The organism is Micromonospora sp. LOL_013 (assembly GCF_048060315.1).
Classification (GTDB): Bacteria; Actinomycetota; Actinomycetes; order Mycobacteriales; family Micromonosporaceae; genus Micromonospora_E.
In genome coordinates, this window is record NZ_JBHMIQ010000009.1 from 1 (window position 1) to 57,101 (window position 57,101).

A 57,101-nucleotide genomic window follows, 5' to 3' on the forward strand; every position below is an offset into this window, starting at 1 on the left:
CCCAATACCGAAACTACTCAACCGAGCTCAAGACGAACCGCGTCGGTGGATCGAGGCTTAGCGTTTGAGGGAGAATCTTGCACCTCTGCTACCTCGATGAGTCGGGCGGCTGCGAGCCTCCCAACAGTAGCCTTCTGCCACTCCGAATCGCTCACCAGTCCGGATCACGTCTGTTTCGTCCTGCCTCCCCTGTGCCGTCTACCCGCACTCCTGCGGAGCAGGCTGCGGCTCTGCCCGCCACACCTTGACGGCGCATTCTGACGGTGGCGGGTCGGGCGGTGCTGCTAGATCCAGAAGATCGTGCATCTGGTCAGGTCTCCGAAGGTATACTTCCATCACGAAGAAGAGCGGCACCGCGCTGATCAAGTTGTTTAGCGAATGAGGGTAGGCGCTGGCCAACGCCACCCAGACGCGCTCGCATGTTCTTCACGGCGGCACGCGCCCGGCCCGACTTGACGCCAGTCATCGCGTCCATGGCCATGTTCCAGTTCGCGGCTGCCTCGCCGAGACGGCCCTGCGCGCACTGCACGTCGCCCAGGTTGGCTAACGTCAGCGTGTGAATACGGCGGTAGACATCTGAGTTTCGAGTCGCAATCGACCGGCGGAGCTGCATCTCGGCGCCCGACATATCTCCCAGATCCCGCAGGGCCTGTCCAGCTTGACTAGCAAGCGAGGTTTCCGTGAAACCGCTGGTCCGAATCCACGGCGGCTCCTCGTCCGGTGCAGATTCCGCAAGGCGCTTCTCGGCAGCAGAGATCGCCGTGGAGGTGCGTGTACGGTCACCTGTTGCCGCGTGACCCCGCGCCACTAGGATCGCGAACAGAGCAGTGGCGGCCGGGGTGGAGCTTCCCTTTGACCAGCCGAGAGCGGATTCCGCGAGGTTGAGCGCCTGTTGCCCGTGACCGAGGTCAACAGCCTGATGAGCCATCGCACGCAGAGTGAACGCTGCAAGTGCGCGGTCGTCGGCTTCATTCGCGAGCCGCAGTGATTGGACGTAGTACCGCTGAGCTAGGCCGTGCAGGGACGAATCAAATGCTTTCCATCCGGCAAGGTAGGTCATCTCCGCAGCCAGGCTGAACATTGCCCTGCGTTCCGAGTCGGACGAGAACCTGCCGCGCAGATAGTCAGCGACATCTGACGAAAGGTATTGAATGACCGCAAGACGGGCGTGGCCGCCGCCGAACCGCTCGTCAGCTCGGCTGAACACCGCCAGCATGTCTCGCACGGCGTCAATCTCGCTGCGGCCTACCGCGACCCCACCGCCTTGTGCGCGTCGCCCTCGGTCTGCGACCTCCTGCCAGGACTCGAAAGGAACCGCGAGCGCAGCCAGCGAGTACAAGGCTTTGAGCGCGAAAGCTCGTCGCTCCAAGTCGGCCCTCCCGATCGTCACGAGGTTGGTGGCGCAGTCGTCCACCCACCAGTCGAGTCCGCCTAGGTCGGCTTCCAGGCTACCGTCCACGTCGAAGCCAAGGTCGGTCGGTGAGACGAGATGACCGAGTCGACGGCTGACCGCTTCGGCGAGGTAGCGAGGGGTTCGACCACTTGGCCGTACCCCTGCGACCCAGTGGCCGACGTGTGACCGATCGCAGGATCGCAGGTCGTCGTTGTGCTCGCGGGCGATGACTCGAACTGCTGCGGCACAGGCATCGTATGACCACCGGCACGCCTTGATCATTTCCCGCAGTTGCTCGTTGCGTTTCCTCTGCTGCCGTGTCATCCGCAGCCTCCCTGGTCGGACCGGCGTTCAACGCGTTCAACGCGTCCAGTGTCCTCACAGGCTACCGGAGGACGCCGACAATCCGTTTACTACAAACAGGTCCTGCCGCACCGGAGTAGAGCGCGGCGATGATCATTGGATGACGAACGATTGCGCTTCGCGATTCGAACTACTAATCGGCTCATCCATAGATGCGAGTTGTCGATCAGCGTGGCCTCCCCTGGCTGTTGGCTGAGCTTTTGGTGTCGAGTTCACGAGGAGAAGTCATGGAGCAGCGGAGCAGGCGGGGGCGGGTGGTGCCTCGGCAGGGCGTACTCGTCGAGCCGTGGCAGGTCAGGGCGATGCAGTTCGACACCCGGTGGCGTGGGCTGGACCCAGCGGCGGTGTACGCGTACCTGCGCGACGTCGCCGACGAGCTGGACCGGCTCACCCGGCAGGCCGCCGTCGACCGGGCCGAGGCCGACTGGCTACGCGAAGGGCTGCGGCAGTGGCGGCAACGCCACGTCGGCTGCCGGTTCAACGACCCGCCCGCCGGCGTCTACCAGTCGGAGCACCAGCGCCAGACCGGCGGCAACGGAGGTCACTGGTGAGCGACGAACCGCGCTGGACCATCCACCTGCCGACCCGGCTCACCGGCATCGAAGCCGCCGCCCGGTTCGCCGCCGCGCTGCGGGACTCGCTGGCCCACCTCGACGTCGTCGACTTCGCCGACACCACACTGTCGGCCACCGACCGCCCGTCGCTGCGTACCCGGGTATGGGGTGACCCCGGCCCCGACCCGGCCGGCGGCGATCCGGTTAGCGACCGCACCGCGTCGGCCGATGGCTGACCCCGTCCCCCGCCAGGTTGAGATCGACCACCTGACGGAGCTGGTCGACCGGCACGCACCGCGCGCCGACGGCTGCGCCTGCGGTGACCCGCTCGCCGCCGCCGGCCGCTGCTGGCGCACCGAGGTCGCGCTCAACCGGCTCCACGATCTCGGCGTCCATGTCGCCGCCGCCGACCAGCCGGAGAACGCCGGATGAGCATGCACGTCCCGGTCCGCCCGAGCTGGGTCTGCGCCGGCTGCGGGCATGCCTGGCCGTGCCTGGACAGCCGGCGACAACTCACGATCGAGTACGCCGACGCCCGCGTCTCCCTGTCGGTCTACCTCGCCACCAACCTGATCGAGGCGATGACCGACCTGCCGACCGGGCAAGGCGGCGACCTCTACTGGCGATTTCTCGGCTGGCTGTAGATGTCGATTTTGCGCCCCGGCGACGAACCGATGCACTACGACGACGGCTCACACCGCTGGATCCCGCCCGACCCCGACTACGACCAGGAGATCTGGGAGAACCAGGTGCGTGAACACCAACACGAGCATCGCGGGCGTCCGGACCCACCCCCGCCCCGCTACCGCCTCATCCGGCGATCCGCCGCCAGGTAAGAAACTCGACTGCACCAGCCAGGGCGCTCAGACACGCAGTTGGACATGCGAAGGGCCGTGTCGTCATCGTCGACACGGCCCTTGACCTGGTCGGGGTGGCCGGATTTGAACCGACGACCTCTTCGTCCCGAACGAAGCGCGCTACCAAACTGCGCCACACCCCGAGGTCCGCTGGGCAATACTAGCCCACCGGCCCGGCAGGGCAAATCCGGTATCCCCGGTGCGCCGCCGACGCCCCCGGGTGGCGCGTCACCGGACGCCGGCTGACCTGCGTCAGCGTGCGATCAGGGTCAGCAGGGTGGCCTCTGGTGGGCAGGCGAACCGGACCGGCGCGGTCGGGTGGGTGCCCAGCCCGGCCGAGACGTGCAGCCACGAGTCGGTGCCCGGCCACCGGTGCAGGCCCTTGGCCATCGACCGGGGCAGATCGCAGTTGGTGACCAGGGCGCCGACGAACGGCATGCAGACCTGCCCGCCGTGGGTGTGTCCGGCGAGCAGCAGGTCGAGCCCGTCGGCGGCCATCTCGTCCAGCACCCGGGGCTCGGGGGAGTGGGTCAGGCCGAGACTCAGGTCGGCCTCCGGCGACGGCCGGCCGGCGACGGCGGCGTAGTCGTCGCGCTCGATGTGCGGGTCGTCCACCCCGGCCGCGTCGATCAGCCGGCCGCCGGCCTTGAATGACGCCCGGCGGTTGTTCAGGTCGTGCCAGCCGGCGCCGACCAGCACCTCGCGCAGCTCCTCGAACGGCAGGTCCGGGCCGGGTCGGTAGTCCCGCTCGGGCAGCAGGTAGCCCAGCGGGTTCTTCCACACCGGGCCGGTGTAGTCGTTGGACCCGAAGACGAACGCGCCGGGCAGGTCCAGCAGCGGCTGCAGGGCGCGCAGCGCGCCCGGCACGGCGTCCGGGTCGGCCAGGTTGTCGCCGGTGACCACGACCAGGTCCGGGTCCAGCCCGGCCAGCGCCGCCACCCAGGCCTGTTTGCGCCGCTGGTCGGGCATCATGTGCATGTCGGACAGGTGCAGGATGCGCAGCGGTTCCGCGTCCGGCGCGAGCACCGGCACGTCGAACCGGCGCAGGGTGAACATGTTGCGCTCGATGAGCGAGGCGTACGCCAGGGTGGCGGCGCCGAGTGCTGCGGTGCCGGCGGCGAGCCGGAATACGGTGCGCTTTCGCATGCCGACCAGGGTAGTTTGGCCACTCATGAGCACCGTGAAGGACCGCCTGACTGCTGACATGCGAGCCGCGTTGAAGGCCCGTGACGAGCTGACCACCTCCACCCTGCGGATGGCGCTGGCCGCGATCGGCAACGCCGAGGTCGCCGGCAGGGCCAAGCGGGAGCTGTCCGACGAGGAGGCGTTGGCCGTGCTGACCAAGGAGGCGAAGAAGCGCCGGGAGGCGGCTGCGGCTTTCGCCGACGCCGGCCGGGTCGACCAGGCAGCCAAGGAGCGGGCAGAGGGCGAGGTGCTGGACCGCTACCTGCCGCGTCAGCTCGACGACGAGGCGTTGGCCGGCATCGTCGCCACCGCGTTGGCCGAGGGTGGGTTCGCCGGCAAGGCCCAGATGGGCCCGGCCATGAAGGCGGCCCAGGCCGCGGTGGCCGGCCAGGCCGAGGGGGGCCGGGTGGCAGCCGAGGTACGCCGTCAGCTCGGACTGTGAGCGTCGGCTGGCGCTGTACGCATGCATGATCCGATGCGCCTCATCTGATACCCGCCCGGCGTGTCGCGTCGAAGAGACGAATCTGATCATGAAGTAGCGACAGGGGCGGGCACCGATCATCGGTGCCCGCCCCGCCGTTCGTTACCGTCGGTCAGTCGTCCGGGTTGCCGGGACGGCCCGGCCCGTTGCCGGGACCGTTGCCCGGACCACCGTCACCGTCACCGTCGCCCGGGCTCGGCTGGGCCCCCTGGCCGTTGCTGACCCGGATGATCACCACGCCGCCCTTGATGGTGCGGCCGCTGGGGCTGGTGCCGGCGGCGGTGCCGGCCGGGCAGGTGGAGTCGACCGCACCGGATCGGTCCACCTCGACCTCGAATCCGGCGCCGGCCAGCCGGGACCGGGCGTTGTCGATCGACTGGCACTGCACGCCCGGGATGGAGCGCTGCTCGCCGCGGACCAGTTTGCCGCTCGGTGCCTTGAACTGCTGCTTCTCCTTGCCCTTCATCGCATCCCGCAGCGTCTCGTAGACCGCCGGGTTGACGATGTTGTGCGACATGGTGGCGTTGGTGTCGGCCCAGTCCGGGTCGGCCAGCACCCCGGCGACGGCGAGCTGCTTGGTAGTCACCACCATGGTGGCGGTCTTCTCCGCGTCGGTGGTGCCGGTCTTGCCGGCCACCGGGTGCCCGACGACGCTACGCACGCCGCTGGCGGTGCGGCCCCGGCACTGCGACGTCGACGAGTTGTCGCCGACCGGGCAGCGCGCCGCGTCGATCGCGGCCCGGGCCACCTCGGTGGAGACCACCTGCTTGCACTGCGGCTGGGCGATGTCCAGGCTGTTGCCGTCCTGGTCGCGGATCTCCTTGACCGGGATCGGCTTGCAGTACTTGCCGTCGGCGGCGAGCGTGGCGTAGGCGTTCGCCATCTCCAGCGGCGTGGTGCTGGACACGCCGAGGGTGAAGGCGCCCCACTGGTTGGCGCCCTCCGGGTCGGCGGCGAACCGGGCGTCGTTGGAAGCCCGGAAGGTGATGCCGAGGCGCTGCGCCACATCGACGGCGGAGGCCGCGCCGACCCGCTCCTGCAACGGCACGAAGTACGTGTTGACCGAGGCGCCGAAGGCGCTCCACATGTTGTGTACGCCGTTCATGCTGGAGCTGGCATTCTTCGGGCAGTACTTGTTGGTGCCCGCGCAGGCGGCCGGGCTGCCCCGTTCGACGATGTACTTCGACTCGTACGGGCTCTTCGCGTTGATCGTGTACTCCAGCGGGTAGCCCTTCTCCAGGGCCGCCACCAGCGGGAAGATCTTGAACGTCGAGCCGAACTGGTAACCGGTGATGTCACCGCCACCGGTGAGCAGCGGGTTCGTCGTGTTCGGGTAGGTGCCCCGGATGCCCTTGTCGGCCTTCTTCGGGTCGCTGGAGAGCTTGTTCTTCGGGTTGTCCGGGTCGTCGAGCTTGTAGTTGCGGTTGACCGCCATGCCGCGTACGTACCCGGTGCCCGGCTCGACCGCCGCCACCATCAGCGCGTGCTTGCTGCCGGTCTTCAGGGCGTTCTCGACGGCCTTCTTCGCCGCGTCCTGCGTCTGCAGGTCGAGGCTGGTGACGATGTGGTAGCCGCCGCTCTTGAGCCGTCGCTCCCGGTCGTAGCTGGTGGCGCCGAACGTCTCCTGCTCCATCCACCAGCGGTAGAAGAAGTCGCAGAAGAAGCCCCAGTGGTTCTTGTTGGCGGCGACGCAGCCGTTCGGCGCGCGCTTGCCGTTGACGACCAGCTCGACGGCCTTGGCCTCGTCGGCTTCCTCCTGGGTGATCGCCCCGGTCTTCACCATGTTGTCAATGACGTAGTTGCGCCGGTCGACGGCCTGTGGGTAACCGCCCGGCGTGGTCGGGTCGAACGCCGTCGGGGCCTTGACCAGGCCGGCGAGCATGGCGGCCTCGTCGATGGTGAGGTCCGCCGGCTGCTTGCTGAAGTAGACCTGGCTGGCCGCGAAGACGCCGTACGCGCCGTTGCCGAACGGGGCGATGTTGAGGTAGCGCTCCAGCACCTCGTCCTTGGTCATCTCCTTGGTGAGCTGCATCGCGTACTTCATCTCGCGCAGCTTCCGGGCGTTGGTGTCCTCGGTGGCGGCGATCACGTCCTCAGGGTGGGTCGCCGAGTAGGCGATGGCCAGCCGGACGTACTGCATGGTCAGCGTCGAGGCGCCCTGAGTGGTCTCGCCGGCACCCTGGTTGGCGACGAAGGCCCGTGCGACGCCCTTGACGTCGACCCCGTTGTGCTCGTAGAAGTTGTGGTCCTCGGCCGCGATGATCGCCGCCCGCATGATCGGCGCGACGTCCTTGAGCGGGACGTCGCGGCGGTTCTCGTCGTACATCGCGGCGAGCGTGGTCTTGCCGTCGGCGGCGTACAGGTAGCTGATCTGCGGCGCCCGCTTGACGGTCAGCTCGCTGGGCAGCTTGTCGAAGGTCTCCGCGCCTGCCTTGGCTGCCAGGCCCGACATCGCCACCGCGGGGAACGCGGCAGCGGCGACCACCACGCCGGCCAGCAGCCCGCAGATCAGCAGCGATGCGGCGTTGGTCAGTGGGTTGTGGTCTCGCTTCCGCATCAAGGTCACCCAGTCAGGGTACGTGAGGGACTTAAGAGGTCGCCGTGTGGCGCACCTGTGCATTTCCTGCCGGCTCCGGCCTCGTTGTGCTAAACGCAGAGACCCGTCCGCCGGTTGTGGTCTCCGTCGCCTACTTCTCCCCCGGGAGGTGTGGGAGGCGGGTTTCCCCGTTTCCGCCTCGGGTATCTCTGCCCGGCAGAGCGCCCGACAAGTGCGTTGTGTCCGGATAGGTGGATTTCGTCGATAACGTTGCGCAATCATCCGACTACAGATCATGATGGTCCGGCGAGGATCGCACGGCGGCGTGCTGCGGGGGAAAGCAGCGTCGGCCGCCCGGCTTGCCGACTGACTCCACCGGTTGCAAGCGGAAATTGCTAGGGGGGACGTGGAACGATGGGCATGATCGCTGATTGGCCCAGCCTGGCGGCGTGCCAGAGCGGAGACCCGGACGCGTTGTTCGTGCAGGGCGCTGAGCAGAACGTGGCCAAGCGCATCTGCCGGGGCTGCCCGGTCCGGTACGAGTGCCTGGCCGACGCACTCGACAACCGGATCGAATTCGGGGTCTGGGGCGGCATGACCGAACGGGAACGGCGGGCCCTGCTGCGCCGGCACCCGCAGGTGGCGAGCTGGCGCAAGATGTTCGAAGCAGCCATGCGGGACCGCGAAAAGGTGCTCGTCGCCACCAAGTGATCCGCTGAACCGGGAGCTGTGCGCGCGACCAGAGGGAGCCGCGCAGGATCAGGCTCAGCCGGCGACCGTGTGGCCGATCGTCCGTAGCCCGTCGACGTCGTGCACGTCGGCGGGCTGCGCGCGGACGGTCGCCACCGGCACCTGCGGGAACGCGTCGGTGAACATCGCCGCCACCCGGCGCTCCCGCGCCGACTGCTGTGCCACGGCGGCGTGCACCCGCAGCACCTCCGCCGTCGCCGGATGCCCACCGTCGCGGTCCAGCTCCCGCGCGGCGGTCAGGCTCCGCTCGGCGGACAACCCGGGGACGGCCGGTTCGTGCACCCGATTGAGTACCAGCCCGGCGAGCGGCATCCGCTCCGCGCCGAGCCGACCGGCGAAGTACGCCGCCTCCCGTACCGCATCCGGCTCCGGTGCCGCGACCAGCAGAAACGCCGTCTCGTCGGCCTGCAGGACCCGGTACGTCTGCTCGGCCCGCTGCCGGAAGCCGCCGAACATCGAGTCCAGCGCCGCCACGAAACCGGACAGGTCACTGAGCAACTGGGCGCCGAGGATCTTCTGTACCGCCCGGGAGAACACCCCGAACGACGCGGTCACCAGGCTGAACATACTTCGACCACCGGCCCGGGCCGGCGCCAGCAGCAGTCGGAGCATCCGGCCGTCCAGAAAGCGCGCCAACCGGGCCGGCGCGTCCAGGAAATCCAGCGCGGACCGCGACGGCGGCGTGTCGACCACGATCAGATCCCACTCGCCACCGGCGTGCAGCTGGCCCAGCTTCTCCATCGCCATGTACTCCTGCGTGCCAGCGAAGGTCGAGCTCATGGCCTGGTAGAACGGGTTCGCGAAGATCTCGGCGGCCTTGTCCGTGTCGGTGTGCGCGAGCACCACCTCGTCGAAGGTGCGCTTCATGTCCAGCATCATGGCGTGCAACTCGCCGCCGCTGACCTCCGCCTCGATGCCCTTGACCTGCCGGGGAGTGTTGTCCAGCTCGGTCAGGCCCAGTGACTGCGCCAGCCGGCGGGCCGGGTCGATGGTGAGCACCACGGTGCGCCGGCCGTGCCGCTCGGCGGCGCGCAGCGCCAGGGCCGCCGCGGTTGTCGTCTTGCCCACCCCACCAGCACCGCAGCAGACCACGATCCGTACGCCCGGATCCGCCAGGATCCGGTCGACGTCCAGCGGTGGCGCTGCGTGATCAGGAGGCACCTGTCGAGCGTATCGGGGTCGGCCCAGGATTCGCCGATCAAGTCGCTGTGAGGTCGCTTCCAGCGGCTGACCCGGTGCCGGTCAGCAACGCTGCGGCCAGCGTGTCCAGGCCCTCGCGGGTGACCCCGTCCGGCAGCAGCGGCAGCCGGACGATCGGCCGGCCCAACTCGACCAGGTCGGTCAGCAGCGAGTCCTCCAGCGTGCGGCGGGTGAGGTGCTCCTGTGCCTCGGCCCGCAGGCCGGTCACCGTCTCCCGGTCGGTCGGCAGCCCGGCTGCGGCCAGCCCGCGCCGAAGCTGCGTCTGGCCGACCGGCCCGTTGGCGAGCAACGGCGGCCGGGCCGAGTTGACGATCACGTTGCCCACCGGGATGCCCAGCGCGGTCAGGTCGGCGACCGCGTCGAGGGTCTCCTGCACCGGCATCTCCTCCAGCAGGGTCACCACGTGCACCGCGGTGATCGGTGAGCGCAGCAGTACCGCGACGCCCTCGCTCTGGGTCTTGATCGGGCCGACCTTTGCCAGCCGGGCAGCCTCGGCGGTCACGTTCAGGAACCGGCCGATTCGCCCGGTGGGCGGTGCGTCGAGCACCACCGCGTCGTAGACCCGCCGCCGGTCCACCATCCTGGTGGTGGCCTCCTTCACCTTGCCGGTGAGCAGGACGTCGCGTAGCCCGGGAGCGATGGTGGTGGCGAAGTCGATGGCGCCCAGGCGCCGCAGCGCCCGCCCGGCCGCGCCCAGCTTGTAGAACATGTCGAGGTACTCCAGCAGCGCCTCCTCCGGGTCCACCGCCAGGGCGCGGACCTCGCCTCCGGCGGCCGAGGCGGTGATCCGGCGCTCCTGGTACGGCAGCGGCCCGATGCCGAACAGCTGTGCGATGCCCTGGCGGCCCTCCACCTCGGCGAGCAGGGTGCGCTTGCCCGAGCCGGCCAGGGCGAGCGCCAACGCGGCGGCGACACTGGTCTTGCCGGTCCCGCCCTTGCCGGTCACCACATGCAACCGGGACGGCCAGCCGGGTACGGCGGCGACAGGTGACTGCTCGGTGACCCCCACGTCCAACCAGACTAGTGCGCGGCGCGGCTCAGTTGACGTCGCAGACGAACCAGCCGGACTTCTGCACCACCACGAAGCTGAGATCCTGCTCCGCGCTGCGCTCGTCCTCGGTGACCATGCGCACGGTGACCGAGACGACTGCCCGATCTTCGTCCTGCTCATCGACGGTCGGCACGTTCCACTCGAACTGCGGGTTGCGGTACGTCGACGAGTAGCCCTCGATCTCCTCCACCTTCTCAATCAGCGCGGACTCGTCCCGGGCCTCCCGGCAGACCAGGTCGGCTGCGGCCGTGACGTCCCGGTCGGTGTACACGGCGTGGAGGAAATCGTCCACGGCGGCGACCGGTTCGGCCGCGCCGCTACCCGTCTCCAAGTTGTTGATCACCAGGAATGCCGCGATGCCGCCACCACCGCAGAGCAGCAGTACGACACCGAGCACCACCGAGGTGATCAGCAGGCCGCGTCGGCGGCCGGCGGCGGCCGCGGCGGTCTGACCCGGCGGCGGCGGACTCGGCGGGCCACCCGGTGCCGCCGCGAACGGCGCAGCGGTGGGACGCTGCCAGGGCGGCGGCGGGATCGACTGCCCCGGCACTGTCGGCTGCGCCTCGGTCGGCTGTGCGTCCGGCGCCGGTGGCTGTGCGTCCGGCGCTGGTGGCTGTGCGTCCGGTGGCTGTGCCTCGCCACTGGGCGGTTGCGTCATCCTCATCCCCAGGTTCAGGTCTCGTCGTGGGCGGACCGTAGCCGCCACCAGACGATCAGGGTATCTGGCCGATGCACCCGGATCACCGTCCCGGCCGTTGGCCGTAGGCTGTGGCGGTTGCCGAATCAGAGCTAGGAGCCGTAACGCGATGCAGAAGTGGGAGTACGTAACCGTGCCGCTGCTGGTGCATGCCACCAAGCAGATCCTCGACAACTGGGGCGAGGACGGCTGGGAACTGGTCACCGTGATTCCCGGCCCCAACCCGGACCAGCTGGTGGCGTACCTGAAGCGGCCGAAGTCGTGACCGGCGGCCCGCACGCCCGCCTCACCGAACTGGGGCTGAGCCTGCCGACCGTGGTTCCGCCGGTGGCCGCCTACGTTCCGGCGGTCCGCTCCGGTCAGCAGGTCTACGTCTCCGGCCAGCTGCCGATGGCCGACGGAGCGCTGCTCGCCGTCGGCAAGGTCGGCGCCGAGGTCACCCCCGAACAGGGCAGGGAACTTGCCGCTCGGTGTGCGTTGAACGCGCTCGCCGCGATCGACGCCCTGGTCGGTCTCGACGCCGTGACCCGGATCGTCAAGGTCACCGGGTTCGTCGCCTCGGCCGCCGGGTTCACCGGCCAGCCCGCCGTGATCAACGGTGCATCCGAGCTGTTCGGCGAGGTCTTCGGCGATGCCGGCCGGCACGCCCGCAGCGCCGTCGGGGTGGCCGAGCTTCCGCTCGGCGCGCCGGTCGAGGTGGAGGTCGTCGTCGAGGTCTCCTGACCCGGTCCGCGCCGGCCGAGCGCCGGCCGGCACCCGAGCGGGTTGAAGAAGTCTCGGCGAAGTCACCGCGCGGCCGTACCATCGCAGCCATGACCGCGCACGTCACCACCCCTGCCGCGGCCCTGGCCAGTGATCTGCCGGGCTGGGCGACCCTGGTGCGGGCACCCAACCCCGGGCCGATGACGCTGGACGGCACCAACACCTGGGTGCTGCGTCGGCCGGGTGAGCGGTACGGCGTTCTCGTCGACCCGGGTCCGGCCGACGCCGGCCACCTCGACCGGCTGGCGGCGCACGGCCCGTACTCGATGATCCTGGTGACTCACGGGCACCCGGACCACGTCGAGGCGGTGCCGGCGGCCGCCGAGCGGTTCCGGGCCCCGGTACGCGGTCCGGCGGCCGACGAACGGGGCGAAGCCGCCGACCGCGACGGGGAAGCCCTCGACCGGCGGGCGGCGGAGGCGACCCGGCTCGGCGACGGGACCGTGCTGGACGTCGCCGGGCTGACCGTCACCGTGCTGGCCACCCCCGGCCACACCGCCGACTCGGCCTGCTTCCTGGTCGCCGGGCCGGACGGGCGGGAGGCCGTGCTGACCGGTGACACCATCCTCGGCCGGGGCACCACCGTGGTCGCCTGGCCCGACGGCGACCTCGGCGACTACCTGGCCAGCCTGCGGCGACTCGCGGCGTACGACCAGGTCACGGCGCTGCCGGGGCACGGCCCGGCGCTGACCGACTGCGCCGCCGCCGCCCGGTTCTACCTGGCCCACCGGCAGGCCCGGCTGGACCAGGTCCGCCAGGTGGTGGCCCGGGGCGTGACCGAACCGGCGGCCGTTGTCGCCGAGGTGTACGCCACCGTCGACCGGGCACTGTGGCCGGCCGCCGAGTGGTCGGTCCGGGCACAGCTCGCCTACCTGGACGCCTTGACCTACAGCGTGGCCGGTGACCGGGAATCGACACCGGGGTGGACCGGGTTGGACCGCCAGTGACCTGCCCGGTGTGCGGAACCGTCGCGGTACCCGGCGCGCGGTTCTGCCACAACTGTGGCGGTGCGCTGCCGGCCGCTGCCTTCCTACCGGCTGCCGAACGCCGGGTGGTCACCGTGCTCTTCGGCGATTTATCCGACTTTACCTCCTGGTCGGAGGATCTCGACCCGGAACGGGTCGGTGCCGTCACCGACCGGGTGCTCGCCGCCCTGGCCGGGGCGGTCAAGACGTTCGGCGGGCACGTCGACAAGCTGACCGGTGACGGGATCATGGCGGTCTTCGGCGCCCCGGTCGCCCACGAGGACGACGCCGAGCGTGCGGTACGGGCCGCGCTCAGCATGCAGCGGGCGGTGCGGCGGGTGCTCGACGACGAGCGGGGCGGCGGCGCCCCGCTCGGCCTGCGGGTCGGCCTGAACACCGGTGACGTGGTCGCCGGCATTCAGGCGGCCATCGAGTACACGGTGATCGGCGACACGGTCAACACCGCCGCGCGGCTCGCCGACGCGGCGGCGGTCGGCGCGGTGTACGCCGGCGCCGGCACCGTGACCGGCACCCGGCACGTCGCCGCCTGGCGGGAGCTGCGCCCGCTGCGGCTGAAGGGCAAACGCGCCCCGGTCGAGGCGTACGAGCTGCTCGGTCTGCACGACGCACCGGGCACCCGGTCGGGCATCGGCGACCAGGCCCCGTTCGTCGGGCGGGAGGCCGAGATCGGCCGGCTGGCCGGCCGGCTCACCGAGGTGATCGACCACGGCGACCCTCGGGTGCTGGTGCTCACCGCGGAGGCCGGCATCGGCAAGTCCCGGTTCGCCGTCGAGGTCGAGCGGTACGCCGCCGGTTACGACGTCGGCACCGGACGGTACGCGGCACCCACCGGCGCGCGGGCGCTCTCGGTCCGCTGCGCCGCCTTCGGTGAGCGGCGTCGGCTGGCCCCACTGGCCGACCTGGTGCGGATCGCGGCCGGCCTGCCCCGGGACAGCTCCACCGCGGTCACCCGCCCGGTGGTCGAGGAGCGGCTGCGCCGTCTCGGGCAACGATTGGCCCGGGTCCGTCCGGAGCCGCCGCCGCTCTCCGTCGACCTGCTGCTGACTCTGCTCGGGTACGCGGATCCACCGGCCGCCGCGCACCCGTCGTCGGGCCCGGCCGACCTGACCACGGACGCTCCGGTGCTCGACGCCGAGGCGATCCCGAGCGCGGTGGCCGACCTGCTCAGCGCCCTGGCCCGGGAGGCGCCGTTGCTGATCGTGGTCGACGACCTGCACGACGCTCTGCCGGACACCGTCGAGGTGCTCGGCGAGACGTTGTCCCGGCTCACCGGTCCGGTACTGGTGCTGCTGCTAGGCCGACCCGAGCTGGTGCGTACCGCCGGGGTGCTGACCGGGGTGGCCGACGCCGAGGTGCACCCATTGCCGCCGCTGCGCGGGTCCGACGCGGCCCGGCTACTCACCTCGTACCTGGGCGGTGGGCGGCTGCCGCAACCCGACGTGGACCGGCTGCTGGCCACCGCCCAGGGCAACCCGTTCTACCTGGCCGAGCTGGTCACCCTGCTGATCGAGCGGGGCGCGCTGACCCGGACCGGTCCGTCGGCCGACGCCGACGCCGCTGGCGGCGACAGCGCGGACTGGCGGCTGGCACCCGGGTCGCTGAGCAGCCGGCTGCTCTCCCGGGACCTGGCCGCAGTGCTGGCCGCCCGGATCGACGCGTTGCCGGCCGACGCCCGGTCGGTGCTGCGTGACGCTGCGGTGGTCGGCGACGTGGTGCCGGACGGCACCTTGGAGTCGTTGCGGGACCGGCGGGACGGCCGGCCGGCGGCGGTGGTGGCGGTCGAGCTCGACCGGGCAGTCGAGGAGTTGCTGCAGCGACGCATGCTGCACCGCACCCGGGTCGGTTTCGCCTTCCCGACCCCGCTGATGCGGGAGGCCGCCTATGCCGGGATCGGCAAGGCCGACCTGGCGGAACGGCACGCGTGTCTGGCCCGGTGGGCGGCCGGGGCCGACGCGCCAGCGGCGGTCGGCACCGGCCCGGCGAGCGGTGGGCCGGGCGGGATGAGTCCGGCGCTGCGGGACGTGTTCGTCGCCGATCACGTCGAACGGGCCGTCGGCCTGGCCGAGGCGGTCGGGCTGCGCCCGGACTCGGCGGCCCGCGCCGTCGGGCCGCTGGGAGTCGCGGCGCTGGGCCGGGCGGCCCGCCGGGCGATCGCGGTCGGTGAACCGGAGTTGGCCGTGGAGTACGCCGAGCGGGCGTCCGCGCTCGGCGGGGACATGGTGCCGAAGGCCGACCGGCTGGTCTACGCCCGCGCGCTGCTGCAGACCGGGCGGCCGGCCGAGGCGTTGGCCACCGCCGAGAAGGTGCTCGCCAACGCCGGTGAGGATGCCGCAGCCCGGGCCGGTGCCCTGCTGGTGTCCGGTCGGGCCCACCGGGCGGTGGGCGACGCCGCCCGTGCGGTGGCGGTGTGGCGTGAGGCGTTGCGGGTGGCCACCGACGTAGGGCTGCCCGCCGAGCGGGCGGAGGCGATGCGCCGACTCGGGATGGCCGACTTCCTGGCCGGCCGGCTCAGCCGGGCGAGCAGCCGGTTCGCTGCGGCGTACCAGGTGAACCTGGCAGCTGGCGACCGGCGTGGGCAGGCCTGGTCGTTGCAGAGCCTGGCGTGGGTGACCACGATGCGCGGCGACTTCGCCGGCGCCGACGCGGTGCTGAACCGGGCGGCGCGGCTGTTCGTCGAGCTGGACGACCCGGTGGGGCGGGCCTGGCTGCGGGGCACCACCGCGTTCGCCCGGCTGCTCTCCGGCCGGTTGGCCGACGCCCGCCGGTTGGCCCGGGTTTTCCTGCCGTTCGGCGAGCGGGTGGGGGAGGCGTGGGCGGTCGGCACGCTGCGGGCGGTCGAGGCGTTCGCCGCGGCCGAGTTGGGTGAGTTGGCCGAGGCGGACCAGTCGGCGCGGCGCGCGTACCGGGATTTCGACAGCGCGGCCGACGACTGGGGTCGGGGCTTCGCGTTGCTGGCGCGGGGGGTGGTCGCGCGCGGGCTCGGCCAGTGGGAACACGCCGCCGATCTGCTCTCCGACGCGCTGGCCCAGGGCGAGCGGATAGATCACCCGTTGCTGATCGGGATGGCCGGAACGCTGCGCGGCTTCGTCGCCCTGGAGTGCGGTGACGTGGCCGGTGCCGAGCGGTTGGCGCAGTCGGTGCTGACGTCGGTCGAGCCGCATGACCCGTTGGCCGCCGTCCAGGTGGCGCCACGGGTGCTGCTCGCCTCGGCGCGGCTGGCGGCGGGTGACCCACCGACCGCGGTCGGGCTGCTGGCACCGGTCGCGACCGCGATGGACAGCCCGGCGGTGTTGTTCTCCCGGCGTCAGACGTTGGCCCGGTACGCGGCGGCGCTGCTCGCCGACGGGCAGCCGGAGCCGGCGCTGCACTGGGCCCGGCGGGCGTTGGACTCGCCAGCGGAGGACGTCCGCAGCCAGGTCGTCGGGTTCGGTGTGCTGGCCTCCGCGCTCGCCGCCAACGGCGAGCAGGTCGCGGCACGGCAGGCAGCTGACCGGGCGGTCAGTCTCGCGTACGGCACCGAGCAGGTCGGCGAACGGGCCGCAGCCGACGCGATAAGGTCTACTGTGGATGACAGTGGCCTGGTCGGCGGGGTGGATCATGGCGGACCCGGGGATGCCGGCCGGGCGGCGCGCTCGCTAGCCTGACCCCACTGTGCTCCACCGTGGGCGTACTGTGGCCGGAGGAAACCCGATGAAGCTGCCCCGTTCGGTATCCGGGTGGACCGTCGCCGTGTTCGGGGCGATGGCCCTGCTGCTGGGCGCGGTCGGCCTGGCTCAGCCCGATGTCCTGTTCGTACTGCTCGGCTTCGACACACTGCCCACCGGGGAGCGGGCGGCCGGCGACTACACCCGTACGTTCATGGCAGCGTCGTCGATGGCCTCGTTCAACATGGGCGTCTACTACCTGCTGGCGGCGGTCACCGACTGGCGGCCGTTCTTTCTGTTCTCGGTGATCTTTCGGCTGGTCACCACGGTGGTGTTCACCGTGGTCGTGGTAGCCGAGGTGGCTCCGGTGCGGTTCGTCGGGGTGGCGGCCTGGGAAGGGCTGGGCGCGGTGGTGACCGGAGTGGCGTTGCTGACCGAACGTCGCCGCCGGGTGGGCGTACTGTCGCCCGGCACCGGCCGGTCGGCTGGCGACGGCTGACCCGGGCCCGGGGTCGCCCCGGCTGTCCGGAGTCTTGGGTACCGTTTACCGTGTGAACGACAGACTGCCGAGCGCGCTGCCGTTCCCCACAGTGCCTGGACTGTCAGATTTGTCGGTCTTTGCCAGAGGCGGCTACGCTACCGTCTACCGTGCGGTCCAGGAGTCGGTCGGCCGGGAGGTCGCCGTCAAGGTGGAGAACCGGGCTCTGGACAACGAGCGGGACCAGCGCCGGTTCATGCGGGAGGCGCGTGCCGCCGGGCGGATGTCGTCGCATCCGCACGTGGTGGACCTCTTCGACGTCGGCGTCACCGGGGATCTCCATCCGTACCTGATCATGGAGATGTGCGACGGCTCGTACGCCGACCGGATGCGCACCTCCCCGCTGGACGCCTTCGAGGCCCGTGACGTCGGGGTCAAGATCGCTGACGCGCTCGCCGACGCCCACCATCTCGGCGTCCTGCACCGCGACGTCAAACCGGCCAACATCCTCTACTCCCGGTTCAATGAGCCGGCCCTGGCCGACTTCGGCCTGGCCGTGCTGGTCGAGCACCGCGATGCCTCGGTCACCCTGGAGGTGCTGACCCCGGCGTACGCGCCACCCGAGTCGTTCCAGCACCGTCCGCCGTCGGCCGCCGCCGACGTCTACGCGCTCTGCGCCACCCTGTACGCCATCATGCGCGGCAAGCCGCCCCGCTGGGACGACGAGCGCAACCCGAGCCTGGTGGCTCTCCTGGAGATGTTCGACCGGCCGCTGCCGGACCTGCCCGGGGTCAACCCGGCGCTCACCGACGTACTGCGCCAGGGAATGGCGAACGATCCCGCCGCCCGACCTCCGGCGGTCGTGCTGCGGGACATGCTGGCGGCGGTGCCGCTCGGTCAGCACTGGAGCCCGGCCGCCCCGCACCGGCCGCCGTTCTCGATCGCCCCGGTCTCCGGCGGGCCACCGACCGGGTCGAGTAGCTGGGCCGACCCGACGACCCCGGTGCCGTCCCGGCCGGAGCGCAACGCGTCCTGGAGCGTCCCGGTGCCGCCCCCGCCGGAGCCGGGTCAGGTGCCCGGGCAACGCCCCGGCCCGCCGCCGTCGGCTGCCGATCCGCCCGACCCGCCGGTCGGCCGACCGGGTACCTCGCCCGACAACGCCGTCCGTTCCTGGCTGCGGACCCTTGCCGGCGGGCTCGGCCTGCTGGTACTGCTCGCGATGACCAGCCTGGGTACCTGGATCGTGGCCAAGGGCTCCGGTCCCAGCACGTTTCCCCCGATCACCGGAGCCGACCAGCGGACGACCGGTGCGGTGGCCAGTGAGAGCCCTGCCAGCGACCCCACCGGCGGCGGTCCGGCGGGCGCGGCGCTGCCGAACTGCCACCTGACGCTGCGACCGGAGCTGCGCTGTCCGGACGATCTCGAATGCTTCAACGGCCGGGTGTCGAACTCTCCGCGTACCCTGACCGCGACCGCCTGCACCGGCCGGCACACCTGGGAGACGTTCGCGGTCGGTGAGCTGCCGACCCGGTTGCGGGCTGCCGACCATGCCGCGATCCGGTCCGACCCGGCCGTCGTCGAGGCCTGCGGGGCGGAGAGCTTCCGGCTGTTCACCCTGCGGATGGACGCCAACGACTGGCAGTACACGGTGCTGCTGCCGGAACCGGCGGACCTCGCCGCCGGTGACCACCAGTACCGGTGCCTGGCGGGCAAGGGGCCCGGTCAACTGTTCGGTCCGACCCTGGCCGCCCGGTAACTGGCATTTGGCGCAAGTCTCGGCTGTCCGACTACCCGGGTGGTTAGCCTGACCTGGCAGTTGCGCAACCGCCGAGCGGCCGAGGTGACCGATGGAGCAGCCGGAAACGGGGCGGCCGTCCCGGCTCAGCCGGAGTCGACGACGATCGTCGCGGCGCTGGAGCAGGTTCGGCCGCACGAGTTCACCGTCCGTCGGTACGCCGACCGCGACGCGGCGGTGCAGGCCATCCGACACCGCGAGGTGTACGGCGCCGTAGTGCTGAACCCGGCCGGGCAGACCACGGCCGCCCGGCTACCGGTCACCGACGTCGTACCGCTCTCCCCGCACGACGAACGGGGTGCCGGGCTCAGCGCGTTCTTCTTTCCGCTGCTGCTCGGCGGTCTCAAAGGTGGCATCTTCATCGCGATCGGCATCCAGGGCACCGCCCGCCGGCTGCTCACCCTGGCGGTCTTCGCCATGATCGCCGGTACGGCGGTCGCGGTGGTCGGCCAGTACGCGTTCCGGATCCTTTCCGCTCAACGCGGCCGCGAGCGGGTTGACCGTGGCAGCCATCGCGGCAACGGTGATCGGCCTGCGCAACCTGTTCGGGCTGCACGGCGTCGGCGTCGGCACCGTGTTGATCATGCTGGTCGGCAGTCCGATCTCCGCCGCCACGCTGCCGGTCGAATTCCTGCCCCGGCCGTGGGGCGCCATCGGCCAGTTCTTTCCGCCCGGGGCGTCCGTCTCGTTGATCCGCTGCATCTCGTACTTCCCGGAAGCGCCGACCCTGCCGCAGTGGTTCGTGCTCTGCGGCTGGACGTTGGTCGGCTGCCTGCTCGCGCTGCTGACCCGCAACCGGCCGTCGGCCCGGACCCGGTCGACCACCCCGCCGAGCACGAAGATCGCCTGAACCGACCGGCATGAAGATCGCCTGATCTCGCGTGGCGCAACTCGACGGGGTCAGATCTAGCCGGCAGCCACTACTCTAAAACAGAGCCGGCAATGTGGACGGCTGTCCGAGACGTAACCGATCCTGACTGTCGCAGTCGCGAGGTTGCCATGGCTGACAGATCCACCAGGTTCCGCACATACATCAACCACCGCACCCGGCAGACGATGACCACAATAGCCGTTGCTTCGACCCTGGTCCTGGTCGCTCTCGTCGCGTGCGAGGACAACCAGCCGCCGGACCGGCCAACTGTGCGGGATCTCCGGGAGGCCTCGACCATCAGCGAGCGGACCGAGTTGCATATCGGCGTCAATGTCGACATCCCGCTTATGTCCTACCGGCGAAACAACGCGTACCACGGCTTCGACATCGAGATTGCCCGCTACATCGCCGACTCCCTCGGCTTCGGCGACCAGAGCATCAGGTGGGTGCCACTGGACACCGAGGACCGAATCGAAAAGTTGCGCAGCGGCGAGGTCGACATCGTGGTGGCCAGCTTCTCCATCACCGAGGAACGTGAGAAGCGGGTCGGGTTCGCCGGCCCGTACCTGATCACCACACCTGAGGTGCTCGTCGCCACCGAGTACATCAACGAGATCACCACGATCACCGATCTGAACAGTGCGGAGTACACCGTCTGCGTCGCTGGCGGCTCCACCACCGAGGCGATGCTCAGGGAACGCGGGATCCCGCACCAGCAGGCCGACAACCCGGCCGCCTGCCGGGACGGCATCCTGGCCGGCGATTTCCAGGCGATGGTCTCCGATGAGACCATCCTCGCCGGACTCCGTTCGGAGAACCCCGACGAACTCGCCATCGTCGACATGCCGTTCGGCGTCGAGGAAGAACTGGGCATCGGGGTGCCGGTCGAGGACGAGAACCTTCGTGACCTGGTCAGCTACTTTCTGGACAAGAGCTACCAGCGGGACCAGCGGGACGAGGCGAACGCCTGGGAGACGGCGTACAACAACCACTTGGGCCAGTGGCTCGGCGAGGCCAGTCAGCCCCGGCCGGACGGCGCACCCGATCTGGTGGACCACGACGACAAGAACCGGCGGTGACCGCCGCGGAACGCCCGGTCGACGAGGCGGATCGGCGGAACCGGGCGGCGCAGCAGTTCTGGAGCGTGGTGGTCGGCGCCCCGGCGATCATCTCGGTGCTCCGGCTGGTCGTGGAGGCCGGCGGCGAGCTGCAGACCACCCTGCTGCTGGCCGCCAACGTCAACCCGGTGAACCTGGTCGCCGCCTTTGTCAGCACCGCGAGCCGGGTGGTTTCGGGTGCGATGGTGGCCCTCTTCGCGATCAGCGCGGTGCTGACCGTCAGCGTCGACAACGACCAGCGGCGGTGGGCCCGCCCGAAACCGCCGTTGCTGGTCCGCTGGATGCGAGTGGTGCCCGTCTGGTTCCTGATCGTTACCCTGCTGGTCGCGGTGGTGACCTGGAAAATCCTCTATCTGCCGCTGCTGCTGCCGGCGATCGCGGCCACCGCCCAACTGCTGACCCGTACGGTGGACGAGCGCCGCACGGCCGAGGACCCGCCGGACGACCGCCGGACGACCCGACTGACCCTGTTCGCCCTGCTGCTACTCGGCTACTACGGTCTGCTCGCGCCGACCCTGGTCGAGGCCGCGACCACCGGGGAGTGGTTCGTGGTGCTGATCCTGGCCGTGCCGCCGCTGCTGGCCCTCGTGGTGACCGGCCCGGTGTTGCCCGGCACGGTGCACCTGCTGGTCGCGTCCGGTCAACTCACCGTCATGATCGCGCTGGCCTGGACGTCGTACTCGGTGGCCACCGCGCCGGTGCTGCCCAGCACAGTGACCACCATCGAGGTGCCAGGCGGGGAGACCGAGCACATCCGGGGCAGCGTGATCGCGGTCGACGACGCGAGCGTGGCCATTCTGCAGGAACAGGGCGGTGTCCGGTACGTGCCGACCGACGACGTGGAGGCGCAGGTGCTCTGCCCGAGCGAGGCGGATCTAGCGCGCTACCGCCTCTGGGTGCACGGGTTCCACATTGAGGACTCGCTGCTTCAGGCGTTGGGACGGGAGGTCCGACCGGTCACCCCGGTGGATGCGGTCTGCCGGGCGACCGCCTCGGTGCGGTGAGCCAGCCGTTGCCCGATCAGGGTCGGATCTGCCGCCGGTCTCCGGGCAGATCCGCCGCCGGGTCACACCCGGGCGCGCCGGGCGAGCCGCTCGGGGTCGAGGATGATGATGCTCTTGCCGTCGAGCCGCAGCCAACCCCGGGAGGCGAAGTCGGCCAGCGCCTTGTTGACCGTTTCCCGGGACGCCCCGACCAGCTGGGCGATCTCCTCCTGGGTTAGATCGTGGGTCACCCGCAGCACCCCACCGTCGCGGGTGCCGAACCGGCCGGCCATCTGCAGCAGGTTCTTGGCGACCCGTCCCGGTACGTCGGTGAAGATGAGGTCGGCGAGGGCGTCGTTGGTCCGGCGCAGCCGTCGGGCAAGCACCCGCAGCAGCTGCTCGGCGATCTCCGGCCGATTGTTCAGCCAGGGCCGCAGCGCCTGCTTGCGCAGCCGGGCGAGGCGGGTGTCGGTGACGGCGGTCGCGGTGGCGGTACGCGGCCCGGGGTCGAACAGTGACAACTCGCCGACCATGTCCGACGGGCCCATCACGGCGATCAGGTTCTGCCGCCCGTCGGCCGCCCGTCGGCCGACCTTGATCTTGCCGGTGAGCACGATGTACAGGCTGTCACCCGGCTCACCCTCGTTGAAGACGACCTCGCCCTTGCGGGCCTCGATCGTCTCCATCTCCTTGGCGAGTGCCTCGGCGGCCTCCGGGTCCACGCCCTGGAAGATCCCGCTACGAGCCAGCACCTCGTCCATCGCGCACCTCCGCCTGCGCGGCGTCCGTTCCCCGGCACCCCAGCCGTGACCAGCCGCGCGCAGTCAGTCTAGGTGCACTCCGCCCCTGGCCGGATGCGCACCCTCCGAATCTTGATCCAGGAGCGTAACCCAACAGGGTGGATCCGTCGTTAATATGCGACACCAAGCGCGCCGACCGGTCACCGCCGTGCGGCCGGCGGACGCCGTATCGTCGACCGGTGTCTCCCGACGTCGCCCGACCATGGTTCACCACCCGGACCGAGGACGGTCGGACCCTGCCGTACGCCTGCTGGGCGCTCACCGAGCCGCTACTGGCCATCAGTTCCGCCCCGCTCGGCGGCGGGATCGGGCTGCGCTGGTGGGTGATCAACGCGACCGTGCCGATGTCGTACCACCGTGACGACCCCGACACCCATCTCGTCGATCTGGCCGAGCAGGCGGACCTGCGCGGACCCGGTGTCGGCCTGCTCACCGGGGTGGACGTGCGTCGGATGGTGACCCGCGACGAGGCCGGCGTGCAGGTGTGGGCGACCGTCGGGCTCGGCACCCCGGTGCTGGCCGCCGCACCGAGCGCCGCCGGCCCCTCACCGCCGCTGGCCGGGACGATCAACATCGTGGCGGCGCTTCCGGTACGGCTCGGTGAGGCCGCCCTGGTGAACGCGGTCGCCACCATCACCGAGGCGAAGACCCAGGCGCTGGTCGAGCTCGGATTGCGGGCCACCGGCACGGCGACCGACGCGGTGGTGGTGCTCTGCCCGCCCGACGGGCCGGAGCAGCGGTACGGCGGTCCCCGGTCGACGTGGGGCGCGCGGCTCGCCCGGGTGGCGCACGCGGCGGTACGCGGCGGCACTTCCCGGCATGGTGGCGTGGCGGATTCGCAAAGACGGCAGATCGGACACAGCGACGAACCGGCCGGACGGTTGTCGTCGCCGGGGACCCCCGGCCGGTAGGCTCACGCCAGTGAGTGACGCCCAGCGTGCCGCCCGGGGGCGCCGGCGGCAGGAGCCCGCCGCAGGCCGACCCGTCCTGTCGATCGTCGTGCTGACCGCCGTTCTGCTCGGTGCCGTGCTGGTCGGAGTCGTAGCGCTCGGCGGGATCAACCGGTCCGGATCCGAACCACAGTGGCAGTCGGCCGCGTCGCCGACCGCCGCTACGTCGCCGGAGCCGCAGGAGGTCTCGATGTCGGCTACCGGCGACATCGTGCTCGGCAACGCGCCCAACCGGCTGCCGCCCGACGACGGTGCCGGCTTTTTCGACTCGGTGACCGAGGCCCTCGCCGCCGACCTGGTGATGGGTAACCTGGAGGAGCCGTTGACGGTCGACACCGGCACCGGCAAGTGCGCCCCGGGCGCCGCCCAGTGCCACCAGTTCCGGGCCCCACCCGAGTACGCGGCCCACCTGCGTGACGCCGGGTTCATGCTGCTCAACCAGGCCAACAACCACGGGTACGACTACGGCGAGGCCGGATACCGCAACACCCAGCAGACGCTGGAGGAGCACGGTATGCGGCACACCGGCGCGCTCGACCAGATCACCGTGCTGGACGTCGAGGGGATCAGCGTCGCGGTGGCCGGCTTTTCCTCGTACTCCCCGCCGAACAACAGTCTGATCAACCTGGACGCTGCGGCGGAGGTGGTCCGGCGCGCCGACGAGCAGGCTGACCTGGTCGTCGTGCAGGTCCACATGGGTGCCGAGGGAGCGGAGATGACTCGGGTCACCCCGGGCACCGAGCTGTTCGCCGGAGAGAACCGCGGCGATCCGATGGCCTTCGGGCGGGCGATGATCGACGCCGGGGCTGACCTGATCGTCGGCCACGGCCCGCACGTGCTGCGCGGCATGGAGTTCTACCAGGGCCGGCTGATCGCGTACAGCCTCGGCAACTTCGCCGGTGGCGGCGGCACGTTGAACAACAACGGCCGGCTGGGTTGGGGCGGGGTGCTGAAGGTGACCCTCGACCCGGACGGCGACTGGGTCGACGGTGAGTTCGTCGCCACCTACATGAACGGCGACGGGCTGCCCGTCGTCGACGAGCAACGCCGCGGGCTCGACCTGGTCCGGGAGCTGAGCGGATCGGATTTTGCGCAGACCGGCGCCCAGTTCGACGACGACGGCACCATCTCACCACCGTCTGACTGACCCGCCGACGTAGGCTGGCCGGTGTGACACCGCCAGCCCCCCGTGCCGCGACCGCCCCGGCCGCGGGCACCGGAACCGCAGCCACCGTGCCCGTGGCGGCCCGGGCCGTGCGCACCGAGACCGACCTGGGGCGCAAACGTCGTGCCCGGCGGATGGCGCGACTGCTGGCGCAGATCCATCCGGACGCGCACTGCGAGCTCGACCACGACGGTCCGCTGCAGTTGGCGGTCGCCACCATTCTGTCCGCGCAGTGCACCGACAAGCGGGTCAACGAGGTCACCCCGAAGCTGTTCGCCCGCTACCCGACGGCCGCCGACTACGCCGCCGCCGACCGAGCCGAGCTGGAGGAGCTGATCCGGCCGACCGGCTTCTTCCGCAACAAGGCCGGCTCGCTGATCCGGCTCGGTCAGGCCTTGACCGAGCGGTACGCGGGCGCGGTACCGCGCCGTCTGCCGCAGCTGGTCGAGCTGCCCGGGATCGGCCGCAAGACCGCGAACGTCATCCTCGGTAACGCGTTCGAGGTCCCTGGCATCACCGTCGACACGCACTTTCAACGGCTGGTCCGCCGCTGGGCGTGGACCGATGAGTCCGATCCGGTGAAGATCGAACACGCGGTCGGCGCGTTGATCGAGCGCCGGTACTGGACGATGCTGTCCCACCGGGTGATCTTCCACGGCCGACGGGTCTGCCACGCCCGTAGACCGGCCTGCGGCGCGTGTACGCTCGCCCCGCTCTGCCCGGCGTACGGCACCGGTCCGACCGCTCCCGCCGAGGCGGTGAAGCTGCTCAAGGGCCCCCGCGCGAAGGAGCTGGCCGAGCAGGCCGGAATCCCCGCCGACCTGGTGCCGGAGGCGACCGTCACAGCAGAGGTGCCATGAGCGCCGGCCGTCCGTCGGGGCCCGGCCGTCAACCCGGACCTCGCCGTCGGCTGGGGCTTGGCCGTCGGCTGGGGCTTGGCCGCTGGCTCGGGCCGGGGTCCTGGTTCGCCGCCGCCCTGGTGCCGTTGCTGCTGGTGGCGTCCGGTTGCACCACCGACCCGGGTGCCGCGGCGGGCGACGCTGCCAAAGCGTCCGGTCCGGTCCCGTTCGCCGACTGCGCCGGCCTGACCGCGCCGCCCGCTGCGGCGGCCGTCGCCGCGCCGCAACCGTCGACCGACGTCGGTACGCCGGGCGGCGGCACCCCGCTGCCCGATGTCAGCCTGGCCTGCTTCGCCGACGGGACGGTCATAGACGTCGCGGCGGTACGCGGACCCGCCGTGATCAACTTCTGGGGCTCCTGGTGCCAGCCCTGCCGGGAGGAGCTGCCGGCGCTGCAACGCCTCGCCGACCGTACCGTCGGGCAGCTGCACCTGATCGGCGTCAACACCTACGACGACCGGGACCCCGCCGTCGCCGTCGCGGAGGATCTGGGGCTGCGGTTCCCGAGCCTGGTCGACCGGGACCGGAAGCTGCTGCTGGCGGTCGAGCGGGTCGGCCTGCCGCTGACCCTGTTCGTCGACGCAGACGGAGAGATCCGGCGGACCTACGAGGGCACCGTCGACGACGCCACGCTCGCCGACCTGGTCGAGCGCGAGTTGGGCCTGACGGTGGTCCCGTGACCGACCCCCTGTCCTCCGAACCGTTGCCGGCCTGGTGGCAGCCGTTGCTCACCCGGGTACGCTCCGCCCGTACCGCCGATTTCACCCGGTTGGCGACCCCGGCCCGGGGTGGTCGGCCGAGCGCGGTGCTGGTCCTGCTCGGCGAGCATCGGCCGGGTGAGCCCGACGTGCTGCTGCTGCAGCGGGCCGCGACCATGCGCAACCACGCCGGGCAGCCCGCGTTCCCGGGTGGCGCGGCCGACCCGGACGACCGGGACGCGCGGGCGACCGCGTTACGGGAGGCCGAGGAGGAGGTCGGGCTGGACCCGGGCAGCGTCACCGTGCTCGCCCAACTGCCCCGGCTGTGGATCCCGGTGAGCGGCTTCGTGGTCACCCCGGTGCTCGGCTGGTGGCATCGGCCACATCCGGTGCACCCCCGACAACCGGAAGAAGTGGCACATGTCACTCGGTTGCCGGTCGATGAGCTGGTGGATCCGGACAACCGACTCCAGGTACGCCACCCGAGCGGCTGGGTGTCACCAGCCTTCCAGGTGCGCGGCATGCTGGTCTGGGGATTCACCGCCGGGGTGCTGTCCGCACTGCTGGACATGGCCGGCTGGGCCGGTGCCTGGCCGACGGGTCGGATCATCGACCTGCCGCCCGAGCCGTCGTCCGGCGGCGATCCGTCGGCCGCCGGTCTGCCCGACACGCTCGGTGACCGGGCCGGCGGCGATGCGGCAACTGTGGACGGCTCCGCCGGCCTGCCGGGCTGACCGCCGGCCGCCACGTCCGTCTGCCGGCCGGGCCGCTCGCCCGGTGCCCGTAGTCTTGACGGGTGTCCGCCGTCGATGTCGTGCTGCTGCTGCTCATGTTGGTATTCGCGATCAGCGGTTACCGCCAGGGATTCCTGATCGGGGTGCTGTCCTTCGCCGGGTTCATCGGCGGCGCACTGGTCGGTCTGCAGCTTGGGCCGCTGCTGGCTGAACAGTTCGTCGACACTGTGGCCCGGGTCGTGGTGTCACTGGTCGCGGTGTTCGGCCTCGCCGTCCTCGGCCAGGCACTGGCCGGCTGGGCCGGCTCCCGGCTGCGGCACGCCATCACCAGCCCGGTGGGGCGCCGGGCCGACGACCTGGGCGGGGCGGCGATCTCGCTGGTGGCGGTGCTGCTCGTGGCCTGGCTGGTCGCGGTGCCGCTGGGCTCCTCCGCGATGCCCGGCCTGGCCGGGGCGGTACGCAACAGCGCCCTGCTCAACGGCATCGACCGGGTGATGCCACCGCAGGCGCAGGCGTTGTCCAACGCGCTGCGGGACACGGTCGACACCCGGGGCTTCCCGAACGTCTTCGGCGGGCTCACCCCGACCCGGGTCCGCGAGGTACCGGCCCCGGACCCGGCGCTGGCCGGTTCCGAGGTGGTGGCGAACGCCCAGCGGTCGGTGGTCAAGGTGCTCGGCTCCGCGCCCCGCTGCTCCCGCCGGATCGAAGGCTCCGGGTTCGTCTACGCCGAGGACCGGGTGATGACCAACGCGCACGTGGTCGCCGGTACGCAGACCGTGGCGGTGGAGGTTCTGGGCGAGCGGCACAACGGCCGAGTGACGGTCTACGACCCGGAGCGCGACCTGGCGGTCATCTACGTGCCGAACCTGCCGGCTCCGGTGATGCCGTTCGCCGACCGTCCGGCCCCGTCCGGTGCCGACGCGATCGTGCTCGGCTTCCCGCTGGACGGGCCGTACGACGCACAGTCCGCCCGGGTCCGCGACGTCGGACCGATCACCGGCCCGAACATCTATGACGACGGTGAGGTCCTCCGCGAGGTCTACACGATCCGCGCGCTGGTCCGGTCCGGCAACTCCGGAGGGCCGCTGGTCGCGGCCAACGGACTCGTCCTCGGGGTGATCTTCGCGGCGGCGGCGGACGACCCGAACACCGGATTCGCGGTCACCGCCGAGGAGGCGTCGGCGGCGGCGGTTCTGGGAGTACGGAGTACCCGCCGGACCGCCACCGGGGAGTGTGCCTGACGTCGCTGCGGGCAGCAGCCGTCGCCATCCGCATCCGCCGGGCCAGCCAGGTGCCGATTACGGCCGTGACCAGCAGCAGCAGCAGACCACTGCTGAGCAGCCCTTGGCCGCCGCCTGCACTGCGCTGTCCGCTGATCGGCCCGATCGCCCACCCGGCACCTTGGTCGCCGGTGTCCTGACCGCCCATCCGGGTCGAGCCGCCGGCCAACGTCGGCGCTGCGGACTCCAGACCGGGAGCCGGGCCGAAGCCGACCACACCCGGGGTCCGGTTGTCGTCGAGCGGATTGCGCGGCACCGCGTCGACCCCGTCGGTCAGCGCGGCTACCGGATCGACCAGGCCGAAGCCGTAGCGGTCGTCCCGGCCCGGCGCGCCCAGATCACGGGCGGTCTCGATGAGCCGGGTGACCACCGTGCCCGCCGACATCTCCGGGAACCGGGAGCGGACCAGTGCTGCGGTCGCGGCCACCAGCGGCGCGGCGAAACTGGTGCCCTGCACCTGCCAGTAGCCGTCAGGTCGGGCGCCGACCAGCCCGGTGGCGGGTGCGGCGAGGACCGTCTCCGGTCCGGTGATCGAACCGGACCACAGTTGTTCGCCGCCCCGGTCCATCCCGGCGACGGCGACGACGCCTGGCTCCCGGGCCGGGTACCAGACCCGCGACGTGCCGTTGGCCGATACGTTGCCGGTGCAGGCGACCACGACGACGTCGCTGGCGAACGCGTAGTCCAGCGCGGCGGCCAGCGCCGGGCTGTCGCCGCTGCCGCCCAGCGACAGGTTGATCACCCGGGCCCCGTTGTCGACCGCCCAGCGGACCGCCTTGGCGACGACCAGCGCGTCGTCGTAGCGGTTCTCCTCGTCGAGCACCCGAACCGGCAGAATCCGGGCGTCCGGGGCGAGTCCGAGCACCCCGTCCTCGTCGTCGTCACGGCCGGCGATCAGCGCGGCGACGGTGGTGCCGTGCCCGACCGGGTCGGACCAGCCGTCACCGTCGTCGACGAAGTCGATCCCGGGTAGTACCTGGCCGGCGAGGTCGATGTGGCTGGCGTCCACCCCGGAGTCGATCACGGCGACGGTGATCCCGGCGCCGGTGGCGTACTGCCAGGCGGTGGTCGCCGACAACTCCCGCAACTGCCACTGTTCGTCCCGGATCGGGTCGTACCGGGTGGGAAGCGCGGCGCTCGCCGCCGCTGCGGAGCCCGTGCCGGTGCGTCCCGGCTCTGGCCCGGGCGGCGCGGCCGGACCGCTGACGGCGGTCACCAGGACCAGCACCGCCCCGACGAGCCAACGGGCGGCGCTGCGTGGATGGTGCGGCAACGACGTCACAATCTGGCCTTCTCACCCCAGCAGACACTTGCTGCACGGAGGTTACCGCGATTCTGCACTGTCAGAAGCAGTCTTGGGGGAAGCCGATAGCCGGTTCGCGCCACCGGTGGGCCCGGTCGGATCGGCCGCCGGCAGGTACGCCAGTTGCACCAGTCGGATGCCGTCCCGGCGGGTGACCAGCCGACCTCGGCCGGGCGGTAGCGGCGCCGCGCGGACCCCGCCGACAAGTTGTCCCTCGTCGGGGTCGCCGGAGAGCACCAGGCCGGCGGCGGACGACTCGCGCAACTGCTGGACGACGGGCTCGTACAGGGCCCGCCCGGCACCCCCGACGCGGCGGGCGAGCACCAGGTGCAGGCCGACGTCCCTGGCATGCACCAGATACTCCAACAGCGGTTGGATCGGGTTCACCGATCCGGCCGCGACCAGGTCGTAGTCGTCGACCAGGACGAACAACTCGGGCCCGGTCCACCAGGATCGGCCGGCCAACTGCGCGGCGGTGACGTCCGGCCCGGGCAGCCGCCGACGCAGATGATCCGCGGCCGAGTCGATCAGGTCGGTGGTATGCAACGCGTTGCCGCCGTAACCGATCAGGTGGTCGGTGTCCACCGCGCCGAGCAGGCCGCGGCGGTAGTCGACAATGATCAACCGGGCCTGTTCGGGGGCGAACCGACCGGCGACGGTGGTGGCGAGGGCGCGCAGGAAACTCGACTTGCCGGACTCCGCGTCGCCGAACAGCAGCAGGTGCGGATCCGCGGCGAAGTCGATCGACACCGGCCGCAGATCCGACTCGGCCAGCCCGATCGGCAGCCGGAGCCCGGCCGTGCCGGTGCGGTCCAATGCGGCGTACGGCAGCAGGTTCGGTAGCAGCCGGATCGGCGGTGCCGCCGGCCCCGCCCAGCCGTCCGCGAATGCATCGGCCAGGGTGGACACCGAGGCTACGGCGGCGAGGAAGTGCAGGCCGTCGCTGGTGATCCCGCGACCCGGCGACCCCGGTGGCACGTTGGCCGCCGACCGGTGCGACACCAGCGAATCGATCGGGTCGCCGAGTCGCAGCTCCAGTCGGGAGCCGAACAGATCCCGCAGCGCCGGCCGGAAGTCAGCCCAGCGGGGTGCCGAGGCGACCAGATGCACCCCGTACGACAGGCCGCGGGTGGCCAGGTCGGTGATCGACGGTTCCAGGTCGTCGTACTCGCCGCGCAGAGTGGTCCAGCCGTCGACGACCAGAAAGACGTCACCGTACGGGTCGTCCGGCGTACTGCCGGACCCGGTCGCGCGGCGGGCGCGGTACGCGGCCATCGACTCCACCCCGTCCCGGGCGAACCGCCGCTCCCGGCTCGCGAGCAGGTCGGTGACCTCGGCGACGGTACGCCGTACCGTCGCCGGCTCGGCGCGGACCGTCACTTCGCCGACGTGTGGCAGGTCCCGCAGCCCGGCCAACGCCCCGCCGCCGAAGTCAAGGCAGTACACCTGCACTTCGGCCGGGGAACGGCTCAGCGCGAGGGCGCAGATCAATGTCCGGATCAGCTGGGACTTTCCGCTCTGCGGCGCGCCGACCACCGCGACGTGCCCGGCAGCCCCGTCCAGATCCAACCACAAGGGATCCCGGCGCTGCTCGTACGGCTTGTCGATGGCGGCGACGGCCACCCGCAGCCGCCCCGACCGGTCCGGATCGGCCACGGCCGGACCCCGACCGGGCACCAGCCGCACCGGACCGAGCAGGTCGGCCAGCCGGGGTGGCTCGCCCAGCGGCGGCAGCCAGATCCGATGCGCCGGTGGACCGTACCGGGCCAGCCGGTCGATGCTCACCTCGAGCAGGCTGGCGTCGACGCCCGACGGCGCTCCTGCCGGTTCCGGCCGGGTGGCGGCCGTTGGCACCGGGTGTGTCCGGAAGCCGTACAGCCTGGGCGTCGAGCCGGGACCACCGGCCCGGCGCGGGGCCGGTCGGCGGTACGGCCCGGAGACGTAGGCGGCCCGGAACCGGACCGGTGCCCCGGCGCCGTACCGCAGGAAACCGTGGCCCGGCTCGCGGGGCAGGTGGTACGCGTCCGGTACGCCGAGGACCGCCCGCGATTCCAGCGCCGAGAAGGTCCGCAGCCCGATCTGGTACGCCAGATGGGTGTCCAGTCCCCGTAACCGGCCCTCGTCCACTCGTTGTGCGGCGAGCACCAGATGCACCCCCAGGGACCGTCCGACCCGGCCGATCTGCAGGAAGATGTCGATGAAGTCGGGCTTGGCGGTGAGCAGTTCGGTGAACTCGTCGCAGACGATCACCAGTGACGGCAGCGGCGGCAGGGTCTCGTCGGCCGGCTGCGCCCGCAGGTAGTCGTGTCGGCTGGCCAGGTTGCCCGCCCGGCGTAGCAGCTGCTGGCGGCGGACCACCTCACCGTGCAGCGCGTCGGCCATCCGGTCCACCAGCGGTAGCTCCTGCGCCAAGTTGGTGATCACCGCAGCGGTGTGCGGCAATCGATCCAGCGCGGCGAACGTGGCACCACCCTTGAAGTCGATCAGGACGAGGTTCAACGACTCCGGCGGGTGGGTGAGCGCCAACCCGAGGACCAGCGTACGGAGCAGCTCCGACTTGCCGGAGCCGGTGGCGCCGACCACCAGCCCGTGTGGCCCCATGCCATGCAGCGCCGATTCCTTGAGATCGAGCTCGGCCGGGTGCCCCTCGGCGGTGACCCCGAACGGGACCCGCAGGTGGCGGTCGACTGACGGGCTGCGGTCCGGTCCGGCCGTCGTCCACCAGCGGGCGCCGGCCCCACCGCTGCCGAAGCCGAGCAGTTGGACCAGGTCCGCCTGGGCGACTGCGGCGGACCGGGCCGGCCCGCTGTTCGTCGCGAGCCGTAACGGGGCAAGCTGCCGGGCGAGGGCCTCCGCTTCGACGACACCCAGCCTGTCGGCCGTCCCGGTATGAGTGGGCCCGGTCGGCTCACGGACGACCAGCCGACCGGACGGTGCGACCGACAGCTCCACGGTGACCCGGTCGAGTATCCGTGGTGCCGGTACGCCCACCAGGACCACGGTGACGCCGTTCCCGCCCCCGTCGATCAGATCGGTCCCGTCGTCCGCACCGGTCCCGCCGGTTGGATCGGCGCCGTCGCACACCACCACGACGTGTGCGGGGGACATCGAGTCCAGCAGCCGGGCCAGCTCCACGGCGCTGCCGGTGACCAACCGCAGCGGGCCGGTGGCGTCGGCGCGCCGCGGATGACCAGCGTGCGGTAGCCACTTGACCCACTCCCACCGGTCGCGACAGTCGGCCGGTGCGTAGACCGCGATGCGCAGGTCGTCCGGGGCGTGCAGGACGGCCAGCTGGGCCAGCACCGCGCGTACCAGCGCGGCCGGCGCCCCGTCCGGGGCATCGTCGCCGGACCCGCTGGCGTCGAGCGCCGGGTCGACTGCCGGCAGCTGCTCGGCGCCGGACCTGTCGGTGCCGTCCGGCCGTCCGACGACGAAGATTCGGGCGACGTCGCGCAGTCCGACCACGATCGGCAACCCAGGTACCAGCGAGTACGAGTCGATGAACCGGTGTAGCGCCGCGGCGGTGAGCGGCTCGATCTCGTCCACCGGCCGGTCGTCGGCCGGCGGCACGAGCGGGGTGGCGAGTGGGCGCGATCCGACCCCGACCCGTACGGTCACGAAATCCCGGTCCTGCGGTCGGCGCTCCCAGACCCGGCTGCTCGCCGCCGTCGACCACAACCGACCGGGCTCCGGGTACCGGTAGTTCAGCGCCGTTCGTTGCCGGTCCACGGTCCCCCGGACCTGGCTGCGCAGGCCGGCCAACTGCCGTAGGTAGCGACGCCGGGCCAGGTCGGTCGCGGACCGCGCGCCGGTGCCAGGTGTGGAGTTCCAACTGGTCGCCAACATGGCCAGCGTCGACACCCCGAACACCGCGGCCATCAGGTACGGGTAGACCCCGCCGTCGCGGCCCGGCAGCACCGCCATCGCCACCGATCCGCCAGCCATCGGCAGCAGGGCCAGCAGGCGTTGCCAGCGGCCGGAGTCCGGATCGGCGACCTGCGGCGGCGGCGGGATGCGGACCTCCCCAGCCGGGATCTCGGGTGCCGGACGACGCTCGAATCTCTTGAGGACGATGCCCGTCATCGCGTCAGCTAACACCTACGTAGAGTGTTCCGCAATGGATCGGCGGTGGATGGCGGTCGCCGGGCCGGCACCGGCCCGGCCGGTGCGGCGTTGAGGAGGGACGATGAACGTGAGCCTGGCCAGGATCACCGTCTGCGGACCGCGCCGCCGACTGGATCTCGCCCTGCCCGGACACGTGCCGGTCGCCGAACTGCTGCCGGAACTGCTGCGACACAACGGGGACGGGCTGGCCGACGACGGTGAACGGCACGGCGGCTGGGTGCTGCGTCGGGCGGACGGGGTACCGGTGTCCGCCGGGCAGGCGCTGCACCAGCAGGGGGTCCGCGACGGTGACGTGCTGCATCTGGTGCCCGGGCGGATCTACTGGCCGGAGCCGGAGTACGACGACGTCGCCGAGGCGATCGCGGCCGCCGCCCGACAGCAGGGCCGGGTCTGGTCGGCCGCGACGACCAGAGGGTACGCGCTCGGCGCGGCCGGCCTGTGGCTCGGCGTGGGATGGCTGGTGCTGGTCGGGGCCGGCACCGCAACGGCCGAGCGGGCATGGGCGGCGGCCCTCGTCGGGGCTGCGGTGCTGGTCGTCGGGGTACTGGCCGGGCGGGTCCGGCGGGACGCGGCGGCCGGCGTCGTGCTCGGGGCCGGCTCGTTGCCGTACGCGTTCGCCGTGGGTCTGCTCGCCGGCGGCGACGGCGGTCCGGTCGGGCTCCGTCCCGACGACTGGCCGACCGCCGCGGCCATGGCGACCGGGTTGCTGGTGCTGCTGGGCGCGACGATGACCGCTGGGGCCGCAGTGGCCGCCGGCGGGCCGATCTTCGTCGCCGTGGCGACCGTGGCCGGGCTCGGCTCGATGGCGGCCCTCGCCGCGTCGACGGTCACCGGGGCGTCCGGCGCGGCGGCCGGGCTGCTGGTGGTAGTCGGTTGCGGGGTCGGGTTGCTGCCCCGACTCGCCGTCCGGCTCGGCCAGGTGCCGACGGTCGTCGGGACGGGTGACCTGGTGTCGCGTACCGTGGTCCGGGCCGAGCGGCTGCTCACCGGGATGCTGATCGGGTACGCCGCCGCCGGCGTCGCGGCCAGTGTGGTGCTGGTGCAGGTCGGCGGGGTGGTCGGGGTGGCGCTGGTCGGCGTCGTCGGGCTGGCGATGTCGCTGCGCTCGCGGACGTTCGTCAGTACCCGGCAGCGGCTGCCGCTGCTCGTGGCGGGGACAGCGGCCACGACGCTGTGCGTGTTCGGCGTGCTGCCCGCGTACCTACCGGTGTCGACGCCGACGTTGGTCGTAGCTGGGGGCGTGGTCGCGGTGTCCACCGCCGCAGCCGGTGCCCGGTACGCCGGCCGGTCACCGTCGCCGTACCTGAGCCGGGCGGCCGACCTGCTGGAGATCACCGTGCTGATCTGCGTCGTTCCGCTGGCCGGTGCCGTCTTCGGGCTCTACCGGTGGGCGGTCGGGCTGCCCGGCTGAGCAGCCCGACGCCTGATCAGGTCAGTGGGCCGACTCGCCGCGCTCCAAGGCGGCCTCCCGGCGGCGGAACGACGCCTGAATCTCCGCCTCCGCCTCGACCCGGCCGACCCAGGTCGCGCCTTCGACCGACTTGCCCGGCTCCAGGTCCTTGTAGACGACGAAGAAGTGCTGGATTTCCAGCCGGTCGAACTCGCCGAGGTGGTGGATGTCGCGCAGGTGCTCCTGACGGGGGTCCTCGTACGGCACGCAGAGCACCTTGTCGTCGGCGCCCTTCTCGTCCTTCATCCGGAACATGCCGATGGCCCGGCACCGGATGAGGCATCCTGGGAAGGTGGGTTCCGGTACGAGCACCAGGGCGTCCAGCGGGTCGTCGTCCTGCCCGAGGGTGCCCTCGATGAAACCGTAGTCGGCTGGATACTGCGTCGAAGTGAACAGGGTGCGGTCCAGCCGGATCCGGCCGGTCGCATGATCGACCTCATACTTGTTCCGGTGACCCTTGGGGATCTCAACCGTAACGTCGAAATCCATACTCACGCTCCCTCGTCGCCCGCGCTGGCTACGGAAATAGAGCGGTACGCCGTCCGGGCGTTGCCCCGCCCGACCGTTTCGGCTCCCGCTCGCCTTGTGAACACAAGTAGTGTCGCCTAGTCCGTTCGTCAGTTGGGAGGTGGGGCCGGTGGGGAGGGAAGACTCACAGTCCGCTGGAGCCGTCAGTGAACCCGATCGGGCTGGCGGAGCACCCGACCCCGCGTCGCAGAGTAGTGGACCGCCAGCGAAAAGTGACCGAGTGGTCCCGTCGGAGGATTCTGCCGCCGCCCCGGCCGGTGTGCGCAATCCGGATCCAACGGCATCGGGCCGGGCCGCCTCGCCGCCGGCCGCCCCGCCGCCGCCCACCGGTACGGCATCTGTTACGGCGACCCCGCCGGTCACCGGGTCGGCGCCCGTGACCGGCCGGGCCACCGTGCCGACCGCGACCGGCGGCACCGACGCGGCTCCGGCCGACGTCTCGACCGGCGGCCACCGGGGACGCGAGTCAGTGCCCGCTCGTGACACCGCCAGACCGGTACCGCCGGGCGAGCCTGCGCCGGCTGAGTCTGCGCCGGCTGAGTCTGCGCCGGCCGGGCCGGCGCCGTCGGTTGGCCAGTCGTCACCTGACCGGCACCGCCGGGCCCGGTCGCTGATCGCCGCCGTCGCCGGTGCCGTCCTGCTGGCCGGCGGGACCTCGATCGCGGTGCTCCAACCAGGGCCGGTGGCCGGCTGGCTCGGCGCCGCCGAGGTGAGTCCTGGCCCGAGCGCGTCCACCGAGCCGACGCCCGGCCCGGTGCTGGCCGGGTTGGCCGCCGACGCCCCGATGCCCACCGCGGCCGGTTTGACCGAGACGCTGGACAAGGCGATCAGCCGCTCCGGCCTCGGTGACCGGGTGCACGTCTCGGTCCGGGACATGACAACCGGCGCGGTCCTGTACGGTCGCGAACCGGCGGTGCTGACCGTGCCTGCGTCGACCACCAAGCTGGTCACCGCGGCGACGGTGCTCGCCGCGGTCGGGCCGACACACCAGATCCCGACCCGGGTGGTCGCGGGAGCCGCGCCCGGCGAGGTGGTGCTGATCGGCGGCGGCGATCCAACCGTGTCGATCGACGACACCGGGTTCTATCCGGGGGCCGCCCGGCTCGATGTGCTGGCCGCCGCCACCCGTACCGCCCTCGGCGACACGGCGCCGACCAAGGTGCTGATCGACAGTTCGCTCTTCTCCGGGCCGGCATTCGGGCCCGGGTGGGACGACGACATCCCGACCGGCGGGTACGCGGCTGCGATCACCGCGCTGATGGTGGACGGTGCCCGGACCGATCCCGCCGCCGCCAAAGGCTGGGCGCCGCGCTCGGCCGCACCGGACCTGGCGGCCGGCCGGGCCTTTGCCCGGGCTCTCGGGCTGCCGATTAACGCGGTAGACACCGCACCGGCCGGCTACACCCGCCAGCTCTCCGGCTCGGCGGCGCAGCCCGTGGGCGACGCCGACGCGGTCGTCGACGCACCGACCTCGTCGGCGACCGGACGGCCGGCTACCGGTCAGCCGGCGACCCCCGGCCGGTCGTCGGGGGCGAACCCCGACCAGCCGACGGAGGCCGGTCCGGGTGCCGAGCTGGCCCGGGTCGAATCGCCGCCGATGGCCCGGCTGGTCGAGATGATGCTCGCCGACAGTGACAACATCCTCGCCGAGGCGCTCGCCCGGCAGGTCGCCATCGCCCGGGGCGAACCCGCGTCGTTCGCCGGGGCGGCGGCCGCGATGGACGCCGTACTGGCCGAACTCGGGTTGCCGGCCGAACAGAGCGACCTGTACGACGGCAGCGGCCTGTCCCGTAGCAACCGGGTGACCCCGGGGCTGCTGACCGAGCTGACCGTGCTCGCCGGCAGCGGCGACCATCCCGCGCTGACCGGGCTGTTCTCCGGTCTGCCGGTCGCCGCCTGGTCCGGCACCCTGCAGGGTCGGTACCAGACGGCGGACGCCCCGCAACGGATCGGCGCCGGCGTGGTGCGGGCCAAGACCGGGTCGTTGTCCGGCATCAACGCGTTGGCCGGCACGTTGACCACCGCTGACGGCCGGTTGCTGGCGTTCGCGGTGCTGGCCGACGAGGTGCCGTTGCTCATCGACGCCGCCCAGGCCGGCTTGGACCGGATCGCCGCGAGCCTGGTCAGGTGCGGTTGCCGTTGACCGGGGCATGATCACCGGGGTCGGCGGGCGTCACCCGGGTACGGTGGGTGCATGGCGCAGTTCGTGGACTGGGATCTGGCCGCCGCAACCGCCGGCGCGCTGAGTAAGTCTGGGCCGAAGGCTTCGCTCGACGAAGCGACCGAGGTGGTAAACGACCTCCGCCGGCTCACCGACGAAGCGGCCGGACACGTCGTGGCGTACACCGGTCTGCAGGCCCAGGTCGCGCACCCGCCGGTGCGGGTGGTCGACCGGCGGGACTGGGCCGTCGCCAACATCGCCGGGCTGCGTGACGTGATCACACCGCTGGTCTCCCGGGCGGCCGGGGACCGACAGCCGGGCGCGCTCACCGACGCGATCGGTTCCCGGGTCACCGGGGTGCAGGCCGGCACGGTGCTCGGCTACCTCTCCGGCCGGGTGCTCGGTCAGTACGAGGTGTTCTCCGGCGATCCCGGCCAGTTGCTGCTGGTCGCCCCGAACATCGTCGAAGTGGAGCGGAAGCTGCACGCCGATCCGCGCGACTTCCGACTCTGGGTCTGCCTGCACGAGGTCACCCATCGCACCCAGTTCACCGCCGTGCCGTGGATGCGCGGCCACTTCCTGGGCCAGGTTCAGGCGTTCGTCGACGCCTCACAGGCCGGGGGCGACAACTTCGTCGACCGGGTCCGGCGCGGGGTCGGCACCCTCGCCGAGTCGATCCGCGACCCGCAGAGCCGGGCCAGCGTGCTGGACATCGTGCAGACCCCCGCGCAGCGCGCCGTACTCGACCGGCTGACCGCGCTGATGACCCTGCTGGAAGGGCATGCCGAGTTCGTCATGGACGGGGTCGGGCCGGAGATCATTCCAACCGTGGAGCAGATCCGGGCCAGCTTCAACCGCCGCCGCGAGGCCGGTAACCCGTTGGAGAAGGCGATCCGCCGGCTGCTCGGCGTGGACGTCAAGATGCGCCAGTACGCCGAGGGCCGCAAGTTCGTGCACGGTGTGGTGGACCGGGTCGGCATGGCCGGCTTCAACAAGGTCTTCGACTCCCCGTTGACCCTGCCCCGGCTGGAGGAGTTGGGCGATCCGGACGCCTGGGTGGCCCGGGTGCACGGCCCGATCTCCGGTTCACCGCCGACCGTCGCCTGAGTCGCAGGTGCCCAGGCTCGCTCCAGCAGTCGCCGAGCTGCGTGTCGCGGTCCGGCAGGTGCTGCGCGAGCACGCCGGCCGGCTGGTGCTGGTGGCCTGCTCCGGCGGCCCGGACTCGTTGGCCCTGGCGGCCACGGTCGCGTTCGTCGCCCCCCGCTGCGGGGTCTGCGCCGGACTGGTGACCGTTGACCACGGATTGCAGGCGGGCTCCGCCGAGCGGGCCCGGGACGTGGCCGGCTGGGCGGCCCGGGCCGGGTTCGACCCGGTCGAGACCGTCGCCGTCGAGGTCGGTGCCGAAGGTGGCCCGGAGGCGGCGGCGCGGACCGCCCGCTACGCCGCGCTGACCCGGGCTGCCCGCCGGCACCGGGCGGCCGCGGTGCTGCTCGGCCACACCCGCGACGACCAGGCGGAGACGGTGCTGCTGGCGCTGGCCCGGGGCGCCGGTCCGGCCGGCCTGTCCGGGATGCCGACGGCGCGCCAGGTCGACGGCGTGCCGGTGCTGCGTCCGCTGCTGGACGTGGGTCGGGAGCAGACCCGGGCGGCGTGCGTGGCGCTCGGCCTCACCCCGTGGACCGACCCGCACAACTCCGACCCGGCGTACACCCGGGCCCGGGTCCGGGCCGACGTGCTGCCGGCCCTGGTCAACGCGCTCGGCGCTGCGGTGGTGACGAACCTGGCGCGCACCGCCACGCTGGTAGCCGCCGACAACGCGGCGCTCGACGGGCTGGCCGACGCCGCGTCGGCCCAAGCCGTCACACCCGGTGGTGGGCTGACGGTACCGGTCCTGGCCGAGCTGCCGGACGCGGTGCGGACCCGGGTGCTGCACCGCTGGGCGCTGCGGCTTGGCGCGCCGGCCGGGGCTCTGGCGTACCGGCATGTCACCGCCCTCGACTCGCTGGTCATGCGGTGGCGTGGGCAGCGGGCGGTGCACCTGCCGGGTGGTATCGAGGTGCGCCGGGCCGGCGGTGAACTGTTGGCCGGCTCAGCCGACGGCGGCCCGGTCGCGGAACGTGCCACGGTACGCCTGGGGCGTGGCACCGACCCGCCGGCCGAAGTGGTGCCGGAGGGTCGCAGCGTCACCGAAGCCGCACCGTCGGGCCACCGTCTCCACCCCCAGGCTGGTCTCCTCCAGTAGCTGGCGGGCCAGCAGCACCCGCTGGCCGGTGAGCCAGTCGTGCGGCGTGGTGCCGGTCTCGGCGCGGAAACGGCGGGCGAAGGTACGCGGCGCCATGTGTGCCCGGGCAGCCAGTTCATCCACGCTGATCGTGGCGTCCAGGTGCTCCTGCATCCAGACCAGTACTGGTTCCAGCGTGGCCGCTGTCGGGCTGTCCGCGATCGGCGTCTCGATGAACTGGGCCTGCCCGCCGTCGCGGTGCGGCGGCACCACCATCCGGCGGGCCAGTCTGGTCGCCAGGGCGGAGCCGTGCTCCTGGCGGACCAGGTGCAGGCATGCGTCGATCCCGGCGGCCGTGCCGGCGCTGGTCAGCACGTTGCCGTCGGCCACGTACAGCGAGTTGCACCGGACCCGGGCGGTCGGGTGGCGGCGGGCCAGCTCGTCGGCGTACCGCCAGTGGGTGGTGCATTCGCGGCCGTCGAGCAGGCCGGCGGCGCCGAGCACGAACGCGCCGGAGCAGACGCTGAGCAGGGTGGCGCCGCGGCGGTCGGCGGCGCGCAACGCGTCGACCACCGGTGCGGCGACGGCGTCGTGGAAGCTGGCCGCGGGCACGGCGACCAGGTCGGCGTCGGCGACCGGCCGCAGATCGGCGGTGGGTAGCAGCGAGAAGCCGGAGCTGGTGCGGACCGGGCCGCCGTCGACCGTGCAGACGTCGAAGCGGTACCCAGGGAAGCCGTCCGCGGTGCGGTCCAGCCCGAAGACCTCGCAGACCACCCCGAGCTCGAACGGGGCGACGCCGTCGAGCGCGATCACCGCGACGGTACGGAGCATGCGACGAGTCTAGTTCACCGGTGGCAGGATTTCGATGAACAGTGGCATCTCTGCCGCTGTTCGCTCCGTAGGTCGGCGCGCAGACTGATATCGACGTCCGGTGCGCACCGGCGGCACACCCGTCCAGGACCAGGGTGAACACACCCATCGGGGCCAGGGTGAACCTCCCGTCAGGACCAGCGTGAAGGTGGCTGCCGCCATGGAACTACTCATCGTCGTATCGATCATCCTGCTGCTCGCCGCCGCCTCGGCGTTCGGGCTCACCCGGGACAGCCGTGACTCGGCCGACTGGCGGCCGAGCCGAGACGGGGACCGCCTGCCCCGGTGACCATCGGCTGGACCCACGGTCACCCATCGGTGCCACGTGGTCATCCGCCGGCCCCGGTGTCGGCCGGCCGGGCGGATGCGGCAGGCTTAGCGCATGGCTGACGGCTCCTGGTACGACGCCGACATCGACCACGTGATCATTTCCGAGGAACAGATCCGCGACAAGACCGCGGAACTCGCCAAGCAGATCGCCACCGACTACGCCGACGTGACGGGTGGGCTGCTGCTGGTCTGCGTCCTCAAGGGCGCGGTCATGTTCATGGCCGACTTCGCCCGCGAGCTCGGCCGGCAGGGCCCTCCCGTCGAGTTGGAGTTCATGGCCGTCTCCTCCTACGGGCAGGGCACCACCTCCTCCGGCGTGGTCCGCATCCTCAAGGACCTGGAGCGGGACATCGTCGGTCGGCATGTGGTGGTGGTCGAGGACATCATCGACTCCGGCCTCACCCTGTCCTGGCTGCTGAAGTACCTGGCGTCCAGGTCGGCGGCGAGCGTGGAGGTGGTCGCGCTGTTCCGCAAGCCGGAGGCGGTCAAGGTGCAGGTCCCGGTGCGGTACGTCGGCTTCGACATCCCCACCGAATTCGTGGTCGGCTACGGCCTGGACTTCGCCGAGCGGTACCGCGAGCTGCCCTACGTCGGAGTACTCAAGCCCGAGGTGTACGCCCGTCGCTGACCGCCGCTGGTGTGTCAGCCGTCGGGAAACTCCCCGGGACGTCCAGGCCACTCCCAGGAAACAGCGCTACGGTATGCGGTGGCGCGGGTCAGCTGAACGCGCCGACGTGGGACCAGCGGACGGAGCGCGGGTCGACCGGGCTCGCGGACGCGCACCTCGTCACCACGGTGTACCTTCGAATGACCGTGGCGCTCGGTTGGCGCCCCGGAGTGGCTAACCAGACGGTCAGAACGTCGATCAGGAGGGTCCGGGCGCTGCGGCGCTCGACATACGTATGGAACGTACGCGTTTCTTCCGCCGGCCGGTGGTCTGGATCATCCTGGTGATCATCGGTGCGATAGCGCTCAGCTCGTTCTTCACCAACGGCCCCAGCTACCACAAGGTGGACACCTCGGTGGCGCTGGAGCGGCTGGAGCGGGGCGGCATCGACAAGGCGATATTCCAGGACCGGGAGCAGACACTCCGGCTAGACCTCGCCGAGCCGGAAGAGTTCGGCGACACCGAGACCGACCGGATCGAGGCCCAGTTCCCGTACGAGGTCGGCGACGAGATCTGGACCGACGTGCTGGCCGCCAAGGAGGCCGGCCGGGTCACCGGCCCGGCCGAGGCCGAGGTCTCCTCGGACAGCATCTTCATCACCCTGCTGGTCAACCTGCTGCCGATCGCCATCCTGGTGATCCTGCTGCTGCTGTTCATGTCGCAGATGCAGGGCGGCGGGTCCCGGGTGCTCAACTTCGGCAAGTCCAAGGCGAAGGTGATCACCAAGGACACCCCGAAGACCACCTTCGCCGACGTGGCCGGCTCCGAGGAGGCCGTCGAGGAGCTGCAGGAGATCAAGGACTTCCTCCAGAACCCGGCGAAGTACCAGGCTCTCGGCGCCAAGATCCCCAAGGGCGTACTGCTGTTCGGCCCGCCCGGCACCGGCAAGACCCTGCTTGCCCGGGCGGTGGCCGGCGAGGCCGGTGTGCCGTTCTACTCGATCTCCGGATCCGACTTCGTCGAGATGTTCGTCGGTGTCGGTGCCAGCCGGGTCCGTGACCTGTTCGAGCAGGCCAAGGCGAACGCCCCGGCGATCGTCTTCGTCGACGAGATCGACGCGGTCGGCCGGCACCGTGGTGCCGGCATGGGCGGCGGCCACGACGAGCGAGAGCAGACCCTCAACCAGTTGCTGGTCGAGATGGACGGCTTCGACACCAAGGGCGGCGTGATCCTGATCGCCGCCACCAACCGGCCCGACATCCTCGACCCGGCGCTGCTGCGCCCCGGCCGGTTCGACCGGCAGATCCCGGTCGACGCCCCGGACATGGAGGGCCGCAAGGCGATCCTGCGGGTGCACGCCCGAGGCAAGCCGTTCGCCCCGGACGTCGACCTGGACGCGGTGGCCCGGCGCACCCCCGGATTCAGCGGTGCCGACCTGGCCAACGTGATCAACGAGGCGGCGCTGCTGACCGCCCGGCAGGACGCCCGGGCGATCACCAACGAGGCCCTGGAGGAGTCGATCGACCGGGTGGTCGCCGGCCCGCAGCGGCGGACCCGGGTGATGGGCGACAAGGAGAAGAAGATCACCGCCTACCACGAGGGCGGTCACGCCCTGGTGGCCTGGGCCCTGCCACACGCCGCCCCGGTGCACAAGGTGACCATCCTGTCCCGGGGGCGGTCGCTGGGCCACACCCTGGTGTTGCCGACCGAGGACAAGTACACCCAGACCCGCGCCGAGATGATCGACACTCTGGCGTACGCCCTCGGTGGCCGGGCCGCCGAGGAGCTGGTCTTCCACGAGCCCACCACCGGTGCCGGCAACGACATCGAGAAGGCCAGCGCGCTGGCCCGGGCCATGGTCACCCAGTACGGCATGAGCGCCAAACTCGGCGCCGTCAAGTACGGCACCAACGGCGACGAGCCCTTCCTCGGCCGGACCATGGGCCACGAGCGGGACTACTCGGACTCGATCGCCGCCGAGATCGACAGCGAGGTCCGCGCCCTCATCGAGCTGGCCCACGACGAGGCCTGGGAGATCCTGGTCGAGTACCGCGACGTGCTCGACACCATGGTGCTGGAGCTGATGGAGAAGGAAACCATCTCCCAGTCCGACATGGCCCGGATCTGCGAGCGAGTGGTCAAGCGGCCACCGATGGCACCCTTCAACGGCTTCGGCAAGCGGCAACCGTCCACCGAGCCGCCGGTGCTGACCCCGGCCGAGAAGGAGGACCTCGGCCGGCAGGCGGTCGCCGACGGGGCACAGGCCGTCTTCGGCGGCGGCATGTCCGCGAACTCGGACGGCGGCATGTCCGCGAACTCGGACGGCACCTCCTGAGCAGCCCGAACCTACCGTCCAGCCCGTCGTCGACCGAACCGGACGACGACGCGCTGGACTATCTCGCCGCCCGGCTGATCAACGGCAAACTCAACGGCACGCCGGTCGAGCGCTCCGTCGACCTGACCCGGATCGAGCACGCCGTACGGGAGATCCTCATCGCCGTCGGCGAGGACCCGGACCGTGACGGGCTGCGCCAGACGCCGGCCCGGGTCGCCCGGGCCTACGCCGAGCTGCTCGCGGGTCTGCGGGCCGACGCGGCCCAGGTGCTCACCACCACCTTCGAGGCTGACCACGACGAGCTGGTGCTGGTTCGCGACATCGAGGTGATGTCGCTGTGTGAGCACCACATGCTGCCGTTCCGGGGCGTGGCACACATCGGCTACATCCCCGGCACCACCGGCCGGATAACCGGCCTGTCGAAGCTGGCCCGCCTGGTCGAGGTCTACGCCCGACGACTACAGGTCCAGGAGCGGCTCACCGCACAGATCGCCGACATGCTGATGAGCCGGCTGGAGCCGCGTGGTGTGGTGACCGTCCTGGAGTGCGAACACATGTGCATGGCGATGCGCGGGATCCAGAAGGCCGGCGCCCGCACCATCACCTCGGCCGTCCGCGGTGTGTTCCAACGCGACGCGAAGTCCCGCGCCGAAGCGATGAGCCTGATCATCCACAGTTGACGCCGGCTGTTTCCGGTCTCTCGCCCGGCGGCTCAGGTTCACGCACGGCTGACACCAGTTGCCCGGTTCACCCGAGCAGCGAGATCAGTGCCGCCAGCACCAACGCCAGCACCAGCGGGACCGCGCAGACCAGCGCCCCCACCAACGGTGTGCGGTCCGGCCGTTGGCCCGGCCCGGCGAACACGAAACCGATCGCCAGCCAACCAAGGCCGAACGCGACCAGCGGCAGGACCAGTCCGCAGCCGAGGGCGTAGCCCACCGGCGCCCGGTCTCCGGCAACCACGAACATGGCCAACTGGATCATCAGTACGATCGCCGCGAACGGCCCGTACACCAGCAGGTTGCGTAGCCACGGCTGGGGACCGCCGGACGGACCCGCTGCGACGGCCAGGTCGCCGTTTGCGGCGTCGATCTGCGCGTGCGCCCGCGCGATCGCCGCCTGCCGAGCCGATGATTCGCCGGTCAGGGAGGCAGGCATCCCCACTGCGGCACCGGCCGAAGCCTCGGCTGATGCACTGACCGCAGCGTGGACTGCGGCTACCTCCGGCGGCACCGGATCGAGCACGTCAGGCGGTACGCCGAACCCGACCAGCTGACGCCGCTGGACAGCGAGGCGGTCGCGCAGCACCGTCAGGTCCACCTGGCGCCGGTCGCCGGCTGGACCGTCCGTCGGTAGCCCTTGGCCGTGGCGCAGCCGGGCCAGCCGCCGGGCGGCCGCCACGTACTCCGCCCACTCGCCTCCGGTGCCTTTCCCCGTCACGCCGCGCCCTCCCCAGTGTCGGCCACGGCGGGTTCCTCCCCGGTGCCGGCCACGGACCGGGCCGGTTGGAACGGTACGAAGACGGTGCGCCGGTCGGTCTGCGCGTCGTACAACAGTCCACGCTGCGGGCGGGGACGCCAGGCCGGCAGCCGGCCGGCGAGCCCGCCCGACCCAGCTGGCCTGGTCGGACCGGCCAACCCAGCCGATGCGACCCGCTCGACCTGGTCGGTCACTGGTCGATCGAGCAGGACGATCCCGGCGATCAGATCCGAACTTGGACCTAGGAATGCCAGGAACGGCTCCGGCTGCTCCCAGCCGGAGACCAGGTGGATGCCGCGGGCCGGCCCGGAATCCAACAGGTTGCGCAGGCGGGCGGCGGCCGGCCCGCCGAGTTCGAGAATGTCGGCCGTGGCGATGACCACGTACGCGGGGCCAGCCGCATCGCCCAGCGTCCGAAGTACCTCCAGATCCACGACCTCGGTTGGCTGACGGCCGTTGACCGCTCGGGCGAGCCCGGCTAACTGCTCCCGGTCGTGCTCGCCCATCGACAGCAACAGGATGCGGGCGGTGCCGGGCCGGTGGTGCGCCGCGACGCTGCGCACCACCGTGGCCAGCAGATCCGCCGTGCTGTCCCGGGAGCCGAAGATGGCGAGGTGGCGACCGGGGGCGCGTTCGAACCGGAACTCCGCTGTCCGCCCCGGCAGCTCGACGGCCCGGCCGAAGAGCCCGGCCGGGGTGTCCGGCGGGTCGGCCAGCACCCGCTGGTATGTCTCGTCCGATTCGAGTTCCGGCTGGCGGTAGCCGGCGAAGACCTGCGGCGGCCGGGCGTCAGCCGCGCGGCGGGACCACAACTTGCGGCGGAGCCCGGCCAACCCCGGCCGGTCGGTGTACGGGTCCGGAAAGTCGACGGTGCGTTCGTGGCCGCGGGTCGCCCCGCGCGGGCCGCCCAGCCCGCCTGCGGTGTTCACCACCGCCCGACCTGCCGGCAGCCCGACCGCGGCGTCGTTGTTCGGCTCCAGGAGCCAGTCACCGCCGGCCAGCACCACCCGGACCGGGAACTGGCTCAGCAGCGACTCCCGCCGCCACCAGCCACCGCCGGTCGACCTGTCGGCCGGATCGGGGCCGGCCCAGCCGCCCGACCCCGCCCAGCCGCCCGACCCGTCAGACCCGTCGGGTCCGATGCTCTGCTCCGACCTGGGAGCCGGGCCGGTCCCGGAGTCGGCGATCAGCAGGTGGACTCCGCTGCCGCGTCCGCCCCTGGCGATCCGTCCGAGCAGGTCGAGTGACTCGTCGGCGACCGGTTCGCTCAGGTCCAGCATCGGAGCCGGGTCCTTGAGGACGCAGAGCACGCGGGTCGTGCCCGTGGCGGCGGCGAGCTCGGCGAACCGGGTCGTCCCATTGCGGGCGGCCAGGAAGGATCGCCGGTCGACCTCCGCCGCCAACTGACGCAGCACCGACAGCCCGTACTCCGGGTCGGCGTCCACCCCGGCCGACGCGATGTGCGGCAGCCCGGACGGGTCGGTGGCGCCGGGCAGTACGCTGGCGAACGACTCGCCGGGCGACATATCGACCAGATGTACGGTCACCTCGGCGGGATCGTGCCGAACCGCCAACCCGTACAGAATGGTGGTCAGGAACCCGTCCACCTCGGAGCCGGCCTGGCCGGCCACCAACCAGTGCGGGGTGATGTCGTTGAACCGGAGCAGGACCGGGCGGTGCCCGTCGAACCCCGCTGCGGCCATCAGCCCGTCGGCGGCGGATTCGGCGACCGGGCCGCCCACCGGATCGGGCAGCAAATCGGTTAGCGGTGGACGGGAACCAGCCTCGGCCCGGGTGACGAGTTCCGCGCACACCTGATCGATCAGTTGCTGAGGCGGTTGCCGGTCCAGATACACCGGCGCGTCGAGCCCGCCGAGGTGGTCACCACCTGCTCCGGCCGGCAGGTCGCGGAAGGTGTCTCCGGGCGGGTCACCGACTAGGACGTACGGATTCCGTAGCCGCACCATGGTGCTCCGCGGCAGGTCGGCCCGGGCCTGTTCGGTGTCCAGCGGAGGTGGCGGCCAGCCGGCGACGACCAGATGCAGGCCATGCTCGGGGCCCACCTGGGCAAGCCGGGCGATCCAGTCGAGTACGGCACCGTCGGTGAGTTCGGGCAGCGAGGCGATCATCAGCAGCATGAACCGGCCCTGCCGGTGGTGTCGGGCGACCGCCGGTCGGGCCGGCCGGATCCACTGCTCCGCTTCGGCCAGCGCGGCCCGCAGCCCGGTGACGTCGGTGGCGGCCGAACGCAAGACGCCGGCCCCGATCAGCGGCCGGAAGGGGCCGAGTACATCCTCGCCCGCAGTGCCGACGCCGTCCACCGTACGCACCGAAAGCCGTTGCGGCGGTACGGCGGCCAGCAGGCGGAGCAGTACCGCGCGCAGCAGTCCGGCGACCCGCCGGTCGCGGATATCGCCGTCGAGCGTCAGATGACCGTTGCCGAGGAACGGGACGACCACCGGGAACCGGGCGTCGTCCAGTGGCTGGGCGATGCCGATCCGCAGGTGGCCGACGTGGTCGAGACCGCCCATCGGCATTGCTGGGGTCTGGGCGTCGAGCGGAGCGCCCCACCAGCCGGGGGCCAGCCGCGCCGCGAGGCTGCGGAGCTGCTCGGCGACCTCATGCTGATCGGAGCCGGTGGAACGTCGGCCGGCGGCCGCTTCCACCTGGCTCAGCGCGGCGACGACGGCTGCCGCCGAGCGGTGCAACGCGGCGGCGCGGCCCAGGTCCCTGCCCATGTCGACCACCTGCCTACCGCGCTGTACGGCAGCCCGTCCGTGGGCGCCGGTTGAGTTCAGACCTGAGACGGTATCCCAGCCGGTCCGCAACCGGATGCGGGGTGACCGACGTTTCTCGCCCGATCAGTACTCGCCAGGGTGCTTCGCCGGATATGCGACCAATTAGGACTCGGACCGGCTATTCAGTCTCACGTTCGCGGCGGATACTGTCGAGGGGTGGAGCAGACCCGGCCGGCGGCCCCCGTACGCCGCGAACGGGTGCCCCGGCAACGGACCGCTCCTGGCGTCGGAGCACCGCCCGTGGTGCCACCCGGCCGCCGGCTACGGCTGGCGCTGGTGCTGGCCGCCGGGATCACCGCGCTGCTCTGCCTCGGTGGCGTCAGCGTCGCGTTCGTCCTCTACACGAGCGTCACCACCCCCGACCGGGGCACCCCCGAATCAGCGACGCTGGGCTTCCTCGAGGCCTACCTGGTACAGCGCGACGACACCGTCGCCGCACTGCACCTCTGCGAGGATCCGTCGATCGCACCTCTTGCCGCCTACCGCGACAGCATCGTCGAGTGGGAGCAGCGCCAAGGGACGCTGTCCGCGAAAACCATCGGGCAGCTCACTACCGAGAACGCCACGGACAGCGACGCGGTTCTGACGGTGGTGATCGAACGTCGGATGGCCTCCAGCGGCTTGATCAACAGGCTGACGGACCGCTGGCGGATTACTGCAGTGGACGAGGGCGACTGGCGGGTCTGCCAGGTGGATCGGCTGGACTGACCGGTCGATGTCACTCCACCCAGACCAGATGGACCGGCAGTTCGATCGTCTCCGGCGGCTGGCCCGTCCACACCCACCGGTACCAGGCCAACTCGGTGGCCGCCCGGACACAGATGTCCCCGTCGGCGCCGGAGTGCAACTCGGTCACCGCGCGTAGGTCACGGCGTTCCTGACCGTCGTCCATGTGCACCAGCCGTCGGCCGACCAACGGCCCCGCGTCGACCACCGGCACCGGAAAGCGGGGTGCCGGGGCATCCAGCGACACGAGCCGGGACAGCACGTCGCCCCGCCCCGGGGCGGTCAGTGTGTCGTCCGGCTGCTCGACCCAGACCCGGTCGGCCGGCACCAGGGGAGCGAACACCTCCACCCCCTCCGATTCGGCCCGGTACCACTCCTGTTCCGGCAGCACCGGCACATAGGTGCGGCTGCGCTGGACGACCTTCTCGTCGCCGCGCAGGTCGCCGCGCCATCCGGTGCCCGGCAGGCCGACCCAGACCCGCCGGCCGCGTAACGTGGCTGCGACGGCGGCCGGTACCAGCGCCGTCGGTCGCGGCGGTCGAGGTGCCCAGTCCGGCTGGTCCGCGAACGGATCCGGCATCGGTTCCCGGGTCAACTCAGCTCCTCCGGTCGGTCAGCCACTCTCGCCGAGCGGTGCACCCCGCTCCCGCATGAACGGCACCGGGTTGACGGCTCCGCGGCTGCTGCGGTCTCCGTTGAGGTGGATCTCGTAGTGCAGGTGCGGGCCGGACGAGTTGCCGCTGGAGCCGACCTCGCCGATCACCTGTCCGGCGTCGACCAGGTCGCCTTCGTCAACTTCCGGCCGCTTCACCATGTGACAGTATCTCGTGATCACCTGGTCAGCGTGCAGGATGTCGACGAACCAGCCGCAGCCACCTTTGCTGGGCGAGCCGTCCACGTCGCAGTCGAGGCGGCCGTACTGGTCCGGGTCGCACCGGGAGACGATGACGCGGCCGGCCGAGGCGGCCCGGATCAGGGTGCCCTTCGGCTGGGCGATGTCCACGCCGTTGTGCCCGGGCCGGGAGCTGGTTCGGAAGCCGGACCCGACGTTGCCCGGCACCGGCCGGGTCCATCCCGAGGCGGCGACCTCGCCGTCGGCGGCGCAGCGCAGCAGCCCGTCCGGGCCGGCGACCGCGCGGGCCGCGCCGCCGGTGAGGATGTTGACGATCCGGGTCGCCAACGGTTCGTGCTTGGCGTACGCGTCCGGGAAGGCGCTGACCTGCACCCGCTGCGCGGCGTCGGTCAGCGCCATCGTCTCCCAGCCATCGATGGTGAGCAGCTTCTGGTAGAACTTCTGCGAGGAGTACGCCGGATCCTGTAGCTGTTCCGGGGTGCCCCAGCCCTGGCTGGGCCGCTGCTGGAACAGTCCGACCGAGTCGTGGTCGTTGCGGTCGCCGAGATGCCCCAGGTTTCGCAGTGCCGACTCCTGCATGGCGGTGGCCACCGCGATCACCCAGCCGCGCGGTGACACCGACAACTCTGCACCGACGTTGATGATCACGGCCGCGTTGGCGACCTGGTCCGGCCCGTACGGCCCGACCCGGGGTGCCTGGTCGGGATCGACCGGGCCGTCCCGCCCGCAGCCGAAGGTGGCGAACAACGCCGAGTCCGGCTCGTCGTCGCTGAACAGCACGGCACCGATCCCGCCGGTGCAGCAGAGCAGCACCAGCGTCGCGGTCAGCGCCACGGTCAAGGCGACGTGCCGGGCGGCACGGGTCCGCATGCCGGGGTTGTCGCTCATGCTCGCACCCAGTCGACGCCGTCGACCAGCCACTGTCCGTCGGGGCCGGTCAACCGTAGCCGCAACGTACCGGAATCCACCTCGATCACCACCTCGACCAGATTCGTCCCGTACGGGATGACCGCCGGTTCACCGGTCAGCCGCTCGGCCGGCACCGCCACCGGATCGACGCCGACCAGCTTCCCGGCCAGTTCCTCGGTGGCGTACGGACGCAGCCCGGCGTGCCACTGCTCGGCGTCGAGGCCGCGGTCGAGCCAGGCGGTCGCGAACGCGACGGCGACGGTCGGCGGATCGGCGGCACCGGGACTGGTCACCGGATCGGGTGCGGGTGCCACCGACCGGATTCCGTCGTCACCGGCGGTCGGGTCGATGGTCAACGCGGGTTGCGGACCCGGTGCACCCAGTAGCGGTCCGCTGGTCCCGTCATCACGGCCGACGACCTGACCGACGCCGACCACGCTGACCACGACGACGAGCAGCACGACCGCCAGCCCGACCCGGGACCGGAAGAGGAACCGGGTCAGGAAGGCGACGACGGTACGCATTCCAGGTCACCGGGCCTCGGTGCGGATGCGCGGCTTAGGCGCCTCGTCGGACTTGCGGGTGCTGTCGGGCCGGTAGACGGCGTACTGGTGCTCTTCGGCTGGGACGTCGGGCGCGGTCCACGTCGACGCACGACGGGGGCGACTCGATGGTCGGGGCGACCCGGGCAGGGTGGTGGGTTCGGAGCCGTCCTCCCGGCCGTCCGGCCGATCCCTGGCCGGTCCGGTGCCGCCGGCACCACCGGCGGGTCTGTCGCTGCTCGGGTCCTCCAACCGGGCCTCCGGCCGCACCACGGTCTGCTTGACGACGGTCTGGTCCCGTCCGTCCTTGGACTTGACCACGACCTGCTCGGGCTCGCGGGTCTCCCGGGTCTCCCGGAAGTACCGCAGGTGCCACGAACTGCCGCCGCCGTCCCGGCCGCCGAGGTCGGTGATCCGTCGGTACGGACGCAGCAGGAGCCAGCCGACCATGCCGCAGAGCCAGATCAGTACCACCTGCAGCCAGCCCGGCAAGGTGGGCGTGCTCATGATCAGGTCGACGGCGAACAGGTAGACGGCCGCCCCGGTGCCGAAGATCGCGATGTTGAAGACGGCGGCGACGACCGCGTTGCCGAGTCGACGCATCCCCGCTCCGGCCGGCCGGAGCAGACCGATGGTCCCGAGGATCGGCGCGGCGACGACCGCCCAGCGGAACAGCAGGAACCCGAGCAGAACCAGCAGCGACGCGGCGAGGTCGAACATGGCGAACATGGCTGCCGCGAAGATGGCGATCAGGCCGGTGCCGACCCGGTCCATCTCCCGGATGCCCTGCAGATGCTCGTACGCTTCCGGATCCTCGGTGCGGATCTGCTCGGCGACCGTCATCCACTGCCGGTTCTTCTGCGAAAGGATGGCATCCCGGCGCTGTGGATCGGCACGCATCAATTCGATCTCCGACCAGGTGAATGCCTGGGCGTCGTAGAGCGCGAAGCCGTACTTCTCCGCTGTCGGGCTGTCCGCCGAGCCAAGTACTCCGCGCAACCAGTTGCGGTACAACATGGCCGAGGTGATGGTGTCGCTGGCCCGGACCGCTGGCGGACGCTGATCGGAGCAGCGTTTGGCATCAGCTTCCGGGCACTCCTCGGCTGGGATCTCGACGGCCCGCGGTCCGACAGCCTCGTGGACCACACCCAGTGTGCTGGTCAGCGCGTCGTCCGCCAGGTTCGCCGAGCGGACCGGCCAAGCGGCGATCGCGGTCACCACCACCATGATCAGGACTGCCCAGCCGGCCGTCGTGATCATGTTGCTCATGTCCGACTGACGTGACCGCCAGATCAGGTAGAGACCGACCACACAGAGGGTGATCAGCCCGAAGACCGTGAAGACCTCGTCGTAGATCGCGGTGGTCGCCTGCGCCACCAGCGGGTCGGCCCAGGCGTACATGGTCCCTGGGTCCCAGGCCCGTTCCCGGATCGCGTTGGACGCCCCGACGATTGCGGTGGCGACCATCATCTCCAGGTTGGCGACCCCGTTGAACACGCCGACGTCGGCGTTCACCACCGAGGAGGCGCACCCGCCGTTGAGGTCGTACGTCGGGAACCGGTAGCCGGCGTACCCGTAGTTCATGTACAGCCCGCTGGCACCTTCGGTCTGCTCCGGTTGGGTGGCGAACCAGCCGCCGAAGCCGGAGTCGGGGGCGCTCGGTGCCGGCGGGTCGAGGCACTGCGCACGAGCCGAGCTGACGTCCTGCAGCCGGTCCAGACAGGCCCGGAAGTCGGCCTGCCAGGCCTCGACCGGACACAGGTCGACCGGTGCCTGGGCGGGCAGCTGGGCGACCGGCGCGACCGGGGCGGCCTGGGCCGGCGGGGTAGCGCCGAGCACCGGCCAGGAGATGCTCGCCACGGCGGCTGTCAGGACGGCGAGCAGGAGCGCGGTGCACCGGGTCGCGGTCCTCGCCACGTCATACCTCCAGGTCACTGAGCGCGGTCGGCAGACCGGCGGGTGCCGCCTGCGGCGTACCGGGTGTGGTGTCCAGATGATCGAGCAGTCCGTCCACGTACGAGACGTCCACCCGGACCTTCTGCACCCGACCGTCCACGTCGCGCATGATGAACTCCCGGAAGCCCAGCCGGCTCGCGGAAGAACTGTCTACGCTAGACAACGAGGCGAGCGTCGCCTCGTAACCGTCGTCCACCGGGACGCGCAGCAGGCGCAGCGCCTCGGCGGCGATCTCCTCGTCCTCGGCGATCCGGCCGACGAAGACGGTGGAGACCAGGTTCTGCACGTCCAGCCCGAGGATGTCCCGTGGATTCTGCGACGAGACCAGCGCGGCCAGGTTCCATTTGCGGGAGTCACGGGCCAGCCGGACCAGGAAGGACCGGCCGGACCGCCAGCCCTCCATGAAGTGCGCCTCGTCGAGGCCAACCAGTTTGCGCGACCCCATCGAGCCGCCGTAGCAGCGGCGTACCGCCAGCCGGTGGGCGGTGTGCAGCATCGGCAGCGCCAACGCCTCCTCGGCCGACCAGTACTCGCGTTCGATCTTCAGGTCGGGCAGCCGTAGCCCGGCCATGGTGATCACGGTCAGCGCGGCGTCGGCACCGAGCAGGCCCGGCTCCGGTGCACCGAAGAACAGCAGGGCCAGCGGCATCTCGGCGGTGTCCAGCAGCAGGTTGGCCAGCTCACGGCCGTCGTCGTCGAGCCCGCTGAGGCAGGCGACCACATCGTCCAAGGTGGAGGTCTCCTCGGCGGGCACCTGGCGGACCGCGTGCCGCAGCAGCGTGGCCGTCGACGACTCCCGGGCAACCTGCGGCGGCACCAGCATCATGCAGATGTCCTGGACCAGCATCCGGCGTTCGGCCCGGGCGTTCGATACGGAAATCTCGTACTCGCGGTCGCCGGCGGCTCCGGTGGCGAACTCGCCGCGCACCGGTGTCGGGATGAGTGAGTACGGCGCCAGGGTGCCCTGTTCGGAACCGGTCAGGTTTAGCACCCGCGAGTACGGCCGCAGCTCCGGCATGGCGCAGAGCCGGGCCAGCGGCCCGGACGGGTCGAGCAGGGTGACCTGCACGCCGCGCCGGGCGGCCAGGTAGCCGAGGGCGCCGAGCAGCGTCGACTTGCCGCCGCCCGGCTCGGCGACGAAGACGGCGAGCCCGGAACGTTCCCGGACCTCCATCGGGAAGTGCAGGTCGAGGAAGACCGGACGGCGGCAGGTGCCGGCGGTACGCCCGATCAGGTCGCCGCGCCGGTCGCCGACCGTCGACGCGGCCTGCGGCAGCGCGGCGGCCAGCAGGTTGACCGGCATCCGCCGGATGTATCCGGTGTTCGCCACCGGCTCCCCAGGGATGAACTCCCGGGCCAGCCAGTCCTGGTTCTTCGGATGCTGCAGCGAGATGCGCATCTCCCGGGAGTACAGCTGGATTAGCCGGCGGGCCCGTTCCAGACACTCTTCGCGGGTCCGGCCGCCGACGGCGATCCGGTGCCAGCCGTGCGCTCGGGCGGACTCGACCGGCAGGCCGGTGGTCATCTCGTCACCGATGTGCAGGGCCCGCTTGGCGAGCCGTTCCAACTCCGGCGGCGCGTCGATGCCGTGCTCGGCGTAGTCCAGTTGCTGCGAGCGAATCATCCGGAGCCGGTGCTCCAGGTTGCGAAACGAGTCGGCTGGTCCGAGCAGGTCGATCCGGGAGGAGATTTCCATCGGCCACGGCAGCCGTTCGTGGAAGTGCATCCATGGCTCGTGCCGCTCCGGGATCTCCAGCGGCTCCATTCGGCCGACTGCCAGCACCGCGACGTGCCGCTCCTCGCCGGTCATCCGGTTGACCAGCTTGAGCGTCGAGCCGTACGGGGTACGGTAGCGCTCGACCTGCTCGGTGAGGGCGAGCAGGTCGCCGCGGTCCCAGTTGCCGTCCCGCACCGGCGAGAGCATGGTTGGCGGGTTCATGCAGAGCGCGACCGACCGGTAGAGTAGCCATTCGAGTTCGCCGGCGGTGACCCGTCGACCCCGCATGCCGAAGGCACCCAGCACCTCGTCGAACTGCTCGACCATCCGGCCGAGCCGGCGGCGTTCGCTCTCGGCGACGCCGCGCCCGAACAGCCGCAGCACCCGTTCGGACAGTGAGTCGCCGAGCGACCGGCGGGCGAAGGTGATGCCCAGGTAGGTCTGCCCCTCGGCGTGGTTGACCGCCATCAGGTGCCGCTGGGCGGCGACCAGATGGTCGGACCAGGAGACCGCGTCGGAGACGTTGGGCAGGGGGTTGCTGGTCAGCGAGTCGATGGTGCGGGCCCACTCGTCGGCCGGGAACGGCCGGGTCGTGCGGCGTAGGTGCACCCGGAATCCGGCCAGGCCGGCGTACTGCTCGGAGATGGCGGACAGCAGCACTTCCCGCTCGGCGTCGGGCCGGAACGCCCAGCGTACCTCGGGCAGCCAGTACCAGGCGGTGACGGTGTTCGGGGTGAAGGTGAGATGGCCGGCGATCTCGGTGATGGCGAGTTCGGCGGCCGGATCCCGGTCGGTGAACTTGACCTTCGGGGGGCGGATCGGCACCGGCTTGATCAACTTGTCCGGTCGGTCGGCCTCGTCGGCCCGCCGGCGGGCCCGCTTGCCCTTGCCCTTACCGCGGACCGGTGCATTGGCCGGCGGCGGCTGGTGCACCGGTGCGGGTGCGGTGCGCTGTTGGGGTGCGGTTGCGGCGTGCTGCTGGGGTGCTGGTGCGGCGTGCTGCGGCATCGCCGGTGGCCGGCGTTGCGCTGGTGTGCCATCTCGCTGCGCTGCCTCGGCCGGGTGTGCCGAGTCGGGCCGGTTCCGAACGGGTTGCTTGGTCGGACCGGGCCGGCGGGGGGCGGTGGGCGGTGGCGGCAGGACCGGTGCCGGCGGCACTGTGGACGCCGACGTGACCGGCTGGCCGTCGCGCGGTGCGGCCGGTTCGGCTGCGGGGGCCGGGCCGCCGGCGGTACGCGGGGTGGGCATGGCAGTCCGGCGCTGAACCGGTGGGTCGGGTGAACCGGACAGCGCCGAGCCGATCGGACCGGCGGGTGGGGTGTTCCTGGCTGACGCGTCGCCGGGAGTTCCTTGCGGATCGTGGCGGGTGGGCGGTCCGATGGCGGTCTGCTGGGCCGGCGGTGCGATCGCGTCGTGTCGGGCGGGCGGTTCGATGGCGTCGTGCTGCGTTGGTGGTGCGATCGCGTCGTGTTGGGCCGAGCGCCGGATCGCCGTCCGTGGCGTGCGGCCCGGCTGGTGGCCACCGGCCGGGCCGGCATCCGGAAAAAGGTCCAGGAATGGCGAGTCGATGTCGGTGTTGTCGCTCATACCGGCTCTGGGGGTGGGCACTGGTGGCGCCGGCGGTGGGGTCCGCGTCGGCCGGCTGCTGCGGGACGCTGCGGGTGCTTGGAAGTAGGCGACCGCGCCGTGGCTGGGGCTGGTGACCAGTCCGGTGTCGGTCGACTCGCCCAGCGCGGCGTCGTAGTCGCTCGATCGCTTACCGTTACCGCGGGTGCCGGCCGGCTGGCCGGCCGGGTGGGAGGAGCCCGGCGGGGTTGATCGGCTCATGCCATCGCCTCACGCCGCCCGCCAGCCGGGTGGGCGGCGGCTGTGGTTCGGTGGTTGGTGCGGGTCATGCCAACTCCTCCCGAATCCGGATGTGGCTGGCGACCAGCCGCGGGTCTCGCTGTTCGGCGGCGGGT

The 57,101-nt window shown here is 71.6% G+C and carries 49 protein-coding genes, 1 tRNA gene and 2 pseudogenes (1 of these 52 running past the window's edge); 31 read left to right on the forward strand and 21 right to left on the reverse strand.

Translation table 11 applies throughout. The features are described from left to right. Positions 1-310: 310 nt before the first annotated feature. Positions 311-1,717, reverse strand: coding sequence for a Tat pathway signal protein (locus tag ACFHWS_RS07955; protein WP_416567916.1), 1,407 nt, complete (start codon positions 1,715-1,717; stop codon positions 311-313). Between the two features lie 266 nt (positions 1,718-1,983). Between ACFHWS_RS07955 and ACFHWS_RS07960 the strand changes: the two genes are divergently transcribed. Genes ACFHWS_RS07960 through ACFHWS_RS07980 form a run of 5 tightly spaced genes read left to right on the forward strand, consistent with a single transcriptional unit; the run spans position 1,984 to position 3,146 of the window. Next, a complete protein-coding gene (locus tag ACFHWS_RS07960) occupies positions 1,984-2,307 on the forward strand; it encodes a DivIVA domain-containing protein (RefSeq protein ID WP_416567917.1) in 324 nt (107 codons plus the stop codon). After that, positions 2,304-2,546 carry a hypothetical protein gene (locus ACFHWS_RS07965; protein ID WP_416567918.1) on the forward strand — a complete coding sequence of 81 codons (243 nt, stop codon included), beginning with the start codon at positions 2,304-2,306 and terminating at the stop codon, positions 2,544-2,546. Before ACFHWS_RS07960 ends, ACFHWS_RS07965 begins: the two co-directional genes overlap by 4 nt. Then, complete coding sequence (locus ACFHWS_RS07970) at positions 2,539-2,742, forward strand: hypothetical protein (RefSeq protein ID WP_416567919.1); 204 nt, start codon at positions 2,539-2,541, stop codon at positions 2,740-2,742. Before ACFHWS_RS07965 ends, ACFHWS_RS07970 begins: the two co-directional genes overlap by 8 nt. After that, positions 2,739-2,954: a flavin reductase gene (locus tag ACFHWS_RS07975; RefSeq protein WP_416567920.1), complete on the forward strand. Its 216-nt coding sequence runs from the start codon at positions 2,739-2,741 to the stop codon at positions 2,952-2,954. The genes ACFHWS_RS07970 and ACFHWS_RS07975 overlap by 4 nt, the downstream gene beginning before the upstream one ends. After that, positions 2,955-3,146 (forward strand): hypothetical protein, encoded by a 192-nt coding sequence (locus tag ACFHWS_RS07980; protein ID WP_281555796.1) that lies wholly within the window; start codon positions 2,955-2,957, stop codon positions 3,144-3,146. Positions 3,147-3,233: 87 nt separating this feature from the next. Here ACFHWS_RS07980 and ACFHWS_RS07985 read toward each other — a convergent pair. Beyond that, positions 3,234-3,310: transfer RNA gene (locus tag ACFHWS_RS07985), tRNA-Pro, on the reverse strand. A gap of 109 nt (positions 3,311-3,419) precedes the next feature. Next, positions 3,420-4,313 (reverse strand): metallophosphoesterase, encoded by an 894-nt coding sequence (locus tag ACFHWS_RS07990; protein WP_416567921.1) that lies wholly within the window; start codon positions 4,311-4,313, stop codon positions 3,420-3,422. Positions 4,314-4,338: 25 nt separating this feature from the next. Here ACFHWS_RS07990 and ACFHWS_RS07995 point away from each other — a divergent pair, with 25 nt between their 5' ends. Beyond that, positions 4,339-4,794 carry a GatB/YqeY domain-containing protein gene (locus ACFHWS_RS07995; RefSeq protein WP_416552074.1) on the forward strand — a complete coding sequence of 152 codons (456 nt, stop codon included), beginning with the start codon at positions 4,339-4,341 and terminating at the stop codon, positions 4,792-4,794. A 151-nt stretch (positions 4,795-4,945) separates the two neighbouring features. Here the strand turns inward: ACFHWS_RS07995 and ACFHWS_RS08000 are convergent, their stop codons facing one another. Further along, entirely contained in the window at positions 4,946-7,390 is a 2,445-nt protein-coding gene (locus ACFHWS_RS08000) for a penicillin-binding protein (RefSeq protein WP_416567958.1), read from the reverse strand. 393 nt (positions 7,391-7,783) lie between these two features. Between ACFHWS_RS08000 and ACFHWS_RS08005 the strand changes: the two genes are divergently transcribed. Then, positions 7,784-8,080 (forward strand): WhiB family transcriptional regulator, encoded by a 297-nt coding sequence (locus ACFHWS_RS08005; protein ID WP_123603865.1) that lies wholly within the window; start codon positions 7,784-7,786, stop codon positions 8,078-8,080. 54 nt (positions 8,081-8,134) lie between these two features. Here ACFHWS_RS08005 and ACFHWS_RS08010 read toward each other — a convergent pair whose 3' ends face one another. Genes ACFHWS_RS08010 through ACFHWS_RS08020 form a run of 3 tightly spaced genes read right to left on the reverse strand, consistent with a single transcriptional unit; the run spans position 8,135 to position 11,028 of the window. Next, positions 8,135-9,280 carry an ArsA family ATPase gene (locus tag ACFHWS_RS08010; protein ID WP_416552073.1) on the reverse strand — a complete coding sequence of 382 codons (1,146 nt, stop codon included), beginning with the start codon at positions 9,278-9,280 and terminating at the stop codon, positions 8,135-8,137. Positions 9,281-9,317: 37 nt separating this feature from the next. Continuing rightward, positions 9,318-10,328 carry an ArsA family ATPase gene (locus tag ACFHWS_RS08015; protein ID WP_416552072.1) on the reverse strand — a complete coding sequence of 337 codons (1,011 nt, stop codon included), beginning with the start codon at positions 10,326-10,328 and terminating at the stop codon, positions 9,318-9,320. Between the two features lie 28 nt (positions 10,329-10,356). Further along, positions 10,357-11,028, reverse strand: a complete 672-nt coding sequence (locus tag ACFHWS_RS08020) for a hypothetical protein (RefSeq protein WP_416552071.1) — start codon at positions 11,026-11,028, stop codon at positions 10,357-10,359. A gap of 148 nt (positions 11,029-11,176) precedes the next feature. Here ACFHWS_RS08020 and ACFHWS_RS08025 point away from each other — a divergent pair, with 148 nt between their 5' ends. The 6 genes and pseudogenes from ACFHWS_RS08025 to ACFHWS_RS08050 all read left to right on the forward strand — a co-directional run bounded on the left by ACFHWS_RS08025 (position 11,177) and on the right by ACFHWS_RS08050 (position 18,693). Continuing rightward, a complete protein-coding gene (locus ACFHWS_RS08025) occupies positions 11,177-11,332 on the forward strand; it encodes a DUF4177 domain-containing protein (RefSeq protein ID WP_123603862.1) in 156 nt (51 codons plus the stop codon). Further along, complete coding sequence (locus tag ACFHWS_RS08030; RefSeq protein WP_416552070.1) at positions 11,329-11,790, forward strand: RidA family protein; 462 nt, start codon at positions 11,329-11,331, stop codon at positions 11,788-11,790. The genes ACFHWS_RS08025 and ACFHWS_RS08030 overlap by 4 nt, the downstream gene beginning before the upstream one ends. 89 nt (positions 11,791-11,879) lie before the next feature. After that, positions 11,880-12,776, forward strand: coding sequence for an MBL fold metallo-hydrolase (locus tag ACFHWS_RS08035; RefSeq protein ID WP_416552069.1), 897 nt, complete (start codon positions 11,880-11,882; stop codon positions 12,774-12,776). After that, positions 12,773-16,363: pseudogene (locus ACFHWS_RS08040) on the forward strand (adenylate/guanylate cyclase domain-containing protein); the annotation flags it as partial. The gene ACFHWS_RS08035 and the pseudogene ACFHWS_RS08040, both read left to right, overlap by 4 nt. A 142-nt stretch (positions 16,364-16,505) precedes the next feature. After that, on the forward strand, positions 16,506-16,958 hold the full coding sequence (locus ACFHWS_RS08045; protein ID WP_416552068.1) for a hypothetical protein: 453 nt from the start codon (positions 16,506-16,508) through the stop codon (positions 16,956-16,958). Positions 16,959-17,010: 52 nt separating this feature from the next. Further along, a complete protein-coding gene (locus ACFHWS_RS08050) occupies positions 17,011-18,693 on the forward strand; it encodes a serine/threonine-protein kinase (RefSeq protein WP_416552067.1) in 1,683 nt (560 codons plus the stop codon). Positions 18,694-18,984: 291 nt separating this feature from the next. Here ACFHWS_RS08050 and ACFHWS_RS08055 read toward each other — a convergent pair whose 3' ends face one another. Next, entirely contained in the window at positions 18,985-19,245 is a 261-nt protein-coding gene (locus ACFHWS_RS08055; protein ID WP_416552066.1) for a hypothetical protein, read from the reverse strand. Between ACFHWS_RS08055 and ACFHWS_RS08060 the strand changes: the two genes are divergently transcribed. The 3 genes from ACFHWS_RS08060 to ACFHWS_RS08070 all read left to right on the forward strand — a co-directional run bounded on the left by ACFHWS_RS08060 (position 19,235) and on the right by ACFHWS_RS08070 (position 21,725). Continuing rightward, entirely contained in the window at positions 19,235-19,582 is a 348-nt protein-coding gene (locus ACFHWS_RS08060) for a hypothetical protein (protein WP_416552065.1), read from the forward strand. The two genes, ACFHWS_RS08055 and ACFHWS_RS08060, sit on opposite strands and share 11 nt — an antisense overlap. A gap of 149 nt (positions 19,583-19,731) precedes the next feature. After that, positions 19,732-20,682: a transporter substrate-binding domain-containing protein gene (locus tag ACFHWS_RS08065; protein WP_416567922.1), complete on the forward strand. Its 951-nt coding sequence runs from the start codon at positions 19,732-19,734 to the stop codon at positions 20,680-20,682. Then, positions 20,679-21,725, forward strand: a complete 1,047-nt coding sequence (locus ACFHWS_RS08070) for a hypothetical protein (RefSeq protein ID WP_416552063.1) — start codon at positions 20,679-20,681, stop codon at positions 21,723-21,725. Before ACFHWS_RS08065 ends, ACFHWS_RS08070 begins: the two co-directional genes overlap by 4 nt. 62 nt (positions 21,726-21,787) lie before the next feature. Here the strand turns inward: ACFHWS_RS08070 and ACFHWS_RS08075 are convergent, their stop codons facing one another. Beyond that, positions 21,788-22,465, reverse strand: a complete 678-nt coding sequence (locus ACFHWS_RS08075) for a Crp/Fnr family transcriptional regulator (RefSeq protein WP_123603854.1) — start codon at positions 22,463-22,465, stop codon at positions 21,788-21,790. A 218-nt stretch (positions 22,466-22,683) separates the two neighbouring features. Here ACFHWS_RS08075 and ACFHWS_RS08080 point away from each other — a divergent pair, with 218 nt between their 5' ends. From ACFHWS_RS08080 to ACFHWS_RS08105, 6 genes are all read left to right on the forward strand, one after another. Further along, on the forward strand, positions 22,684-23,415 hold the full coding sequence (locus tag ACFHWS_RS08080; RefSeq protein WP_416567923.1) for an adenosylcobinamide amidohydrolase: 732 nt from the start codon (positions 22,684-22,686) through the stop codon (positions 23,413-23,415). Between the two features lie 76 nt (positions 23,416-23,491). Next, the gene (locus ACFHWS_RS08085; RefSeq protein WP_416552103.1) at positions 23,492-24,601 is read left to right on the forward strand and encodes a CapA family protein; all 1,110 of its coding nucleotides are present in this window, start codon (positions 23,492-23,494) and stop codon (positions 24,599-24,601) included. 86 nt (positions 24,602-24,687) lie between these two features. Further along, the gene (nth, locus tag ACFHWS_RS08090) at positions 24,688-25,479 is read left to right on the forward strand and encodes an endonuclease III (RefSeq protein WP_416552102.1); all 792 of its coding nucleotides are present in this window, start codon (positions 24,688-24,690) and stop codon (positions 25,477-25,479) included. Then, the gene (locus ACFHWS_RS08095) at positions 25,476-26,198 is read left to right on the forward strand and encodes a TlpA family protein disulfide reductase (RefSeq protein WP_416567924.1); all 723 of its coding nucleotides are present in this window, start codon (positions 25,476-25,478) and stop codon (positions 26,196-26,198) included. The genes nth and ACFHWS_RS08095 overlap by 4 nt, the downstream gene beginning before the upstream one ends. A gap of 8 nt (positions 26,199-26,206) precedes the next feature. Next, positions 26,207-26,950 (forward strand): NUDIX hydrolase, encoded by a 744-nt coding sequence (locus ACFHWS_RS08100; protein ID WP_416552101.1) that lies wholly within the window; start codon positions 26,207-26,209, stop codon positions 26,948-26,950. A 62-nt stretch (positions 26,951-27,012) separates the two neighbouring features. Then, positions 27,013-28,191, forward strand: coding sequence for a MarP family serine protease (locus ACFHWS_RS08105; protein WP_416552060.1), 1,179 nt, complete (start codon positions 27,013-27,015; stop codon positions 28,189-28,191). On the opposite strand, the gene mycP is transcribed toward ACFHWS_RS08105, so the two are convergent. Both mycP and eccCb read right to left on the reverse strand, forming a co-directional pair. Continuing rightward, positions 28,112-29,515 carry a type VII secretion-associated serine protease mycosin gene (mycP, locus tag ACFHWS_RS08110; protein WP_416567959.1) on the reverse strand — a complete coding sequence of 468 codons (1,404 nt, stop codon included), beginning with the start codon at positions 29,513-29,515 and terminating at the stop codon, positions 28,112-28,114. The two genes, ACFHWS_RS08105 and mycP, sit on opposite strands and share 80 nt — an antisense overlap. 39 nt (positions 29,516-29,554) lie before the next feature. Further along, positions 29,555-33,616 (reverse strand): type VII secretion protein EccCb, encoded by a 4,062-nt coding sequence (eccCb, locus tag ACFHWS_RS08115; RefSeq protein ID WP_416567925.1) that lies wholly within the window; start codon positions 33,614-33,616, stop codon positions 29,555-29,557. 103 nt (positions 33,617-33,719) lie between these two features. Here eccCb and eccD point away from each other — a divergent pair, with 103 nt between their 5' ends. Continuing rightward, positions 33,720-35,069: a type VII secretion integral membrane protein EccD gene (eccD, locus tag ACFHWS_RS08120; RefSeq protein ID WP_416552058.1), complete on the forward strand. Its 1,350-nt coding sequence runs from the start codon at positions 33,720-33,722 to the stop codon at positions 35,067-35,069. A 21-nt stretch (positions 35,070-35,090) separates the two neighbouring features. On the opposite strand, the gene ACFHWS_RS08125 is transcribed toward eccD, so the two are convergent. Continuing rightward, positions 35,091-35,597: an inorganic diphosphatase gene (locus tag ACFHWS_RS08125; RefSeq protein ID WP_123603846.1), complete on the reverse strand. Its 507-nt coding sequence runs from the start codon at positions 35,595-35,597 to the stop codon at positions 35,091-35,093. Positions 35,598-36,246: 649 nt separating this feature from the next. Between ACFHWS_RS08125 and dacB the strand changes: the two genes are divergently transcribed. The 3 genes and pseudogenes from dacB to tilS all read left to right on the forward strand — a co-directional run. Continuing rightward, positions 36,247-37,779 carry a D-alanyl-D-alanine carboxypeptidase/D-alanyl-D-alanine-endopeptidase gene (dacB, locus tag ACFHWS_RS08130; RefSeq protein ID WP_416552099.1) on the forward strand — a complete coding sequence of 511 codons (1,533 nt, stop codon included), beginning with the start codon at positions 36,247-36,249 and terminating at the stop codon, positions 37,777-37,779. A 51-nt stretch (positions 37,780-37,830) separates the two neighbouring features. Beyond that, a complete protein-coding gene (locus tag ACFHWS_RS08135; RefSeq protein ID WP_416552057.1) occupies positions 37,831-38,904 on the forward strand; it encodes a zinc-dependent metalloprotease in 1,074 nt (357 codons plus the stop codon). A gap of 7 nt (positions 38,905-38,911) precedes the next feature. Further along, positions 38,912-39,883, forward strand: a pseudogene (tilS, locus tag ACFHWS_RS08140) (tRNA lysidine(34) synthetase TilS); the annotation flags it as partial. 3 nt (positions 39,884-39,886) lie between these two features. On the opposite strand, the gene ACFHWS_RS08145 reads toward tilS, so the two are convergent. Continuing rightward, complete coding sequence (locus tag ACFHWS_RS08145) at positions 39,887-40,849, reverse strand: GlxA family transcriptional regulator (RefSeq protein WP_416552056.1); 963 nt, start codon at positions 40,847-40,849, stop codon at positions 39,887-39,889. Positions 40,850-41,048: 199 nt separating this feature from the next. Between ACFHWS_RS08145 and ACFHWS_RS08150 the strand changes: the two genes are divergently transcribed. The 4 genes from ACFHWS_RS08150 (at position 41,049) to folE (ending at position 44,840) form a co-directional block, all read left to right on the forward strand. Beyond that, complete coding sequence (locus ACFHWS_RS08150; RefSeq protein WP_416552055.1) at positions 41,049-41,177, forward strand: hypothetical protein; 129 nt, start codon at positions 41,049-41,051, stop codon at positions 41,175-41,177. A 93-nt stretch (positions 41,178-41,270) separates the two neighbouring features. Further along, a complete protein-coding gene (gene hpt, locus ACFHWS_RS08155) occupies positions 41,271-41,846 on the forward strand; it encodes a hypoxanthine phosphoribosyltransferase (RefSeq protein WP_416552054.1) in 576 nt (191 codons plus the stop codon). 274 nt (positions 41,847-42,120) lie between these two features. Next, positions 42,121-44,160, forward strand: coding sequence for an ATP-dependent zinc metalloprotease FtsH (gene ftsH / locus ACFHWS_RS08160; protein WP_416552053.1), 2,040 nt, complete (start codon positions 42,121-42,123; stop codon positions 44,158-44,160). A 53-nt stretch (positions 44,161-44,213) separates the two neighbouring features. After that, entirely contained in the window at positions 44,214-44,840 is a 627-nt protein-coding gene (gene folE, locus ACFHWS_RS08165; protein ID WP_416552098.1) for a GTP cyclohydrolase I FolE, read from the forward strand. 67 nt (positions 44,841-44,907) lie between these two features. On the opposite strand, the gene ACFHWS_RS08170 is transcribed toward folE, so the two are convergent. Next, a complete protein-coding gene (locus tag ACFHWS_RS08170; protein ID WP_416552052.1) occupies positions 44,908-45,600 on the reverse strand; it encodes a hypothetical protein in 693 nt (230 codons plus the stop codon). Beyond that, positions 45,597-48,377, reverse strand: a complete 2,781-nt coding sequence (locus tag ACFHWS_RS08175) for an FtsK/SpoIIIE domain-containing protein (RefSeq protein WP_416552051.1) — start codon at positions 48,375-48,377, stop codon at positions 45,597-45,599. The genes ACFHWS_RS08170 and ACFHWS_RS08175 overlap by 4 nt, the downstream gene beginning before the upstream one ends. 216 nt (positions 48,378-48,593) lie before the next feature. Between ACFHWS_RS08175 and ACFHWS_RS08180 the strand changes: the two genes are divergently transcribed. Further along, on the forward strand, positions 48,594-49,145 hold the full coding sequence (locus ACFHWS_RS08180) for a hypothetical protein (RefSeq protein WP_416567926.1): 552 nt from the start codon (positions 48,594-48,596) through the stop codon (positions 49,143-49,145). A 10-nt stretch (positions 49,146-49,155) separates the two neighbouring features. Here ACFHWS_RS08180 and ACFHWS_RS08185 read toward each other — a convergent pair whose 3' ends face one another. From ACFHWS_RS08185 to ACFHWS_RS08210, 6 genes are all read right to left on the reverse strand, one after another. Further along, positions 49,156-49,743: a hypothetical protein gene (locus ACFHWS_RS08185; RefSeq protein WP_416567960.1), complete on the reverse strand. Its 588-nt coding sequence runs from the start codon at positions 49,741-49,743 to the stop codon at positions 49,156-49,158. A gap of 33 nt (positions 49,744-49,776) precedes the next feature. Beyond that, positions 49,777-50,904, reverse strand: coding sequence for a M23 family metallopeptidase (locus ACFHWS_RS08190; protein ID WP_416567927.1), 1,128 nt, complete (start codon positions 50,902-50,904; stop codon positions 49,777-49,779). Beyond that, the gene (locus tag ACFHWS_RS08195; protein WP_416552048.1) at positions 50,901-51,449 is read right to left on the reverse strand and encodes a hypothetical protein; all 549 of its coding nucleotides are present in this window, start codon (positions 51,447-51,449) and stop codon (positions 50,901-50,903) included. Before ACFHWS_RS08195 ends, ACFHWS_RS08190 begins: the two co-directional genes overlap by 4 nt. Before the next feature lie 6 nt (positions 51,450-51,455). Continuing rightward, positions 51,456-53,384: an MFS transporter gene (locus tag ACFHWS_RS08200; RefSeq protein ID WP_416567928.1), complete on the reverse strand. Its 1,929-nt coding sequence runs from the start codon at positions 53,382-53,384 to the stop codon at positions 51,456-51,458. Position 53,385: 1 nt separating this feature from the next. Then, positions 53,386-56,967 carry an ATP-binding protein gene (locus ACFHWS_RS08205; RefSeq protein WP_416567929.1) on the reverse strand — a complete coding sequence of 1,194 codons (3,582 nt, stop codon included), beginning with the start codon at positions 56,965-56,967 and terminating at the stop codon, positions 53,386-53,388. 64 nt (positions 56,968-57,031) lie between these two features. After that, a protein-coding gene (locus ACFHWS_RS08210; RefSeq protein WP_416552045.1) for a hypothetical protein crosses the window boundary here: on the reverse strand, positions 57,032-57,101 show its end. 293 nt of this gene lie beyond the right edge of the window; the window shows 70 of its 363 coding nt (coding positions 294-363); its start codon lies beyond the right edge, outside the window; it ends in the stop codon at positions 57,032-57,034.

Bases quoted from the DNA above. Each gene is read 5' to 3' on its own strand.
- ACFHWS_RS07955 (WP_416567916.1), bottom strand. From the start codon at position 1,717: ATGACACGGCAGCAGAGGAAACGCAACGAGCAACTGCGGGAAATGATC.
- ACFHWS_RS07960 (WP_416567917.1), top strand. From the start codon at position 1,984: ATGGAGCAGCGGAGCAGGCGGGGGCGGGTGGTGCCTCGGCAGGGCGTA.
- ACFHWS_RS07970 (WP_416567919.1), top strand. From the start codon at position 2,539: ATGGCTGACCCCGTCCCCCGCCAGGTTGAGATCGACCACCTGACGGAG.
- ACFHWS_RS07975 (WP_416567920.1), top strand. From the start codon at position 2,739: ATGAGCATGCACGTCCCGGTCCGCCCGAGCTGGGTCTGCGCCGGCTGC.
- ACFHWS_RS07980 (WP_281555796.1), top strand. From the start codon at position 2,955: ATGTCGATTTTGCGCCCCGGCGACGAACCGATGCACTACGACGACGGC.
- ACFHWS_RS07990 (WP_416567921.1), bottom strand. From the start codon at position 4,313: ATGCGAAAGCGCACCGTATTCCGGCTCGCCGCCGGCACCGCAGCACTC.
- ACFHWS_RS07995 (WP_416552074.1), top strand. From the start codon at position 4,339: ATGAGCACCGTGAAGGACCGCCTGACTGCTGACATGCGAGCCGCGTTG.
- ACFHWS_RS08000 (WP_416567958.1), bottom strand. From the start codon at position 7,390: ATGCGGAAGCGAGACCACAACCCACTGACCAACGCCGCATCGCTGCTG.
- ACFHWS_RS08005 (WP_123603865.1), top strand. From the start codon at position 7,784: ATGGGCATGATCGCTGATTGGCCCAGCCTGGCGGCGTGCCAGAGCGGA.
- ACFHWS_RS08020 (WP_416552071.1), bottom strand. From the start codon at position 11,028: ATGACGCAACCGCCCAGTGGCGAGGCACAGCCACCGGACGCACAGCCA.
- ACFHWS_RS08025 (WP_123603862.1), top strand. From the start codon at position 11,177: ATGCAGAAGTGGGAGTACGTAACCGTGCCGCTGCTGGTGCATGCCACC.
- ACFHWS_RS08035 (WP_416552069.1), top strand. From the start codon at position 11,880: ATGACCGCGCACGTCACCACCCCTGCCGCGGCCCTGGCCAGTGATCTG.
- ACFHWS_RS08045 (WP_416552068.1), top strand. From the start codon at position 16,506: ATGAAGCTGCCCCGTTCGGTATCCGGGTGGACCGTCGCCGTGTTCGGG.
- ACFHWS_RS08055 (WP_416552066.1), bottom strand. From the start codon at position 19,245: ATGGCTGCCACGGTCAACCCGCTCGCGGCCGCGTTGAGCGGAAAGGAT.
- ACFHWS_RS08065 (WP_416567922.1), top strand. From the start codon at position 19,732: ATGGCTGACAGATCCACCAGGTTCCGCACATACATCAACCACCGCACC.
- ACFHWS_RS08075 (WP_123603854.1), bottom strand. From the start codon at position 22,465: ATGGACGAGGTGCTGGCTCGTAGCGGGATCTTCCAGGGCGTGGACCCG.
- ACFHWS_RS08095 (WP_416567924.1), top strand. From the start codon at position 25,476: ATGAGCGCCGGCCGTCCGTCGGGGCCCGGCCGTCAACCCGGACCTCGC.
- eccCb (WP_416567925.1), bottom strand. From the start codon at position 33,616: ATGACGGGCATCGTCCTCAAGAGATTCGAGCGTCGTCCGGCACCCGAG.
- eccD (WP_416552058.1), top strand. From the start codon at position 33,720: ATGAACGTGAGCCTGGCCAGGATCACCGTCTGCGGACCGCGCCGCCGA.
- ACFHWS_RS08125 (WP_123603846.1), bottom strand. From the start codon at position 35,597: ATGGATTTCGACGTTACGGTTGAGATCCCCAAGGGTCACCGGAACAAG.
- ACFHWS_RS08135 (WP_416552057.1), top strand. From the start codon at position 37,831: ATGGCGCAGTTCGTGGACTGGGATCTGGCCGCCGCAACCGCCGGCGCG.
- ACFHWS_RS08145 (WP_416552056.1), bottom strand. From the start codon at position 40,849: ATGCTCCGTACCGTCGCGGTGATCGCGCTCGACGGCGTCGCCCCGTTC.
- ACFHWS_RS08150 (WP_416552055.1), top strand. From the start codon at position 41,049: ATGGAACTACTCATCGTCGTATCGATCATCCTGCTGCTCGCCGCCGCC.
- hpt (WP_416552054.1), top strand. From the start codon at position 41,271: ATGGCTGACGGCTCCTGGTACGACGCCGACATCGACCACGTGATCATT.
- ftsH (WP_416552053.1), top strand. From the start codon at position 42,121: ATGGAACGTACGCGTTTCTTCCGCCGGCCGGTGGTCTGGATCATCCTG.
- ACFHWS_RS08175 (WP_416552051.1), bottom strand. From the start codon at position 48,377: ATGGGCAGGGACCTGGGCCGCGCCGCCGCGTTGCACCGCTCGGCGGCA.
- ACFHWS_RS08185 (WP_416567960.1), bottom strand. From the start codon at position 49,743: ATGCCGGATCCGTTCGCGGACCAGCCGGACTGGGCACCTCGACCGCCG.
- ACFHWS_RS08190 (WP_416567927.1), bottom strand. From the start codon at position 50,904: ATGAGCGACAACCCCGGCATGCGGACCCGTGCCGCCCGGCACGTCGCC.
- ACFHWS_RS08195 (WP_416552048.1), bottom strand. From the start codon at position 51,449: ATGCGTACCGTCGTCGCCTTCCTGACCCGGTTCCTCTTCCGGTCCCGG.
- ACFHWS_RS08205 (WP_416567929.1), bottom strand. From the start codon at position 56,967: ATGAGCCGATCAACCCCGCCGGGCTCCTCCCACCCGGCCGGCCAGCCG.